Origin of the sequence: Pseudomonas sp. TH31 (assembly GCF_016650815.1) — a bacterium.
GTDB lineage: Bacteria > Pseudomonadota > Gammaproteobacteria > Pseudomonadales > Pseudomonadaceae > Aquipseudomonas.
The window spans coordinates 1-57,285 of sequence record NZ_JAEKEZ010000032.1 but is presented as its reverse complement, the minus strand read 5'-3'; the positions used below and the strand labels follow the sequence as shown (position 1 = coordinate 57,285).

Here is a 57,285-nt window from a genome sequence, read left to right as displayed (position 1 = left end):
CGGTCGGCGATGGCGTCGAGAATCCGGTGGTGCTCGGCAAAAGCCTGGCGTGGGCGATTGGGCGTGGTGGAAAACTGGATGCGGTACATGCGCACCAGCTGATACAGCTCGCCGCAGAGCATCTGGGTCAGCGTGCGGTTGCCGCTGCCTTGAATGATTCGGTAATGAAAGTCGAAATCGCCTTCCTGCTGGTAATAGCCGACACCGGCCTGAAACGCCGCGTCGCGCTCATGGGTCTCGAGCACCCGGCGCAGCTCGTCGATTTCTTCGACGGTCATGCGCTCGGCGGCCAGGCGACAGGCCATGCCTTCCAGGGATTCGCGGATTTCGTAGAGTTCCAGCAGCTCGGCATGACTCAGCGACACCACCCGCGCCCCGACGTGCGGTACGCGAACCAGCAGGCGCTGGCCTTCCAGGCGATGGATCGCTTCGCGTAGCGGCCCGCGGCTGATGCCATAGGTGCGCGCCAGCTCAGGCTCGGAGATTTTGCTGCCCGGGGCGATCTCGCCTTTGACGATGGCCGCCTGGATACGCCGGAAGACGTTCTCGGAGAGTGTCTCCGAATCGTCCTGCACTGCGACGGGGGGATCGAGTTGATCCAGCATATTGTCGACACCTTGAAAGCTAATGCGGCAAAAACTAGCGAATACAGGCCTAACAGTCAAAGGATAAATAGATATTGTCGACAATCGTCTAATAACCGCTTGCACCATAACAACGCAGCACAGCTGTTTATAGCCCCCTGCCAGCGCTGGCGCCATAAAACCACCGTGCTAGAATGCCGCCCGCATTTGCTTGTCATCTGCATCTGCACGGCTTGTCATAAATAGCTGATAGGCATACGAGGGAACTTGCGCAGCGATGCCAGGGCCTTGAATCGAAGTACGGACCGCTGCGCACCAGGATTTATGAGACTCAAGCCCTTCCCCACCTTCCTTTATCTTCTTTGCCTGCCCGGTGTTGCTGCGGCAGGGGAAAAGACTGTGTACGGCCTCAACGAGTACGCCTCGCTGGACGGCATTGACCTGGAAGTCGCGGCCAAACTCGACACCGGGGCGAAAACCGCGTCCTTAAGTGCACGGGACATCAAACGTTTCAAACGCAATGGCGAATCCTGGGTGCGTTTCTACCTGGCCATCGACGCCGCGCATTCGCACCCGATCGAACGACCATTGGCCCGAGTCAGCAAAATCAAGCGCCGCGCCGGCGACTACGACCCGGATGAAGGCAAGAAGTACACGGCCCGCCCGGTGATTGAACTGGATATCTGCATGGGTTCGGCATCGCGCAGCATCGAAGTGAACCTGACCGACCGCAGCGCCTTCCAATACCCGCTCCTGATCGGCTCCGAAGCGCTTAAACGCTTCGATGCGCTGGTCGACCCCAGTCTTAAATACGCTGCTGGCAAACCCGCCTGCGCCATCGACGCTCATACCGCAGAGTAATTCCAATGCGCTCTCTTAACCTCCACCTGAAAATCCTGATCGCCATTCTGGTGGTGCTGGGCATTTCAGTTACGGCCTATCAGATCTTCGTGCTCGGGATTCCCGTGACCGAAGACGCCACTGACGACTTGTGGAACATCGACGCCAAGGTCGAGTTCGTCGCCAGTGCCAAGGACCCGGTCAAGATCCAGATGTTCGTGCCGCCGCTGAGCCGCGACTTTGTGAGCCTGAACGAAAGCTTTATCTCCAATAACTACGGCGTGGCGGTGAACCGGATCGATGGCAACCGCAAGGTCACCTGGTCGGCACGTCGGGCCAAGGGCAACCAGACCCTCTATTACCGCCTGGTACTGACCAAGCGCTACAGTGGCGAAAAATCCAAAATCAAAGGCCCGACCTTCCGCGACAGCATTGCCGTCGAAGGTGCGGAAAAAGTCGCCGCCGAAGCCCTGCTCGCGCCGATCCGCCAACACTCGGCCGACGTCGAAACCTTCATCGGCGAAGCGATCAAACGCGTCAACAACCTCAACGACGACAACGTGAAACTGTTGCTGGGCGGCGATCCGTCCACCGCGCACAAAGCCAAAATCGTCGAACTGCTGCTGTCCATCGCCCACGTACCGGTGGAAAAAGTCCACACCATTCGTTTGGTCGCCGATCAGCCGCAGGTGCCTGAACTCTGGTTGCGCAGCTTCAATGGCACTGACTGGTTGTACTTCAACCCGGAAACCGGCGAACAGGGCCTGCCGACCGACCGCTTGCTGTGGTGGACCGGCGATGAAAACCTGATCACCGTCGATGGCGGCAAGAAAGCCAACGTAACCTTCAGCCTGAACAACAGCGAAATGAACGCCATTCGCCTGGCCAAGCTGACCGACGAAAACACCGACGCCAATTTCCTCGAATACTCGCTGTACGGCCTGCCGCTGCAAACCCAGCAGACGTTCATGATCATGGTGATGATCCCGATTGGCGTGCTGGTGATCCTGATTCTGCGCAACCTGATCGGCCTGCAAACCCTGGGCACCTTTACCCCGGTGCTGATCGCCCTGGCCTTTCGCGAGACACAGCTGGGCTTTGGCATTGTGCTGTTTACCATCATCACGGCGCTGGGGCTGTCGCTGCGTTCCTACCTTGAACACTTGAAGCTGCAAATGCTGCCGAGGCTGTCGGTGGTGCTGACCTTTGTCGTGGTACTGATCGCGGCGATCAGCCTGTTCAGCCATAAACTCGGACTGGAGCGCGGCTTGTCGGTGGCACTGTTCCCGATGGTGATTCTGACCATGACAATCGAACGCCTGTCGATCACCTGGGAAGAGCGCGGTGCCGGGCATGCCCTGAAAGTCGCGATCGGTACGCTGTTCGCCGCGTCCCTGGCGCACCTGATCATGAGCGTGCCGGAACTGGTCTACTTCGTGTTCACCTTCCCGGCGATCCTGTTGATCCTGGTGGGCTTCATGCTGGCCATGGGTCGCTATCGCGGCTACCGCCTGACCGAGCTGGTCCGTTTCAAGGCGTTCCTCAAGGCTGACTCGTAATGTTCGGTTTCTGGAAGACCTGGAAGGCCCTGGAAGCCCGGGGCATCATGGGGATCAATCGGCGTAACGCAGACTACGTGCTCAAGTACAACAAGCGCAGCCTGTACCCGATTGTCGATGACAAGATCATCACCAAGGAACGCGCGATTGCCGCCGGCATTAACGTGCCGGAGTTGTACGGGATCATTTCCACCGAGAAAGAAATCGATAACCTCGGCCAGATCATCGGCGGGCGCAACGACTTCGTGATCAAACCGGCCCAGGGCGCGGGTGGCGACGGCATTATTGTGGTGGCCGACCGTTTCGAGGGTCGTTATCGCACGGTGTCCGGCAAGATCCTCAGCCACGAGGAACTCGAGCACCATATCTCCAGCATCCTCACCGGCCTGTATTCCCTGGGCGGCCACCGTGACCGGGCGCTGATCGAATACCGCGTGACCCCGGACCAGATCTTCAAGAGCATCAGCTACGAAGGTGTGCCGGACATCCGAATCATCGTGCTGATGGGTTACCCGGTGATGGCCATGCTGCGCCTGCCGACTCGCCAGTCTGGCGGCAAGGCCAACCTGCACCAGGGCGCCATCGGCGTCGGTGTCGACCTTGCGACAGGCCTGACCCTGCGCGGCACCTGGCTGAACAACATCATCACCAAACACCCGGACACCACCAACGCAGTGGATGGCGTGCAACTGCCCTACTGGGACGGTTTCATGAAACTCGCTGCCGGCTGCCATGAGCTGTGCGGGCTGGGTTACATCGGCGTGGACATGGTGCTCGACCAGGAGAAAGGCCCGCTGATTCTCGAGCTGAACGCCCGGCCGGGGTTGAACATTCAGATTGCCAACGATTGTGGCCTGACGTTGCGTACCCATGCGGTCGAGGCGCGACTGGAAGAATTGAAGGCACGCGGGATTACCGAGACCGCGCAGGAACGGGTGGCGTTTGTTCAGGAGATGTTTGGGCATATTCCGCCGGTTGAGGGTTGATCCGGGACAGAGTCGCGGCCATCGCGAGCAAGCTTTGCTCCTACAGATTGTCCGCGCGCCCTTGTAGGAGCAAGGCCTGCCCGCGGTGACGGTTTCATGCGCGTGGCACTGCTCAACGCTGCCCCCAATCTGCCAATCCCCGACATCCCCTCTAGGAGCAAATCCTGCAGAGGACTACAATCGCCACCCCGCCTCGATGGCTGATCTGCCCCGCCCATGTTGACCTGTTCCGTTCACTCGCTCCCCTATCGCGCCAACCCCGCCGAGTTCTTCGCGGCGATTCGTCATGCCCCCGGCGCCGTGCTGCTCGACAGTGGCCGGCCAACGGCTGATCGCGGTCGCTTTGACCTGCTCAGCGCCTGGCCGCTGGAGCAGTTGGCGGTATCGCCTGACGAAACCGGTGGCGATTTCCTGCAACGTCTCCGGGACAATCTGACACGGCTGGGTGAAGCGTCAGTCCCGGATGAACTGCCTTTCGCCGGTGGTTTGATCGGCTACCTGAGCTACGATTTCGGCCGTCATCTGGAGAATCTGCCGAGCCAGGCGCAGGACGACCTGCACTTGCCGGATGCGCGTTTCGGCTTGTATGGCTGGGCGCTGATCAGCGATCACCAACTGATTACAAGCCAGTTGGTGTTCCACCCGACGCTGCCAGACGGCGAGCGGCAGCGCTTGATCGCGCTGTTCAGCCAGCCCGCCTCTGAACCGGCCGAACCTTTCAAGCTGAAAGCCCCGATGAGTGCCGACCTCAGCGCCGACCAATATCGCCAGGCTCTTGAGCGAATCCAGCAATACATTCAGGCCGGCGACTGCTATCAGGTCAACTTCGCCCAGCGCTTTCGCGCGCAATGCCAGGGTGACCCATGGACCGCGTATTGCGCGCTGCGGGCGGCCTGCCCGACACCGTTTTCCGGGTTTCAGAGCCTGCCCGACGGTGGCGCCGTACTGAGCCTGTCACCGGAGCGGTTCGTCAAAGTCAGCGAGCGGCAGGTAGAAACCCGCCCGATCAAAGGCACCCGCCCTCGCGGTACAACCCCGGCCGAAGATGCCGCGAATGCCGCCGAGCTGCTGGCCAGCCCCAAGGATCGCGCGGAAAACCTGATGATCGTCGACCTGCTGCGTAACGACCTCGGTCGCACGTGCCGCATCGGCTCGGTGCGGGTGCCGGAATTGTTCAGCCTGGAAAGCTATCCGAATGTGCATCACCTGGTGAGCAGTGTCACCGGCGAACTGGCGGATGACAAGGATGCGCTGGACCTGATCGCCGGCAGTTTCCCTGGCGGCTCGATTACCGGCGCGCCGAAAATCCGCGCGATGCAGATCATTGATGAACTGGAGCCGACCCGGCGTGGGTTGTACTGCGGTTCGTTGCTGTACCTGGACGTGCGCGGCGAGATGGACAGCTCCATCGCCATTCGCAGTTTGCTGGTCAAGGATGGGCAGGTGTGTTGCTGGGGTGGCGGCGGGATTGTCGCGGACTCGCAGTGGCAGGCCGAGTATCAGGAATCGATTACCAAGGTGAAAGTGTTGCTCGATACGCTGCAGAACCTGTAACAACCTCGCCCCTGTAGGAGCTGTCGAGTGAAACGAGGCTGCGATCTTTGATCCTGTTTTTAAATGCAAGATCAAGAGATCGCAGCCTCGTTTCACTCGACAGCTCCTACAAGGATTGGGTTTACAGGCTGAGGGCCCGATTCGAAGCTTTGATGAATTCCTGCTTCAACTGCGCAAAGGTATGCACTGCCGGGAATTGCGGGAACTCGCGAATCACATTGTCCGGCGCATGGAACAAAATCCCGGCATCCGCCTCGCCCAGCATCGTGGTGTCGTTGTAGGAATCACCCGCCGCGATCACCCGGTAGTAGAGGCTCTTGAACGCCAAAACCGACTGGCGCTTGGGATCTTTCTGTCGTAGCTGATAGCTCGTCACCCGTCCGGCATCGTCGGTAATCAGCCGATGGCAAAGCAAGGTCGGGAAGCCCAATTGACGCATCAGCGGCTGGGAAAACTCGTAGAACGTGTCCGACAGAATCACCACCTGGAAGCGCTCGCGCAGCCAGTCGACGAACTCGATGGCACCGTCCAGCGGCTGCAGTGTGGCGATGACCTCCTGGATGTCGGAGAGTTTCAGGCCATGCTCGTCGAGGATCCGCAGGCGCTGCTTCATCAGCACGTCGTAATCGGGAATGTCCCGGGTGGTGGCCCGGAGGGATTCGATCCCGGTTTTTTCGGCGAAGGCGATCCAGATTTCCGGGACCAGCACACCTTCAAGATCCAGACAGGCAATTTCCACAAGGCACTCCCATTTGTATTGATTATTGAGTCGAGCGAGCAAAAAGATTGCCGAACTCTAGCGACTCGGGCCAGCGTGCGCAACGCAGAGGACGCGCCAGCGGCTGTAGGATTTTGGTACCATCTGGTCCATATAGAGCGCCAAGCGCCACTGACCTGTAGGAAGCCGCCCTGATGAGCCCAACGTTCGACGTCGTGGAACTCGCCACGACCTATGCCAACAAATCCGCCCAGGACATCCTGAAGCTCGCGTTCGCCGAGTTTGGCGATGACCTGTGGATATCTTTCAGCGGTGCCGAAGACGTGGTGCTGGTGGACATGGCCTGGAAGCTGAACAAGAACGTCAAGGTCTTCAGCCTCGACACTGGCCGCTTGCATCCCGAGACCTATCGCTTCATCGATCAGGTGCGCGAGCACTACAAGATCGACATCGAACTGGTGTCGCCGGACTACACGAAACTTGAACCGTTCGTGAAGGAAAAGGGCCTGTTCAGCTTCTATAAGGACGGCCATGGCGAATGCTGCGGCATCCGGAAGATCGAGCCGCTGCGGCGCAAATTGTCCGGCGTCACCGCTTGGGCTACCGGCCAGCGCCGGGACCAGAGCCCGGGTACTCGCAGCGCCGTCGCGGTGCTGGAAATCGATACCGCGTTCTCCACGCCCGAGCGCCCGCTGTACAAGTTCAACCCGCTGGCACAAATGACCAGCGAAGAGATTTGGGGTTACATCCGCATGCTGGAGCTGCCGTACAACAGCCTGCATGAGCGCGGGTTCATCAGCATCGGCTGCGAGCCTTGCACGCGCCCGGTGCTGCCGAACCAGCATGAGCGTGAAGGTCGCTGGTGGTGGGAAGAAGCAACGCAGAAAGAATGCGGGTTGCATGCGGGGAATATCATCAGCAAATCGAAAGCTTAAAAGATCGCAGCCTGCGGCAGCTCCTACAGGTGCACATCAAATCCCCGGTAGGAGCTGGCGAAGCCTGCGATCTTTTGATCTTAAAAATGTGTACACACGAATGTCACTATAAGTTCCATTTATGTGTGCACTTTTAGTTTCTTCGCCCCAGAAAGTTACATCCTCCTTTTCTGACTTCCTCAATCGATCTTTCCAACCAATCCCATAAGAAAATAAATAACTGTTCAATCGGTCAATTTATATCGTCTTGTTTTCAGTCACTTATCCTCAATCAATAACAAAACGAAATTATAGAAGAGCTTTATAGATCTTGAGCTGGCATAGATCTGGCTTTAGTGAACTTATGTTTTGTATACAATCACATTCAAAACATACACACACTTTAGATCCGAAAGCCTGAAGCGCCCTATCCCGTACAGGCTGCAGATGCCCCGTAACCAGTGATGCTCGCCACCCGTGACGAAGATTTGTCGAGCCCACGCTCATGCACAGTCATCGCGGCCTTCGAACATCAGGAGCCTGCCGGAATGCGTACTAGCCTGTCCAATAACAACATCGCGCTGGATCTGCCCTCCTCTCAACCTGCCCTCAACCTTCACGATCAGACGCTTGAAACCCCGGTGGTGCTCAGCCCCCGCCTGCACAACAAGGACCTGGCACCGACCAAGGCCGAAGGCCGGCGCTGGGGGCGCTACAGCATCTTTGCCCTGTGGACAAATGACGTTCACAACATTGCCAACTACTCGTTCGCCATCGGTCTTTATGCGCTAGGACTGGGCGGCTGGCAGATCCTGCTGTCACTGGGGATCGGCGCGGCGCTGGTGTATAGCTTCATGAACCTCTCCGGCTACATGGGCCAGAAAACCGGTGTGCCGTTTCCGGTCATCAGCCGGATAAGTTTCGGCATTCACGGGGCGCAAATTCCTGCACTGATTCGCGCCATTATCGCCATCGCCTGGTTCGGGATTCAGACATACCTGGCGTCGGTGGTCTTTCGGGTATTGCTGACGGCGGTGCATCCCGGTTTCGCCGATTACGACCACAACTCGATCCTTGGCCTGTCGAGCCTGGGCTGGGTGTGTTTCGTCGCGATCTGGTTCGTGCAACTGGGGATTCTGGCGTACGGCATGGAGATGGTGCGGCGCTACGAGGCGTTTGCCGGGCCGGTGATTCTGCTGACGGTCGCCTCCCTCGCCGGGTGGATGTACTTCCAGGCCAACGCGACCATCGCCTGGTCGATTCGCGAACCGCTGACCGGTGGCGAGATGTGGCGCAATATCTTTGCCGGCGGTGCGCTGTGGCTGTCGATCTACGGCACGTTGATCCTCAACTTCTGCGACTTCGCCCGTTCTTCGCCATGCCGCAAAACCATCAAGGTCGGAAATTTCTGGGGCCTGCCGGTCAATATTCTGGTGTTCGCCAGCATCACCGTCCTGCTCTGCGGTGCGCAATTTCAGATCAACGGCCGGATCATCGAAAGCCCGACGGAAATCATCGCCTCGATCCCCAACACCTTCTTCCTGGTGCTCGGTTGCCTGGCGTTCCTGATCGTCACCGTCGCGGTGAACATCATGGCCAACTTCGTCGCCCCGGCCTTCGTACTTAGCAACCTGGCGCCGAAATACCTGACTTTCCGCCGCGCCGGGTTGATCAGCGCGACCATCGCCGTGTTGATCCTGCCGTGGAACCTCTACAACAGCCCGTTGGTGATCGTGTATTTCCTGTCCGGCCTCGGCGCCCTGCTCGGCCCGCTGTACGGGGTGATCATGGTCGACTACTGGCTTGTACGCAAAGGTCAGGTCAACGTGCCGCAGTTGTACTGCGAAGACCCCAACGGCGCTTATTACTACAGCCGAGGCGTCAATCTGCGCGCCGTGGCAGCGTTTATCCCAGCAGCGTTGATCGCCATCGTCCTCGCGCTGATGCCGGGCTTCCACTTGGTGTCGCCGTTCTCCTGGCTGATTGGCGCCGCGATTGCCGGGATGCTCTACCTGATCATAGCCAAGCGGCAGCCGTATTACGCCGACGTCAGCGGTGAAGCCATCGCCGTCGATAACGTCAGCCATTAATCCATCGCGGCCCGGCGGTGTCGGGCCGCAGAACCACCCCGCTATAAGGACTTCCCATGCGAATTCTCGTGGTCAACGTCAACACCACCGAGTCCATCACCCGGGCCATCGCCCACCAGGCCCAGTCCGTGGCCGCGCCCGGCACCGAAATCATCGGCCTGACGCCGCATTTCGGTGCCGATTCCATTGAAGGCAATTTCGAAAGCTACCTGGCCGCCATCGCGGTGATGGACCGGGTCATGTCCTACGACCAGCCGTTCGATGCGGTGATCCAGGCGGGCTACGGCGAACACGGTCGCGAAGGCTTGCAGGAATTGCTCAACGTGCCCGTCGTCGACATCACCGATGCGGGCGCCAGCACGGCGATGTTCCTGGGTCATGCCTACTCGGTGGTCACTACGCTGGATCGCACCGTGCCGTTGATCGAAGATCGGCTCAAATTGTCGGGGCTCTGGGACCGTTGCGCGTCGGTGCGGGCCAGTGGGCTGGCGGTACTTGAACTGGAGTCCGATCCGCAGCGCGCCCTGGAGGCAATTGTTCGTCAGGCAGAGCTGGCAGTGCTGGAAGACAAAGCCGAAGTGATTTGCCTGGGCTGTGGCGGAATGGCAGGGCTCGATGAACAGATTCGGCAGCGCACGGGAGTGCCGGTAGTGGATGGCGTGACGGCGGCGGTAACGATTGCCGAGTCACTGGTGCGGTTGGGGTTGTCGACGTCAAAAGTGCGGACGTATGCGACGCCGCGGCCGAAGACGATTATTGGTTGGCCGGGGCGGTTTGGCAGGTAAATCGCGTTATCGTTCATCGCGAGCAGGCTCGCTCCCACAGGTTTTGCGCGAATCTGTAGGAGCGAGGCTTGCCCGCGAAGGCCACAACTCGGTCTTAAGCTTGGCTCAAAGTGCACTGAACCGCTCCCCCAACCCCTGTTGCGCAAACTGCTCGATGATGAAATCCACAAACGCCCGGGTCTTGCCCGGCAGCAGTTTGTGTTCAGCGTAATAGATCGAAATGTTGCCATCATCAACGTACCAATCCGGCAACACCCGCTGCAACGTCCCGGCCTGCAGATAGCCCACGGCAAACGGCATGCTCACCAGCGCGATGCCCAAGCCTTGCGCCGCACTGGCACAGGCCGCCTCCGAATCGCTCATGGTCATCCGCGCCTTGAGCACCAGCGGACTGTGTTGCCGGGTGCGACTGGTCAGTTGCCAGGAGCGCACGCGACCGGTTTGCGGGGAGCGGATAAGAATCCCGTCACACAGCTTGAGATCGTCAGGTTCGACAATCGCCTCTCGCCCGGCCAGATAATCGGCGGACGCCACCAGCACCCTATGGGCCGGGGTCAACTTGCGCGCCACGACGCCCTGTGGCAGCTCGAATCCACCACCTATCGCCGCATCAAAACCCTGAGCAATCAGGTCAACCTGGCGATTATCGAAGTGCCAGTCCGGGTTGATCGCCGGAAAACGTCGCAGGAATTCCCCCAGCAACGGCACGACATACAAACGCCCGAACACCGTGCCCATGCTGACCTTCAGCGTACCGGCCGGGCGCCCTTCGGCGCTGGCGAGGTTGGCCACGGCATTTTGAATGGTGTACAGGCTGGCGCTGACTTCACTCAAAAACAACTGGCCGGCCTCGGTCAACGTCAGGCTCCGGGTACTGCGCTGAAACAGCCGCACGCCCAGCCGCGCTTCAAGTTTGGCGACGCTCTTGCCCACCGCCGCCGGGGTCAGGCTCAGGCGTCGTGCGGCTTCGGCGAAGCTGCCAACCTCGGCGCTGCGCACGAAGCATTCGATACTGCTGAAAGTTTCCATGGTCGCCACTATAAACTTTTGGTTTACACAGACTATCGTAATTGAGGTCTACCCAGAGGGTAATGCGAGGCCGATACTCGACGCCAACAACAAGGCAGCCCGCCTTGAATTTTCTGGAGATGGACATGACCACTCAAAACCTCAGCGGTAAAGTAGCGCTCATTCAAGGCGGATCCCGCGGTATCGGCGCCGCCATCGTTAAACGCCTGGCCGCTGAAGGCGCGACCGTCGCCTTCACCTACGTCAGCTCCACCGCCAAGGCTGAAGAATTGCAAAACAGCATCACTGGCAACGGCGGCAAAGCCCTCGCAATCAAGGCCGACAGCGCCGATGCCGACGCCATTCGCGGCGCCGTGACCACCACCGTCGAAGCCTTTGGCCGCCTGGACATCCTGGTCAACAACGCCGGCGTGCTGGCTGTCGGACCGCTGGAGGATTTCAAACTCGAAGACTTCGATAAAACCCTGGCTATCAACGTGCGCAGCGTGTTCATCGCGACCCAGGCCGCGGCCAGACACATGACCGAAGGCGGCCGCATCATCAACATCGGCAGCACCAACGCCGACCGCATGCCCTTCGCCGGTGGCGGCCCGTACGCCATGAGCAAATCGGCACTGGTTGGCCTGACCAAAGGCCTGTCCCGCGACCTCGGCCCACGGGGCATCACCATCAACAACGTGCAACCGGGCCCGGTCGATACCGATATGAACCCGGCTGACGGTGACTTTGCCGACAGCCTGATCCCGTTGATGGCCGTGGGTCGTTACGGTAAAGCCGAAGAAATCGCCAGCTTCGTCGCTTACCTGGTCGGCCCGGAAGCCGGTTACATAACCGGTGCCAGCCTGACGATCGACGGTGGCTTTGGCGCTTGATGAGTTAAGCGCAAATCCAAATGTGGGAGCGAGCCTGCTCGCGAAGAGGGTGTATCAGACGACATTAATGTCACCTGACACTCCGCCTTCGCGAGCAGGCTCGCTCCCACATTTTGCATCACGCCCACTCAAGCGCTGGCAAGCCACACTCGCTCGGTTTGAAGGCCTTCAACGTACGAAGGATGCCATCGGCGTGTGCGTACTTATCATCGGCCATGGCTGCATCCGGGATCGCAATCGCGGTCATCCCCGCCGCTTTCGCCGCCGTGACACCAAATGGTGAATCTTCGAACACCAGGCAGTCCTCGGGCGCGACACCCAGGCGCCGCGCTGCCGTCAGGAAGATATCCGGCGCCGGTTTGGCCGCTCCGACTTCCGGGTCATCGGCAGTAACAATGAAGTCGAACAGCGCAAACCAGTCGCGATGCAGCGTGGTTTTCTGGCCAAACGACTGGCGAGAAGAGCTGGTGCCCACCGCAATCGGAATGTTGTTGGCCTTCAGGTGCCGAACCAGTTCCTCGGCGCCCGGCATCGCCAGCGCCTTGGGGAAACGCTCGCGCATCAGCGGCTCACGGATCACCAGAAACTCTTCGGCAGTGATCGGCAGGTCCAGCGCCTCGACCACATAACACGCCAGATCACCCGCGCCACGGCCGATGATGTTCTGTTTGACGCTCCAGTCGAAGGTCCGGCCATAACGCTCGGCGATCATGGAGGTGACCTCGGTGTAGATGCCCTCGGTATCCAGCAGCAAGCCATCCATGTCGAAAATCACGGCCTTGATCGGGCCGAACGCTTTCAGTGGTGCATTCATCGCATCTGATCCGTTTTTAATGACATCCCAGGCGGCTCAGCTACGGCCAGTGCCCGGATCGATTAAAGGGTTCAGCAGCATAACGAGCGCGGCAGGCATAGGGCAACGGGCAATGCCCCGGGATAAAAAAACCTGCCCCCATGATTTAGCGATTATCCCTACAGCAAACACCTACTTTCCTGACTTCTTTCCGGATTGATACACCGCAAAGTCTCGCGTTCCTAATTGATGCGCGCGAGTGACTGCGAATGTTCGACCCTAAAGGACTGCTGGCCCTGACCGATGGAGCCCTCGACGGTTTGCTGACGTTTGAGTTCACCCGGCTGTATCGCACCAGTGCGGTGGAACTCGACTGTGGGCTGGGCTGGGGCTGGAGCCATTCTCTTGCCCATCGCCTGGAAATCGATGGCGACAGCGTCATCTGGATCGACCATGAAAACCGTCGTACGAAGTTTCCGCTGCCGAGTATCGAGCGCCCGGCGATCCACAACCGCCTGTTGCGGGCGGCGATTTATCTGGGGGATACGCCGCAAGAACTGATCGTCGCATTGGCCGGCGAAACGTCCAGGTTCTACCACTTTCATAACGGGCGCCTGACGGCGATCAGCGACGCATACGCAAACCGGCTACGCATCACCCGCGATCATCAGGAGCGAATTCAACGCCTCGACAACGGTGCCGGGCGCTCGCTGCGGTTGCGTTACGAGTGGCGACACCTCGTCGCCATCGAGTATCAGACGTTTCATCCAACTGGCGCGCGGGGTAACGTCTGGCGTACAGAGCAGACGCTGGTTTCCTACCACTATGACGCCCGTCATCGCCTGATCGAGGCGACCAATGCCGCTGGCGAAAGCGAACGGTATGACTACGACGATCAGCACGTGATCCTGCAACGGCAATTGGCCGGTGGGGCGAGTTTCTTCTGGGCGTGGGAAAAGTCAGGCAAGGCTGCGCGTTGTGTCCAATATTGGGCATCGTTTTCGCAGATGAACACGGCTTACACCTGGGATGACCAGGGCGGCGTCGTGGTGAAAAACGCCGACGGCAGCGAAGAAGCCTACGTCCATGACGATCAGGCGCGGCTGGTGCGCAGGGTGGAACATCTCAAGGCCTATGACGACCAGGGCCGGCTGGTCACCGAGCAAAGTCCGCTCGGGGCGATAACCCGCTATCGCTACGACGAGGTCGGGCGGCTGATTGCGCTCATTCCCCCGAAGGTGAGCCGACGTCCTACGAATACCACAACGGTTTCCTCTATGCCCGATTCCGCGGTACCAGGGCCTGCAAGTATCTGCGCAATGCCCAGGGTGACGTGACCGAAGCGATCGATCCTGACGGGCATGCCACCCACTATGCCTACGATACTCAGGGTCGATTGCTGTCGATCCGTTATCCAGACGTCTGTCGGCACTTGTTCGTCTGGAATGACTTGGGGCAATTGATCGAAGAGACGTTGCCGAACGGTGGTCGACGACTGTTTTCCTACGATGTACTGGGGCGGCAGACGACGCGGCAGGACGAACACGGCGCCCTGGCTCACTACCAATGGGACGCCGTCGGACGCCTGATTCAGAGCACCCGGGCTTGCGGTGCTAGGCGAACGTTCAGCTACAACGCCTACGGCAGGATCAGCGCCGAACGTGACGAACTCGGACGCATCACCCGCTACGAGTATGCCGACGACTTGCACCTGGTCAGGCGCCGGATAAACCCTGACGGCACGCAGTTGAAGTATCGCTACGACAACGCGCAGCTTCTTCTGACCGAGATCGAGAACGAATCCGGCGAACACTATCGGCTGGACTACACGCCCAACGGTCTGATCCGGCAAGAAACCGGTTTCGATGGCCGTCGCACGGCGTATGCCTACGACCTTAACGGGCACCTGCTGGAAAAAGCCGAGTTCGGCGATGACGGCTCGCAACTCATCACCGGTTACAAGCGTGATTCGGCGGGGCGGTTGCTGATCAAGACCCTGCCCGATGGTCGTAAGGTCGAGTATCGCTACAACAGCCTCGGTCGCCTGGTCAGCGTTGATGACAGTCATGAACATCCGCTGGAGTTTGCCTACGACCAGCAGGACCGCCTCATCACCGAACACCAGGGCTGGGGCATTCTGCGCTATGGCTACGACGCCTGCGGCCAGCTCAACCATATTCGTCTGCCGGACAACAGCAAACTCGATTACCACCACGCCAAGGGCGGGGCGCTCACGGCCATCGACCTCAATGGCACCAGGCTGACGTCGCACACATTTTCCGCCGGCCGCGAGCAACAACGCCAACAGGGCCTGTTGCTCAGCGACTACCAATACGACGATCAGGGTCGCCTCAAAGCCCATTCCGTCAGCCAACAGCGAAAACCGCGTTACCGTCGCGATTATGCCTACAGCGCCAACGGCAATCTTGACCACATCGCCGACACCCGCCATGGCCAGCGCAGCTACCAGTACGACACGCTCGACCGGCTGATCCGCGTCCGCCACTCCCGCGATCACCTGCCGGAAGGCTTCGCCCACGACCCGGCAGGCAATCTGCTGATGGAGGATCGCCCCGGTACGGCGCAGGTTTTGGGCAATCGACTGCTCATGCAGGGTGATCGGTATTACGACTATGACCCGTTCGGCAACCTGATTCGTGAACGCCGCGGCTCCGGGCAGAAGTTGGTTACGGAGTATCGATATGACTGTCAGCACCGGCTGATCGGTGTCACACCACCGGATGGTCGTTGCGTGAGTTATCGCTACGACGCCTTTGGCCGCCGCATCAGCAAAACCGTCGACGGCAAAACCACCGAGTTCTTCTGGCAAGGCGATCACCTCGTCGCAGAAAGCAGTCGTGAACACTACCGCAGCTACCTCTACGAACCCGGCACCTTGCGCCCAGTGGCCATGCTCAATGGCAAAGGCCTACGCCAGGCCTGCCCCTTCTATTACCAACTTGACCACCTCGGAACGCCGCAGGAACTGACCGACTGCAGCGGCGAAATAATCTGGGCGGCGCAATACACCGCCCATGGCCGTCTGACCCGCCTCAACCGCGACACCGATCAGGTGCTTGATCAGCCGCTGCGGTTCCAGGGGCAATACTTCGACGCGGAGACAGGGCTGCATTACAACCGGCATCGGTACTACAACCCGGATGTCGGACGGTATCTGACGCAGGATCCGGTGAAGTTGGCGGGTGGGCTGAACGGGTATCGATATGGGCTGAATCCGACGACGTGGGTTGATCCGTTGGGGTTGAATTCCAGCTGTCCTCCACCGAACAAGAAAGCACGCGGTGTAGCGCCGGAGGGTGTTGAAGGCGCCTGGATTGATCAAGGTGAACCCAAGCCCCCAAAGCCGTAATCGCGCGCTCACGATTTTGGTAGTGAAAAAAGCTCATTGGGCATTATGAAATAACAGGGTGCAGAGTTCGGGCCTATGAACAAAGAGGCGTATTTGCTTATAGCTCGTGACGTCGTGAATCAAGGCTACCGTGTGGAATATGAATACAAGGGTGCCATTCGAACAGGATATTTGAAGCGGATGGGAAATAATCGAAAGGGTGAAACGACGTTTGAAAATCGAAAAGCCCAACAGACTGCCGGGCTTTAAAATTGTACAAGTCTGCAGCTAATCAGCTCGGCTCCCCGGCAATATCCGGATCATCAGGGCTCGCCTCAACATCACCCCGCTTCACCTCACCCTCCGCAACCTGCTCCACCCCCGCGTCTTCCTCATCGTCAGGCGGGCGCTGGTCACGACGCAGCGAGTCAGTAGGTGAAGGCAGCGGATATTCAGGCGTTTCGTCGACGTCGGCGACTTTCGGGTCTGCGTTCATAAAGCACCTCTCGAAGGACCTGAAAAGCAGGCCCTGCAATTTCGAGGATCAGGTTAAGCGAGCGTTCGACCGGAGAGACGATCGGTCGGCACGTGATCAATCTTCGTCTTCCTCCTCATTCTCGGTATTACCCACGTCTGCGGCATCATCGGCATCGTTAAGCGGTACCGTCGCGTCGTCCATCAACGAACCTGGGTCTTCATTACCCGGATCGTTGAGTTCGTCTGAGTCGTCTTCGGTTTCAAGCGTCATGGCACGCCTCACATATTTCAGGGAGTGTATGAAGTTCGAGGCGTCCTGCACCCAAACGTTCCAGAGCCCTATCAGGAAAAACCCGGCGCCGGCCGGGTTTCTGTTGTCGAGGTATAGAATCAGTGGCCTTTATGGTGCTTGTATTTGTTGTTGTGTTTATGGCGGCCGCCGGAATGAGAACTGCCGCCGTCGCTACCCAAATTGTTACCGACCGCGCCGCCCGCCGCCCCCCAGGCCTGCACCAATGGTCGAACCGGTGGAACCGCCCAGGCTATGGCCGACCACCGAACCGCCCGCAGCCCCGACACCACCGCCCACTGCCGCTTCTGTGCGGCTGCCCTTGCGTGCGCCGACCGCACCGCCTGCCGCGCCGCCCACTCCTGCGCCAATGGCAGCGCCGGTGCTGCCGCCCATTTGCTGGCCGACCACATTACCCAGTGCGCCACCCAGACCGCCACCTACCGCCGCAGTGCCATCGCCGGCAGCCATTGCACTCTGAGCGACCAGAAGTCCCAAAACCAACGTAGACAATGTCAAACGCATGATATGAACCTCAAAATTTCAGGATTCGGAAACAGAGCGCCCTGCAAATGGAATGCGCGCCTGCGTTATATGACGTTGGAGGTTCACGCGGTGATATTCGTTCCGAAACGAAAAAGCCCGGCATCACGCCTAATGCCTATCAGTTAAGAATATCCCGGGCGAATGCGCTCTTTTGTAGCAACTGGCGAAGCCTGCGTTCGACTGCGTAGCAGTCGTAAGATCAGCCCCTCGGTTCTTTCAGGAAAACCGCGCGTGCAGGATTTACGACTGCTACGCAGTCGAACGCAGGCTTCGCCAGCTGCTACAACGAGCGTGTGTCACCTTGAGATATTCTTAACTGATCGGCATTGGGCATCACGCCGGGCTTTTTGCGCTGACCGATCAGGATCAGTGACGCTTGTGGCCTTTCGACAGGTTGGTACCGACCGCGCCGCCCGCGGCGCCGCCCAGGCCGGCGCCGATGGTTGCACCGGTCTTGCCACCCAGGCTGTTGCCGATGACCGAACCGCCGGCCGCGCCGACGCCACCGCCAATGGCTGCTTTGGTACGGCTGCCTTTTGGTGCCGCGATGGCACTGCCTGCTGCGCCCGCTACGCCAGCACCAATCGCTGCACCGGTGCTGCCGCCCATTTTCTGACCGACCACATTACCGAGTGCGCCACCCAGACCACCACCGAGCGCGGCTGTGCCTTGACCGGCAGCCATCGCACCTTGAGTAACCAGAAGCCCCAGAACCAGGGCGGGCAGTGTTAAACGCATGACGAAAACCTCAAAAAAGGGGGAGAACGAAAAGGCGGAGATTGAATGCTTTGGAGACGGCAAAGTCCAGACACAAATGGGCTCAACGTCACTCTCGGCGTCGGTTGGACCACGGTTATGGAAAAGGTTTTATCGCAGGCAAAAAAAAGCCCGCTGGGGAGACGGGCTGGAGTATTGCTTTCTAACGGATGAGCTGAGACTACGTAGGCTGCTGTGAAAAGTTCGTGAAAGAAAAAACGCAAAAAAACCGTACGTCTGTAGGGCATTTCCCAGCGGTGGGCCCTCCAGAAATAAAAAACCCCGCTCAATGGCAGGGTCTGTTTTATCAGCGGTTACTTCCTGGATGGCGCTGCTACCTTGGGCAGAAATTTTGACTTCGACGCTCTTCGCGCCGTCGATTTGATCTTGCCCGTCTTGACCTGATCCTCACCAAAGCCAGCCACGTACTCAGTCTGGCCACACTGCACACAGTTGTTGATTGGAAACTCAGCCCCGTCATCTTCGATATACGGATCAGCCATCTCTTAGCCCCTTTTCAAAACAGGGTCGATACCGGCTAGCCCTTTTTGCCTGAAAAATATCGACCACCAAGGATTTTGAGACTAGCCGGTCATTACTGGACTTGTAGTTCACACCACACGGGGGCCGACGAATGGTTTGTATCCGCACCGAAACACTTTCTTACGCAATAACGGAAACCCATCCCTCAATCCATCTCAAGAATTGAAATTCAGAGCCGTTGCCCTGTAGTCATTCGAAAAATCTCAAGGAAAGAGCCGTGAATATCAGTTCAACGACCTCCAGCGTCGCCCCTTCATTTAAAGACCTGCCAAAATCCGACAAGGTCCTGACGACAACCCCGCCTACTCCGACAACGGAGGCAATGAAGGAGGCAGCCAAAAAATGGCTTGAAACCCACCCGAACCAGGGTGGCGTCATTTCTCCCCGTCGCCGTCCCAGCCAACTGATCCAACCGGCCCCGGACAGGTCATAGATGCCGTAATCACTTGGGTCGGTAGCACCTCGCCGAGCGCAAACTTTCCAGCCGCCCAAGATCGATTGATCGCAGCCAATGACAACCTTAAGACTACCTACGTACAGTTTCTGGACGACCTGAAAAATATCGCCCCTAACCTTGAGGAGCAGGACTTCGGCTTCACCGTCGACCCGCAAGGCAACCTGAAAGCCACTTCCCTCTCTGGCTCGATCAGCGACGAAAATCTGGCACGTCTTACCGACTACATGAACCGCTCCGACGCCTTGAAAGGCGCCGCCAACGAATTTGCAAAAAGTTCGTTCGACTATGTGAAGGAAGACAAGGAATACCAAGGCACGGGCGGCTTCGTGTTGAACATGAACAACTTCGCGAAAACCGTCGACCTCGGCCAGATGTATACGTATCAAAAGTCAGGCAAGAGCAACATGGGCAACTTCTTCGCCCAACAGGTGATGAGCAAGGGCGAACGCGCTCCGCATCCCGTCTGATCAGACCGGCAAGGCCCGTGCGCCAAGCGTCACGGGCCGCGTTCGTTATCTCAACTTCACCGCCGTTCCGGTCACAAACACCACCACCATCCCGCCCTTGCCCCCCGGCATGCTGATCTCGAAATCGAGCCCAACCACCGCATCTGCCTGCAACGCCCGGGCGCGCTCCTTGATCTCGTCGGTCGCCTGAATACGCGCCTCTTTCAGCGCTCGCTCCAGCGTCTGAGAACGCCCGCCGAAAAAATCCCGCATCCCGGCGAACATATCGCGGATCACGTTGACGCCCTGCACCGACTCGGCACTGACGATGTCCAGGTAGGCCGTGATTTGACGGCCTTCGATGGTGTGGGTGGTGGTGGTGATCATTGGGTTTCCTTCTGCATAAATGTACTCAAGGCAACGTCGACAAATGCTCAGCCAACGCCTCAAACGCCGGTAACGTAACCGGATCGTTGGCCGAATTGCTCGCCACCGGATGCGATGCATACCGCACTATCACCATCTCGGCCTTCGGGTCGACATAGATCCGTTGCCCATGCACCCCGCGCGCCATGAACGCCCCGTCCTCCTTGTTTGTCACCCACCACATCGACCGGTAGCTCCAGCCCTTCAACAACTCATACCCGGCTTTGGCGAAGGCCTGCTTATCGCCACCGCCACGTATGTCGTCCACCACCGCTTTGGGCACGATCTGCTGGCCGTTGAACTGGCCGTCATTGCGCAACATCTCGCCAAACCGCGCCAGGTCCCGCAGGCCAGTGTTCAAACCGCCTCCGGCAAACGGCGTACCGATGGAGTCCACGGTGAAGCAGGCATCCTGCTCGGCGCCCAAACGACTCCAGATCCGCTCCGATAACAACTGCGCGACGTTGCGACCGCTGGCCCGAGCGATAATCCAGCCCAGCTTGTCGGGGTCGCTGGCAGCAGCGTCGGGAAAGGTTGTGGTGCTGGCGGCAGCGTTAGCGAGTGAAGACATGCAGCACATCAACAGCCCGATGCGGTGGATAGCCATGGTGTCGATTCCGTTCGAAGGGGTTGGCAGTCTATAACAGGCGAGGCGGGACTCGCTTAAACGTGAGCCTGACTGGAATGCCTCCCAGAAAGAGCGCCCTGATCAAACTCAATGGTCAGGCTTAGGCCGCACGCAAGCCAAATACGCAATTGACGGTAATGAGCAAGCACTGGCTGGCTCAGCCTGCACGTTACAACTTCCCGCTCTCCAACGGCCCGCCTGTTGCAAAAGCTTGCTGAAATTTTGGCCAAAACGCAGCGCCCCAGTTTTTCAACTTGCCTGCATAGGCCAGCTTTTCGGGAAAGCGGGAAATGTTCCTCGCCTGCCAGTCAGACTCGCGAAAAGACAGCACACTGTTGGAAGTAATCCCCTCCAGCTCCGGACTGAACCAATAGCTGGCCTCAAGCACCCCCATTTTTCCGCACGGAAGAACCTCAGCACCATAAAGTCCTGCGGATAGGTCACGCCCTTCGCAGCCATGTCCCCTGCTGCTGCGCGATCCAGGCTGGAAATTTTGACTGTCTGGTCAGCCCATTGCAGAAAGGGCGGTGTGTAAATGTTCGTCATGCTCCAGCACCCTTGATGGGCAAAAGGCTTTACCGATTCGATGAACACATAGTTCAGATCCGGATTGCCAGTCACGCATCCATTGGCTTGCTCGAACCCATCACCGGGACTCTCATTGCTTTTCAGCCCGATGATCCGAACAGCACCGATCAGGCGTTTTTTCTCAATGCGTCCAAAAAAGTAAATCATGCCTGATGCCTTGGGCAGACGGATGGAGCTATTGGCAAGCATGGCCCACTGCCCGGTCGGAAGAGGCACTTCATATCCATCCACCCTGACCGTCCCGCTATAGGTGCGGCCAATCATGGCCCTGTCCAGGCCCGATGGATCCTGGGAGGACGCGGCACCGGAAGTCGCGAGAGAGATATTGGCGGTTGATGGCGTAGCCCTGCCTTGCTGAGAAGGCAGGGTTGGCGGACTGCGCTGCGGTTGATAAGCCACTTGTTCTGGTAGCGCGGGTGAAGCATTTCGATTCGTCGTGCCCATGGACGGAGGAAAAAACACCACCGCCACCGAGAGTAACGTCGCTGCTATCAGGCAAGTACGCCACCAGGGCGCACGAGCCCACAACGCCTTGAACACCGCTTTGCCATCGCTCAAAACCGGATTCATAGTTCAGGTTTGGCGATAACGTGACCATCAACCAAGTGCAACGCCACTTTCGTGTGGCCCTGTTCTCGGGCGTCGATCAGCGTGTCGGCGATCGACTCTTCAACCGCACGCAGCAGATCGCGTGACGATGCACCGCTCCCCAGCCGTTGCTGGCGACGCATCATGTCGACAAGGATATCCGAGTCGATACCACCCACCGCGACCTCCAGCCCATAGCTCTGGATCATGGCTTCGATTTCAAGCGCCGTGACACGAGCGACATCCAGACCGGAAAGCGACCTGAACACAAAGATCCGGTCGATGCGGTTCAACACTTCCGGCGCAAAACCCACTTCGCGCAGCGCATTGGTCGAGGCACGACGCAACTCATCGGCATCGTTGGCGAAAGTGACACCCAACGACTGCAGGGCATCGGTAGCGGCATTCGTGGTCATGATGAAAATGGCGTTGGCCGTCGAAATCTGTCGACCGTCGGAGGCCTCGGTCACGAACCCATCGTTCCAGGCCGTCAGGAAATTCTTGTGAATATCCGGGTGCGCCTTCTCTATTTCATCCAGCAGCACCACGGCATCCGGCGTATCGCGCAACGCGGCAGTCAATTTGCCGTAGGTATTGGAGCCGACATAGCCTTTGGATGCACCAAACAGTTGCGTGGCGGCATGCGCACCACTGGAAAACTGGGTCATGTCGAAATGCAACAGATTGCGTTGCAACTCAATTGCCAGGCATTTGGCGAGGTAGGTTTTCCCGGTCCCGGGTGGGCCGGCCAGGATAAAAACGCCGACAGGCTTGTTGCGCTGTTTGAGCGCGAGGCGCCGCCTGATCTGAGCGGCCATGTCGTCACAGACCGCGTCCTGGCCGATGACCTTGCTCTTAAGCGCTGCGGCCAGTTTTTCCGAGTCGATGACAACGGACTCGGGTTCCCGAGCCAGCTTCTGCTCCAGCGACTGGCGGTTTGTGAGCCTGTCTAGTGCATCCATGATCCGATTTCCTTTGCTGACATTTGGGCTTTTACGGCGTTCTTGCTCATGGAATAGCCCTGCAAACGTGACCAGCCAGAAAGCACCCGCAAACGCGAGCAGGGTCCAGGCATGCGCATGCAGAAAATCAGCGACATCCTGCCCGTAGTGACCGACATCGGTACTGTTGGGCTGATGTTGCATCCAGAATTGCGCGACAACCACGAGTGTCATCACGACAAATGCGATCGGCCCCAGCCGTATCGCCAGCGAACTCAGCCAACGCATCAATTGGCCTTGACGTTCAAGGTGAGTATCTGGCCGACGCTCATGATCGGCAGGACGGCCTTGACGCCGCCGGACCCCAAGCCGACGGTGATGCCACCACCCTCGCCATCCTGGACACCTGTCAGGGCTATTTTTCCATCGGCAGGAACGGGTATGGCAAAGGTGATGCCCTGTTTGGTCAGCATGACAGTCCTCACATAACCACCGCTCTGGATACGTACCGCATCGCCGTCCTCCACATCGGAGTCCCATAACGTGACCCAGGCAAAACGGATGGGTGGCTGGGTGGCGGGAGACGGCGGTGCACTGCTGTCGGCTACTGCGCCGCCAGGTACCTGCCGGGCATCGGCTGAGGGAGTATTCCCAGGAGCCACTGGCAAATGTGGGGCAAGTTCCGTAACCAGTGCCGCAGTTGCCGCCTGGTCGAGATGCATGCTCTGCAGTGCAGCGGGGACATCAGTGGTGGGAACGATAGCCAGCGACAATGCGCCCAACGAGTTGAGGGTGGCGATGCGCGCCTGTTGCTCGGCACCGCTGACTGAGTCGCGTTGAGGCGTGGCAAAGAAACCTGAGCCGGACATGAAAAGAGCAGCCGCCGAAATGGCTGCAACTAACAAGGTAGTAGCGATAACCGTTTTGGCAAATGTCCGAAGGCTTTTGTATTTACTTTCTGGATTGAGGGCTTGCAGGGTTTTGGATTCAGGAGAAGTCATTAAGGACGTTTCCTGATGCAGGGCTTTCGAAAGCTATCCATGGTTTTCCCATTCAGCCGTGCGTATCACGAGCAGCGAGATTACATCAGGGATATTGAAAGACGGAATGAAAGATGCGTAACAGAAACCATACAATTTGCTGGTCAGAGCATCGTTTCACCTCTCGGCAATGATCCACTGCACCCCAAGCTTTTGCCAAACAGCCTGGTTGATGTGATTCGAACAACTGAATACGACATGGATTTTCTTATACAGGTACGGTCAGTTTGCCAGCGCCGATAGTCGCATCGTGCAAGATCTACCCGATTGCGCTGCACTTGAGCATCACACTGCGTCAATTCCTGTTGCAACCGCCAAGCCACCGCTACACCAGGACAATACGTTTCAGCTTGGCGTTCAGTGCGGCGAACGCCGCTTCGGTACTGGCCTTGTGGTTGGTGATGAGCACGTCGATGCGTTCCGGTGGGCAGAAGGCGACGCGGCTCTCCATGCCAATCTTGCTGTAATCGGTGAGGATGACCACGCGCTCGGCATTGTCGGCCATGGCGCGCGCCACTTCGGCTTCGCGGTGGTCGTAGTTGCTGGCTCCGCGCTGGGCGTCGATGCCGACCGGCGACAACAGCGCGAGGTCGGCCCGATAGCGGCCAATTTCCGCCACTACCCGGTGGAGATCGGCTACAAGTGGATTCTGTACTTCTACAAGAACATGACCACGGCTGAATTGCAGGTGATGGCGCAGGCCTCCAACAACTACGCCATCGGCGACGCGCTGCACAAGGTCAAGTACGAGAGTTCACGCACCTTGCCGGGTAAGGCCGGGGTGGTGGCGGATACGCACTTTCATGGCATCCGCATCCATGAGGAAATCCGTGGCCTGATGCACACGTTGCGCGCCAACGGCATCGACGTCTATGTCAGCACCGCCTCGATCGACGGTGTGGTACGCGTGTTCGCGGGCAATCCCCATTACGGATACGGCGTGCCGCCTGAGAACGTGATCGGCCTGCGCCTGGCGATGGAAGAAGGCAAGTACACCAGTCGCTATCAGCCAGACTCGCACTTCAATTACGGGCCGGGCAAGACCGTCGGCATCAAGAACGTGCTGGTTAAACAGAAGGGCTATGGCCCGGTGTTGGTGGCTGGCGATGGCGATGGCGATGGCGATGGCGATGCCTGGATGCTGCGCGACTTCAACGATACGGCGGTGGGGCTGATCGTCAATCGCATGAAGAAAGGCGAGATCGGCGCCGACAGCCAGCAGGCCGCTACCCAACTGGGCAACCCGAACGCCCGCTTCGTCCTGCAGGGGCGCGACGAGCACACTGGCCTGATGATTCCAGACGAGAAGTCGCTCAAGTACGGTAAAGACGAGCTTAAACTGCTGGCTTGATGGCACTGGCTCGCGGGTGGCCGGCGGCCATCCGCGAGCCGCAGTGTAATCGCCCTGTATCTTCGGGAATGATGATTCTGCACCGGAAAATTGGTACCGCTACCCGCCGGAGTGATTCAGTAAGTAGCATCGCCTAAAAATTGTGAGTTGCCCCGGATTTCCGAGGCGCACCCCACAGGCCGCTTTTGGCTGAGGCTTTGTAAAAACGTTTTAGCGTAGATTTGATGGTTTGAATCGGAACAAAAGTCGCGTTCCTAAGCAAACTCCAGGTCCATTGTAGTTACCAATTACTGGCAGATTTTACGTAGCGACGCAGATTTCAAGACAAGACCTGCGTTTTTACACCGCCTGGGCCGATTGCACTCAGTCCGGCGCCATCATCACCGCCAGTGTCATTTTGATGAACGTCGGCCGCCTGAATACGCGCCTCTTTCAGCGCTCGCTCCAGCGTCTGAAAACGCCCGCCGAAAAAATCCCGCATCCCGGCGAACATGTCGCGGATCACGTTGACGCCCTGCACCGACTCAGCGCTGACGATGTCCAGGTAAGCAGTGATTTGCCGGCTTTCGATGGAGTGGGTTGTGGTGGTAATCATGGGGTTTCCTTCTTCATGGATTCGACTCAAAGCTGCGTGGATAAACGCCCCGCCCTCCTTGTCCCTCACACGCCACATCGAACGGTAGTTCCAGCTGAACCGTCTGCAAAAACCCGTAGCAAGTTCGCGGCCCTTTGTAGTTCCGGGTTATTTACCTCAAAGCGTGGTGTTTCGAAAAGATGAGGCCACAGGTTAGAGGACGAGGGTGAATCTCTGCATAAACGGGCGTATGTATTCTCGTTGATCGGACTGCTTTCACCGCCCCTGCTACAGTCACAGGCACGACTTCAAACAGATAGAAATACGGCCGCACAGGGAAGGCCGACTATGCCATGGAACCTCGTACAGCCGTTGAGGCCCAGTACACAGTCATGGGGCACAACTACCGCAGAGCGGCCATGGACGCACGCATTACTGGCAATCCGAACATTGGCCGCAAAAATCAAGGCGCCATCGACCGCTTCCCTGACAGCTCGCACTTGATAGCCTGTGGCGACGCACACATTCTGCATAATCCGTTGCAGAACTTTGTGCACCTACCAGAGAACGTGGCTGGGATCGTGGACGCCTGCTGAATACCGGCAGTATTCGCGGTGGGTGCTCCGACCATAGATCCATCCGGTTTTTAAGGAACGTTGAAGTCTTGCGGAGCTTTTATACACATCAGTCAAGTATCCCGATTATTGATACACGAAGAGATCCTCGGCGGAGTCCACCTCTCCCCACTCTCCCGTGTACGCAACGGCTTGTATCGCAACCTGTCCCGCCTCAATGACTTGCTGCAAAGTGTTGGTCATGTGCACTTTGTCACACTGCTCCGGAGTCAACGCCGAGCGAAGCCGGACGACTTCTGCCCACCCTTCTGGCGTGAAGCGCAAAAGCCCCATGTACTGGCCCTGGATATCGTCGACTGATGTCGGTTTATTGCCGATTTCCGCGAGGTTGCCTGCGCCAGTCATGCGCAATGTTTCAGCATCCAATAAAGGATCGCCAAAACGCTCAGTCCACAGCTCAAGCCAGTTCGGGTCGTAGGTGACAGCGAGGGAAGCGTTAGAGTTCATCAGCGACTGGACCGCGACGGGGCTATAGAAGATGTCGGAATAGCTGACAATGCACGGTTCCTGCTGCAACCACGCCTCAGCGCAGGCCAACGACGACACCATGTTGGTCTGCGCCCAGCGTGGGTTATGGAACTCGACCAATCCTTGGCTGGCCAACAACTCGCGTTTGTAACCGGTGACGACAGCGATCTCGCTGATGCCGGCACCGCGCAGTGCCTCAAGCTGCCACTCAAGTAGCGTCTTGCCCCGCAACTCGACCATGCATTTCGGACGTTCATTCGTGAGGCTTTTCATGCGGCTGCCACGTCCGGCAGCCAGGATAATGGCTTTCACAACCGTTCTACCTCAGATAAAGACGCTTTACTCACCGAACAACTGCTTCAACCGATCAACATCGTGCGCCGCAAAAACGTCCTCTCGCTCCGGGTGCCACATCCAGCCTTCCCAAGGCAGATTGAGGTGCCCGATGGCTTCGATTTCCCCGTCCTCACTGCGCGCCTGAACCTCAAACCCTGGCGGACAACCGTCCAGCGCCAGACCGTGATAGCTGTTCACCTCGGCAACAATCCGTCCCGACAATTGATGCCGGGTTCGCACATGACCTTTCACCGGTTTCAGCTCACCGCCAGACCAGTGCGCGATCATCTGCATGCCTCGGCAAATGCCGAGTACCGGCAGGCCTTGGGCGCGTGCATGGTCAAGCAATCGGCTTTCGGTCACATCCCGCGCCGAACACTGGCCGATGTCATTGCCCCCCGAAAGCACGATGGCCTGTGGCGATACGGCGTTTAGCCAGTCATGCAGATCATCCTGCAACCCGTTTGGCACCGGCACCGGCAAATAACCGCCGGCCAGCAGAAAATCAATCAGACGCTGGTCCAGCGCATCACGGCTTTCGCCGCGCTCAGGCAACACGTCCACACGCTGACTCACGGCGACGACCTTCATGCCAACACCTCCACCCAACGGCCGGGGCAGTCCAGGTGCAAGCGCTGCGCCGTGGACCAGCGACGATAGAGCACTTCACCGGCACCAATGACCGCTGGCAGGCCAAGTTCGCCGGCGCGAATCGCCATATGCGAGTTGGCACCGCCCCAAGCCGTAATCAACCCGGCGATCGGGTAGGCAAACAACCAGTCAAAACCTGGGTCCGCGTTGGGAATGCAGACAATCGCCCCGACGAGCTTGTCTCGATCCTCACTGCCCACCACGGGCGCTGTCACCTGTTTCTGAGTGATGAAGTTCGGGGCCGTTTCCGGCCATTCGAAGGACCAGACATCTTCCGGGCAGGTGATCACCGGCGGCAGCGAGACCTTGAGCGTTTCTGCGTAGCGCGCCTTACCCTGTTCGATGCTATGCAACAGCACGTCCTTCGGATCGACCGCCGCAATGTGCAGCTCCTTGAAGGCGCTGATGTCGCAATAGGCGATATCTTCGCGGCTGATGCCATGCTGAGCGCCCACCTCGGCAATTAATGCCAAGGCATCCGATAGATTGCGGGTGAAGTGGAACTTGGCCAGTTCGCGCAGTTCAATCCCCGCTTGCATGAAGTCCAGCAAGCCGACCGGATCAGGCTGCAAGCCATGCTCTTCCAATTGCTGCACGATTGCACGCATCTGCGGCAGGGTCAGCGAAAAGGGTTTTAGCGGTTCCGGAGCGGCGGGACGTTGAGTCCAGTCGAAATAGAGCTCCGGCGCCTCATCGTAACGAGGCGAAAGGATGTCGTAGGTGCCCGGACGCAAATGACCGTAGCGCGCCAGGAATGTCGACTTGTCCAATATGGCCCGGTCACGTGCCAACTGGCCGCTGACGGTCGAGACGCCTGCCATGAAGCTATCGTAGTCAGCCTGGGAGAACACGCCCACGGTCACCAGGGATTTGAGCATCTGCACCGCGACAAAACCGGCGCGCGCCAGGCCAGCAAACGGCAAGGTGCCATAGCGCTTGGCATCCTCCAGCAACCAGTAAATCCGTTCCAGAGGATCGGCGTTGGAGGCCAGCAACGCTTCGCGTCGCTCGTTGAGGATGTCGAGTTTGTTCGCATCGGCGCGCCACAAGCCGTCCTTGGGATGGACGATGCGGTTGGTCAGTTTGCGCAAACTGGTGCTGATGGCTTCCAGTTCGTGCTGCTGAAAACCGGCACTGGCCAAGCGCTCCAGCCGTGTCGAGAGGTCCAGGGTGTAACACGAGAAGACGATCTCGAATTCCACCTTATCGTGCAGCGTCGGTTCGGCCAGCAGGCGATCGATGTAGTGATCAACCAGCCGCCCGGCCAGCCCCTCATCCAGGTCTGCCGGAATAAACGAGTTAAACGACAAGCGCACATCGATGTACGGCAACCCGAAAAAATGCGGCATCAGCGGGAAGCTGCGTAAGTTGCGGTAACCATAGTTATGGCGCTGGTAAGCCCAGATCGAGTCAGTCACCAGGTCCCGGTACAGCGAGAGCGCGAGCGGTTTAGGCCGGATGCCGATAATCTCGGCCGGGTTCCAGTCTGGCATCACGCCATAGACCGTGCGTTGCCCCATCAGGAATGGGTGCGATTGCATGCCCCGCGCCACCTTGCGCTGAATACTGTCCAGACGAGCCGCCTGATCAGCCTCGGATTCGGCAGCTGTCGGCAAAATCAATGGCCGCGCTTGTAACAGCCACAGGACCTCGCCCTCGGCTTCGCGTGTGACGGCGAACTCGCAATCGATGGGTGCGTCATCGAACAACGCCAACAATTCCGCAAGCAAGGCGATGATCGGGGCCAGGCTCGGCGGTGGCGGCACTTCGCTGCGCGCCGCCTGCTGCCACAACCGACCGCCCATGCCGCTGGTCACCGACGCGGTGTCATTGCCTTCAGACCAGTTCACCACCCGATACGGCGCACAGGTATTCGGGTCGTGGGAAAAGGCGACACCGGATCGAAGTACATTTCCCAGCATCGGCTGAATCAGCACCTCGTCGGCCGGGTGTGCATCGCCATAGCTGGCGATCACTCTCTCAATCGCCGACTCCAGGTCCGCTTCAATGACATCGGGGATCGAAAGAAAAGCCCCGGCGCATGAGGTTTGCGTGCCATCTTCGCGCAGACAGCTGGAACGCACGATCCACGGTCCGTCCCCCAATCCTCCCCGGATGTCGCGAAAACAGGCGTGCCGCCCCATTTGCCATTCCTTTACGGTGAATGACAACAAGGGCGCGATGCGAGCCGACGTGAGTCGCTCCTGAAGAGCAATCAAGGTGCCGGCCTTGGTCGAGAAATGCAGCGACATCGGCTTATCTCAACTGAGCAACCCAGATATTGGTCGAGTACGGAATCTGGATCGAGGCCGTATCAAGGCTTCTCAGATAGTCCTCGATGGCGCTGATCACTTCGTGGAATTTCGCGCCAGCCTGACGCTCAAGCGTCGCGTGGGAGCGCCAGGCTTCCAGGCACTCTTCGATGGTTTGTTCGTGAATGACCCGCGCATCCAGGTGAACAACCGGGCCGAACAGCGCACTGGCGTCGATGACTGCGGTTTGATCTTCACGACGAGTACCGTAGCCGTAACCCTGGACCCGATCCTTGATGATGGCTTCGATCCGGGCCTGGATAGGATCCTCAAGATAACGATGGTTCCACATGCAGGCGAACCAGCCCCCAGGGTTGAGGATGCGCGCGGTTTCCTTGAGCGCCTGCTGACGGTCGCAGACATTGAAGGAACTGCCGAATGTGACCATGTCGAACGCTTCGCTGGTCTGCCCGGTTGCTTCGCCGGTGCCTTCATGCCAACGCACGTTGGTCAGGTCGACAGTGCGCTTGATGCCATTGGCACGCATCGCATCGTTAGGCTCCACCGCCACAACATCCAGATCACGAGCCGCGAGCATCAAGGTCAGGTGCGCAACGCCGGCACCGACATCGCAAAACTTGTCGCCGCGCTCGGCGCCTGCAATCGACAACATCGCGTCAATGGCAGCATCGGCATAGTCAGGACGCTTCAGATACGCGTCGGCCAGGGTGGAGTAATCCCATTCGGTTTTCATATCAACTTCCTTTTCAAAAAATGGTGAAGCAAGTTATCGGTCGATGTTTGCAGGGAGCGCTCAGGATCAAACTCCACCACCCAATCTGCGGCGTCCGGCTCATCAATTGATAAATCCAGACCCGCGACATTGTTCAACTCGCCGGCATCGAACCGGCGATAGATTCCCTTGGGGTCCCGACGACGCAGTTCCGCCACCGGCACCTTCAAATACACTTCGAAATAACCCGGTAGATGAATGCGGTTCCAGGCATGAACCTCACCAAACAGCGAAATCGTGGCAATGACGACGGTGTGCCCTTGCGCCGCGATGACCCGGCACAGATGGGCGTACTGCAGGGCCAGTACCAATCGCCCCTCACGCCCGTGGTTTTGCGTGTTGGCGGAGGTGGCACCGAAAACGTCGCGCAGCTCATCCCCGTCCAGCAGGACAACCGAGTGGCCAAGACTTCGAAGTCCGGCTACAAATGCCCCGGCCAACGTCGATTTACCCGCGCCCGACAGACCGGTAATCCAAACCACTTGCCCGGCAACGTCATCTTTCATATCCACCTGACTCATTGGCAATTTAGAAGCGTTAGTTGCTTGGGATTCATGACAGTTGCAGCGAGCTCTTCTGATCTTCGAACTCGTTGGCTTTTCCCAAAGCGTCGATCACAAAGCAGCGAAAATCAGATTCATGTTGTTGCTGAACCAAATCCAGGAAGACCTCATCCGGATGATGGCGCTCACCGTACTCTGATTCATAAAATGTCTTATAAATAGCGTAACTTTGCTCAGGCGTAATGAGCTCAAAGCCCAGTATCAGATCTTTAAGATCGTTACCCTTTCTGGCGATGGGCAGCAGGTTCTGCATTTGTTCCAGCCAAGCCGTAACTACGGGGTGGCTCTCATTGGTTTCCGGTACATAATAAATAGGCAACTTGCACGTATTCAGCATAAAGGAAACTCCACCACTTGAGGCGTCAGTGATGAGTTTGTCACATTGCTGATAGAAATCCTGACTGCTTCCTTTCGTCGTATCTATTTTGATCCATGGATACTGAGAAAGCTGTTCGCACACTTCGCTGACATACGGACGTGTAAAGTCAGTCATATAAGGGCGCAAGATAAATTGCGCATGGGGGATCTGGGACTTGATGCTGTTAATCACTACGCCCATATTTTCATACAGGGAAGCGCCGCTCGGGCATATACCGACCTGGGTTGGTAGAAGGCCCACGACACATTTCTCGGGTACCCGCTGGATGTCAGGGGCAGCCTTGAAAGGCTCGGGGATCTTGACCGGCAGTACCGAGATGATATTGGTTTTGCGAAATTCCGAACGCAATGTTTTCGTTGCATTGCCCACGCGCCCCGCGTGCCTGTCAGGTCGGTAAAGTTGCAGACCCATTTTGATCAGGTCAGAAAGCGATCGGGATGACGAAACAATCGCATCCCAATAACTCAGCAACTCAGAAAAATAATATTGATCCTTGACCGGCATACCGACACTGCCATGGGCAATGAAAATAGCGAAGTTTGAATCATCCAGAATTCGCGCGACCCAGCCATCATTTGAAATAACGACGTGGGACTTTATCGTCTCGATAAAATCCAGCCCGACTTCTTCAACAGGATGATTCAGAAGCTGTTCCGCTTCGACTCTGCTGATACCCACATTCGTAGTTTGAAGAATCACACAGTCGTAATGACTACGAAGAGCATTCAGCGCTGGCCGCAAGTATTCAAGATAGGTTTTTCCGCCTTGCTTGACATTACTGATCAAATAAATTTTATTCATTGTAAAGCGTGCACCTTCAAAGCTATCCCAGGCAAGCCAGGTTCAGGCCAAGTAAACGCACAGAAAAAAGAGAAACAGTTGATCAAGCCCAAGTGCATCTCCCTTTAGCACGTGTACATCCTTGTTGTGAGGCAAAATCGGAACAGTTGCAAAATCAATAACAGGCCCTGGGCACTGCTTGGAAAAAGCGCGCCAATATAGCATGCGCTGGCAAATTGACACCTTGGCGGGTGGTAAATATTTCCACCCGCTACGGACCCAGAGATACCGTCTCCAGGGCTGCCAGGTCATTTCCCGCAAGCACGCAGGCGACCTCACGGGTTTGGCGATTTTCTCCTCTAGAGGGCGGCTCGTTTTCATGAGTCGCCGCGCAAAAACCGGGTACATGGCCGGGTTCTTGTTACTCGTCACCCAGGAGGACACCCAAGCTATCAACTATCCGAGACCTCTCCTGTCTCAAACACCGCCAACAACAGGGTCTCCGTCAGAATAAACGCACCTTTCTCTGAAGCGGCTCGTACTTTCGTCCCGCCGGCATTCTGCTTCCGCGTCGGTTGGGCCAAAAGGCAGCCGTACCCAGACATTGAAGTACCCCCGGAGGATAAGAATTTGCCGCGAGAACATGGCTACATACAGACGGCAAATACATCCCCCAGTCCGACGCTGGTCCCATATCGCCCTTTTTCAGACGCCAAAAACCACAAACCCCCGACTTTCTCTAGGAAAATCAGGGGTTTGTATTTGCATAATGTGGCGGTGAAGGAGAGATTCGAACTCTCGATACAATTTCTTGTATACACACTTTCCAGGCGTGCTCCTTAAGCCACTCGGACACTTCACCGTATCTCTTCAAACAAGTTCTGTCTGTCGAGGCGCGCTAATGTAGTCGAAAGCTTTTCCGATGGCAAATATTTTTTTCAGAATTTTCATGCGCTTAGCGATTTAGTCGTTCCGGCGAGTTCCGGGCCATGGCAAACCCGCCAATCTCCGGCGTCGCGCCCTCTTCCATATAGAGGGGAATGCACGGCCAGCGCGGCCGGCTACGCTTGCCGGGCGGGGAAAGGGTGACTGGCGGGTCAGTCACGGCGCTTTACCTGGCCTGCGGCGGTGGGTAACGTCTGCCTCAACTTTCATACAAGGAATAGCGTCATGAGTGAGTTGATTTCCTACCACCTCGAAGACGGTATCGCGACCCTGACGTTGAGCAATGGCAAGGTCAACGCCATTTCCCCGGACGTGATTGCGGCGTTTAATGCTGCGCTGGATCAGGCGGTGACTGATCGTGCAGTGGTGATCATTACCGGTACGCCCGGGATCCTGTCGGGCGGTTATGACTTGAAGGTGATGACGGCCGGGCCTAAAGAAGCCGTGGCGCTGGTGACGGCCGGTTCGACACTGGCCCGCCGTCTGTTGTCGCACCCGTTTCCGGTGATCGTGGCGTGCCCCGGGCATGCGGTGGCCAAGGGCGCGTTTCTGCTGTTGTCGGCGGATTACCGCATTGGTGTCGACGGGCCGTTCAGCATTGGCCTGAATGAAGTGCAGATCGGCATGACCATGCACCACGCCGGGATCGAGTTGGCCCGTGATCGCCTGAGCAACGCGGCACTGCATCGTTCGGTGATCAATGGCGAGATGTTCAATCCGCAGAGCGCAATTGCCGCCGGTTTCCTCGATGTGGTGGTCTCGGCCGAGGAGTTGCAAGGCGCAGCACTGGCCGCGGCGCGTCAGTTGAAGAAGATCAACATGACCGCACACAAGAACACCAAGCTGAAAGTGCGCAAAGCGCTGCTGGAGACGCTGGACAACGCGATCATCCAGGATCAGGAACATTTGGGCTAAGCTCCAGCCCGCTACAACGAAAAGCCCGACCCTCTTGTCGGGCTTTTTCGTACGTGCCTTGTTGAATAGCGTGCAACCGCTCTAGGCCGTGTCTGACACTCAAGTCTGAAACATGCGCTTAAACATCGCCTATCTCCTACCTCTATAGCGGCAATTGCCGAAAACAGTGCACATCCGTACACTGCGCCACCTTTTGTCCCGGTGGGGCCTGTAAATGCTGTTTGTGTTTCGTATGTTATTGATGAGCCTGCACTTTATTCTGGCCGGTATGGCAGGAGTGATTCTCGGCCTGTGCCGGCCGTTCAACCCGGACAACAGCCGTTTATGTGCGCGCCTGTATGCGTGGCCGGCGATGTGCATTTTGCGCCTGCGGGTCAAGACCGATGTCGGGCGGTTGATGGACAAACCCGAGAGCTGCGTGATCATCGCCAATCACCAGTCCAACTACGATCTGTTTGTGTTCGGCAACGTCGTACCCCGCCGCACCGTGTGCATCGGCAAGAAGAGCCTGAAGTGGGTGCCGCTGTTCGGCCAGTTGTTCTGGCTGGCGGGCAATGTGTTGATTGACCGCGGCAATGCGCACAAGGCGCGTCAGTCAATGCTGACCACCACCCATACCTTGCAGCATGAAGACACCTCGATCTGGGTGTTCCCGGAAGGTACGCGCAACCTCGGCGAAGACTTGCTGCCGTTCAAGAAAGGTGCGTTCCAGATGGCGATTGCCGCCGGGGTGCCGATCGTACCGGTGTGTGTCAGCAGTTACGTTAAACACATGCGATTGAACCGCTGGCGCAGTGGGAAAATTCTGATCCGTTCGCTGCCGGCGATTCCGACGGCCGGGTTGAGCATGGACGACATGCCCCTGCTGATCGCCCAATGCCGAGAGCAGATGCGCGAATGCATTGCCTCGATGGATCGGCAACTGCAAGCCGCCTGAAAAGAAACCCGCCCTGAGCGGGTTTTCTTTTACCAGCGTACTTTTACCGGCGAACTCTAAAGATTTCACTGACTCTCAAGCAGCAGACAAGGCTAAGCTGAAACCTGCCTGCCACTGCCATCTGCTAATAAGAAGTGAACCACCATCATGGGTCGAGTTGTTGCTGCTGCGGTTTACAGCGCCGGTAAAAAAATCACCAATATCACCCTCGACGAAGGGGCCGCCTGGGCCGCCAAGACCGGCCACTTTGTCTGGATCGGCCTCGAAGAGCCCAACGCCCAGGAACTGAGCAATCTGCAACGCCAGTTCAACCTGCACGAACTGGCCATCGAAGATGCCCTGGAAAAACACAGCCGCCCGAAGCTGGAAACCTTCGGCGACGCGCTGTTTATCGTCACGTACTCGCCGATCCGCCATGAAGGCAAACTGGAGTTCATCGAGACTCATATCTTTGCCGGCAAGGGTTACATCATCACCGCCCGCAACGGTCACTCGGCGTCCTACGCCCATGTCCGACAACGCTGTGAGGCGCGTCCGATTTTGTTGGAGCACGGGGAAGATTTCGTACTCTACGCCATCCTCGATTTTGTCATCGAAAACTACCAGCCGGTGGGCGAAGCGATTCACGCCGAGATCGATGAACTGGAGCGCAACGTGCTGTGCAGCGCGCTGAATGAGCGTGACATCCAGAAACTCCACAGCCTGCGTCGCGACGTGCTGCGCTTGCGCCGGTATGCGGCGCCGATGGTGGAAATCGGTGAGGAGCTGCAGAAGCTGAGTTTCCCGTTCATCGACAAGAACATGCGGCCGTACTTCCGTGATGTGCAGATCCATGTGACGCGGCAGATGGAAGACCTGACGACCCTGGCGGATATCGCCAGCCAGACCATCGAGGTCGGGGTGTTGCTGGAGGCTTCACGCCAGAGCGTGGTGCAGCGCAAGTTTGCAGCGTGGGCGGCGATCCTGGCGTTCCCGACGGCGGTGGCCGGGATTTACGGGATGAACTTCCAGAACATGCCGGAGTTGAGTTGGCACTACGGGTATTTCGCGGTGTTGGGGTTCATTGCCGTGGGGTGTGTGAGTTTGTGGGCGAGTTTCAAGAAGTCCGGGTGGTTGTAGCCACTACCGAGTTGTCTGTGAAATTCGCGAGCAAGCCCGTTCCCACATTCGATCGCATTTCTTCTGAAGAAACTCGGTCAACCGTGGGAGCGGGCTTGCTCGCGAAGCTTTTAGCTTCAAACAGTTTCTGGCTTATGCGCCACAAACCGCATCATCCACTCCGCCACCGTAGCGCCATGATGCGCATGTTCAAGGCTTGCCACACCTTTGGAATAAACCTGCTCACCCAGATGCTGCTGACGAATCTCCAGCAACGCCCGTGAGTAGTCGTGAATGAATTCCGGATGCCCCTGGAAGCACAGCACCTGATCGTTGATGTGATACGCGGCAAACGGGCAGAAATCGCTCGAGGCAATCACCGTGGCGTTTTGCGGCAGCACCGTGACTTGATCCTGGTGACTGATCAGCAACGTCAGCTCTTCCATCACCGGGCTCATCCACGGCGCTTTCGCGGCGAGTTTGTAGTTGTGGGTGCCAACACCCCAACCCTGGGTCGCCCGCTCGCTCTTGCCGCCGAGCAACAGCGCCAGCAGTTGATGGCCGAAGCACACGCCCAGTAACTTGTCGCCGCGCTCATAGCGAGTCAGCAAGTAAGTCTTGAGGGTTTCAATCCACGGGTCGGTGCCGAAGGAGTCAGCCTTGCTGCCGGTGACCAGGTAAGCGTCGAAGGTCAGCTCATCGCTGGGGTAGTTGCCCTGCATCACGTTGTAGACGGTGAACTCGGCAGCGATGGGTTGCTGCGAAAACAGACGCTGGAACATCTGCCCGTAACCCTGATATTGATCGACCAGTTCTGGACGCAGGATGTCGGTTTCCAGAATGCAGATGCGTAACGACATAAAAAATACCTGACACGTGATGGGAATAATGCACACCCCAGAGCCTGCCTTGAAACACGGTGACAAGGCAAGCCCCGGAATGCGTCAGCGGTCCCTTAGAACGCCTCCCCTTTGGCCGCTTTGTCCAGCAGCAGCGCCGGTGGAGCGAAGCGCTCGCCATACTGTTCGGCCAAATACTGGGCGCGGGCAACAAAGTCTTTCACGCCATATTGGTTGATGAATTGCAACGCGCCGCCGGTCCAGGCTGCAAAGCCGATACCGAAGGTCGAGCCGACGTTGGCGTCCGCCGTCGAGGTCAGGACGCCCTCTTCCACGCAGCGCACGGTTTCGATGGCTTGCACGAACAGCAGGCGATCACGCACGTCCTTCGGCGAAATCTGCCCGTCAGCCCTCTCGAAACGGCTTTTCAGCTCCGGCCACAGCTGTTTCTGGCCACCGGCCGGGTAATCGTAGAAACCGCCTCCAGCGGCCTTGCCCGGACGCTTGTATTCGTTGAGCAGCAAGTCAATCACGACGAACGCCGGGTGCTTGATCAGCGGTTTCCCTTCTGCTTGCAGGTCTTTGACCGTCTGCTGACGGATATGGCTCATGAGGCTGAGTGAAACTTCGTCGGAGATCGCCAGAGGCCCGATCGGCATCCCGGCCTTGCGCGCTTCGGTCTCGATCATCGGCGCGCTCACGCCTTCGCCGAGCATGGCGATGCCTTCATTGGTGAAGGTGCCGAACACTCGCGAGGTGAAGAAGCCGCGACTGTCGTTGACCACAATCGGGGTTTTCTTGATTTGCAGGACGAAATCGAAACCGCGCGCCAGGGTTTCGTCGCTGGTGTTCACGCCTTTGATGATTTCCACCAAGGGCATTTTCTCCACAGGGCTGAAGAAATGCAGACCGATGAACTTCCTCTGGTCCGGCACGGCAGTGGCCAGGCCGCTGATCGGCAGGGTCGAAGTGTTGGAGGCGATTACCGCGTCCGGGCCAACGACTTTTTGTGCTGCTGAAGAGACCTTGGCCTTCAGTTCGCGGTCTTCGAACACGGCCTCGATGATCAGGTCGCAACCGGCCAGATCGGCATCGCTTTGCGTGGTGTGAATCCGCGCCAGTACGGCGTCCCGCTGCTCAGCGCTCAACTGGCCACGGGAAACTTTCTTGTCCAGCAGCGCCGCCGAGTGCGCCTTGCCCTTCTCTGCTGCCGCAAGGTTGACGTCCTTTAGCACCACGTCGATACCGGCCGAGGCGCTGACAAAGGCAATTCCTGCCCCCATCATCCCCGCGCCGAGGACACCCACGCGATGAGTCACGCAAGGCGCAAAACCCTGCGGCCGCGAGCCGCCAGCATTGATTTCATTAAGCTGAAACCAGAACGTACCGATCAGGTTCTTCGACACCTGGCCGGTGGCCAACTCCGTGAAGTAACGGGTTTCAATAAGGTGCGCCGTGTCGAAATCCACCTGGGCCCCCTCCACCGCCGCGCAAAGGATTTTCTCTGGCGCAGGCATCGTGCCCTGGGTTTTAGTGCGCAGGATCGACGGCGCGATGGCCAGCATCTGCGCGACTTTCGGGTTCGACGGCGTGCCACCGGGGATCTGATAACCCTTCACATCCCAACGCTGCACAACGCTCGGGTTGGCCAGAATCCACGCCCGCGCCTTGGCCAGCAGTTCATCGCGATCCGCCGCCAGCTCATCGATCAAACCCGCCTGCAACGCTTGTTGTGGCCGGACCTTCTTGCCTTCGAGCAAGTATGGCAAGGCTTTTTCCAGGCCCAGCATCCGCACCATGCGCACCACCCCGCCACCGCCCGGCAACAAACCGAGGGTCACTTCCGGCAGGCCGAGTTGCACCGACGGGTTGTCCAGCGCCACGCGGTGATGGCACGCCAGACAGATTTCCCAACCGCCGCCCAGCGCTGCGCCGTTGATCGCGGCGACCACCGGTTTGCCGAGGGTTTCCAGGGTTCGCAGTTGCCCTTTGAGGGTGAGCACCATGTCGTAGAAGGCTTTGGCTTCGGGCTTGCCGACCTTGATCAATTCATTGAGGTCGCCGCCCGCAAAGAACGTCTTCTTGGCCGAGGTGATGATGACGCCAGCGATGCTGTCCTTTTCCGCGACCAGTTGAGCGACGCGGGCGGCCATGGCTTCGCGGTACACCGCGTTCATGGTGTTGGCGCTCTGGCCCGGCAGGTCGATGGTCAGGACGACGATCTGGTCCTGATTTTTTTCGTAACGAATGGCTTCGGTCATGGCACTTTTCCCTTGAAATCTGGGCTCAGAGGCGTTCGATGATGGTGGCAATGCCCATGCCGCCGCCGACACACAGCGTCGCGAGGCCATAGCGCAGGCGCCGGGTTTCCAGTTCATCGAGCAAGGTGCCGAGGATCGCGCACCCGGTGGCACCCAACGGGTGCCCCATGGCGATCGAGCCGCCGTTGACGTTGACCTTGTCCGGGTCGATGGCCATGTCCTTGATGAATTTCAGCACCACCGACGCGAAGGCTTCGTTGACCTCGAACAAATCGATGTCCTCGACCCGCAACCCGGCCTTGGCCAAAGCTTTGCGAGTGGCCGGCGCCGGGCCGGTGAGCATGATGGTCGGGTCGGTACTGGTAACCGCGGTGGCGACGATCCGCGCCCGTGGCTGCAGGCCCAATGCCCGCCCCTTGGCTTCGGAGCCGATCAGCATCAGCGCCGCGCCGTCGACGATCCCGGAGCTGTTGCCCGGTGTGTGAACGTGGTTGATTCGCTCCACGTAGCTGTAGACCCGTAGCGCAGTGGCGTCGAAACCCATTTGCCCGATCATCTCGAAGCTCGGTTTGAGCTTGCCTAAACCTTCCATTGTCGATTCGGCGCGGATGAACTCATCGTGATCAAGCAAGATGATGCCGTTCTGGTCCTGCACCGGCACCAGCGACTTGTTGAACGAACCGTCCGCCCGGCCCGCGCGGCTTTTTGCTGGGAATACAGCGCGTAGGCATCGACGTCCTGACGGCTGAAGCCTTCAATCGTGGCGATCAGGTCGGCGCCCACGCCTTGAGGTGTGAAGTGGCTGTGCAGGTTGGTTTCCGGGTCCAGCGCCCAGGCGCCGCCGTCGCTGCCCATCGGTACCCGTGACATCGACTCGACACCGCCGACCACCACCAGGTCTTCGAAGCCGGAACGGACTTTCATCGCGCCAAGGTTCACCGCCTCCAATCCCGAAGCGCAGAAGCGGTTGATTTGCACACCGGCCACGCTGACGTCCCAATCGGCAACCTGGGTCGCCGTTTTGGCGATGTCGGAACCTTGATCGCCGATGGGCGTGACACAACCGAGCACCACGTCATCGACCTGGCTGGTGTCGAGCGAGGTGCGTTGCTGCAACGCTGTCAGCAACCCGGCCACCAGGTTCACCGGTTTGACGCTGTGCAACGCGCCATCGGCCTTGCCTTTGCCACGGGGCGTGCGTAACGCATCGAAAATCAAAGCTTGGGTCATGACGTCCTCGAACCTGATGGTGTGAGTAACATCAAAAGATCGCAGCCTTCGGCAGCTCCTACAGGGGATTGCGGCATTTTTGTAGGAGCTGCCGAAGGCTGCGATCTCTTGATCTTGAATGAACTATCACCTTAAGCCGAGCAGCCATGGATTCAATGACCGCAGTGCTCACGGACGTTGACGGTCACGCTCAGACGGACGGTAGTCAGCTATCGGATTAACCGATTCAGGTGACGAAGCTGTCTAGCAAACGGGCGCCCAAGAAGCTGGCAATAAGCCTCATGCCTTTTTAAGCGTTTTTTACGCTTACACCATACGAAATGGATCTAAACCAAGCGTGACGCGGGCTCTAAGGTGAAGATGTACGAAGTTGTCGTCGGGTTTTGCCGAGGCGCTCGTTCAACAGGAAGTGCATCGCTTTGCCGTCATGGAGATATGCAGGCAGGCATCAGGAAATAACAAAAAAGGCGGTCAGCCATGTTTAAACATTCGAAAGTACGTCAAGCCGGACTCATCCTATTCGCCACTACGCTGTTGTTGATTTTGCCGAACCTGACCAAGGTGATCGGCTGATCGGTTGGTAAAAAAACGGCGCCAAGGTTTGCTATCGCCTCATTAAAAATGTGACTGGCTCGCTACCCGGCCAGCGTGGGTGTGCCAACCTTTATGGCACTTTCCACGACAGGGATGGCGATCACTTGAAAGCACTTGTTTTGTTCGGGGCCTTGCTGTTCGGCACACCCCTCTACGCCGCACAGCTGAACCTTGAGCTGGGCGCGAGCAGTCGCATCTGGCAGACCGAGGAATTGCTCAAGCATCCTCAGGTTCAGACCATCACCATCAGCAATGACGTCTCCTATAAACGGGACATGAGCTATCGCGCGGTGCCGTTGGCAGCGTTGTTGACGGGCATCAAGCCTGACGACCATCTGCAAGCGGTGGCGCTGGACGGTTTTGCGGCCGAACTGTCGGCGGCGCCGTTGCTCAACAAGGAAGGGGCGCAGGCCTGGCTGGCGATTGAAGACCCGGCCAAGCCGTGGCCGCCGCTGTCCGAGGGCAAGCACAGTGCCGGACCGTTTTATCTGGTGTGGACTCATCCGCAGGCGGGCAACATCAGCCCCGAGCAATGGCCGTTCGAAGTCGCCAGCATCAAGCGCATGGCGCCGGTGGCCGAGCGCTTCCCTGCCCTGCTGCCGGATCCGGCGTTGACAGCGAACGATCCGGTGAACCAGGGGTTTGCGTTGTTTCAGAAGAATTGCCTGGCCTGCCATCGGCTCAATGGCGCGGGGGATGCGCAGTTCGGGCCGGACCTGAATATCCCGTACAACCCGACCGAGTACTTCGGCGCGGACTTCCTCAAGCGCTACATTCGTGACCCGCAGAGTTTGCGTCAGTGGCCGCAGGCGAAGATGCCGGCGTTTTCAGAGCAGGTATTGCCGGCGGGGGATCTGGATTTGCTGGTGGGGTATTTGAGGCATATGGCGGGGCGTAAGGTTAAGCCCTGACAGCATCCCTTGTAGGAGCAAAGCTTGCTCGCGATGGCGGTGGGTCAGTCACAGGAGTATTGACAGACAAACCGCCATCGCGAGCAAGCTTTGCTCCTACAGGGTTGAGTTGTTCCTTCCTGAAAACTACTGCTGTTGGACTGAGATGATCGGAGCCAGCGCAGGGGTCGGCGAGACAAACACCTTGGCATGCATCTGCTCACAACCACCGCCGCGGCGCATCCCACGCACCGGGCAGGCGTCCAGGTAATCCAGGCCCACCGCCAGTTTCAAATGGCGCTCCGGCCGGGCCAGTTGATTGGTCACGTCAAAGCTATACCAGGCGTCATCAAGCCAGGCTTCAGCCCAGGCGTGACTGGCCAGGTGCTCACTGTCCTCGCTGTACAAATACCCCGACACATAACGCGCCGCAATGCCCAGGCTGCGAGCACAGGCGAGAAACGCATGGGTATGGTCCTGGCAGACACCGGAACGCCCGGCGAAGGCCTGAGCGGCGCTGGTGTCGACTTCGGTGGAACCCGGCGTGTAGGTCATGTGCTGGTTCAGGCCATGCATCAAGTCGATCAGCGCCGTGCGATCCCGGCGCTTTTTGCATTCCTTTTCAGCAAACGCACGCAGGGCCTGGTCGGCTTCGGTCAGCCGGGTGAAACGCAGGAACGGCAGCGCCGACTGGCTCTCATGCTCGGCTTCACGCAGTTCGTCGATATCGACCTGGCCACGGGCACCGATGATGATCGCTTCGTGGGGCTCGTCCATGGTCAGCACATGCAGGATGTTGCCAAACGGATCGAGTTGCGCGCGCACCGGGCGCGGCAGGTCGAGCTGCCAACTGAGCACGTGCTGGCGCTCGCTGTCGTGGGGTGTCAGTCGCAGGTACTGGATGCTCGCCCGCACCTGATCTTCGTAGTGATAGGTGGTCTCATGGCTAATGGAAAGTCTCATGCAGCCTCCAGGTAAGAACTGTGAATGGCGTTGCCCAACTGGCGCACCAGCGGGATGAACTCGGTCAGCCAGGCATGCAGGCCTTCGTCGAGAATTTCGGTGATGCCGGTGTAGCGCAGGCGCGCGTCCATTTCCGCCGCCAGGCGTTGCGCAGGACGGCCGTTGGCCCCCGGCAACTGGGCGAGGATCTGGTCGATTTCTTCGGTGCAGGCGCGCAAGGAACGTGGAACGTCGGCGCGCAGCAGCAGCAATTCAGCGACATGCCGGGCGCCGGGTGCATCGCGGTAAATCTCGGTGTAAGCCTCGAACGACGACAACGCTCGCAGCAACGCACTCCATTGGTAATACGCGTGAGCCGTGCCATCGCTGACCGCTTCAGCCTGATCACCGGCCATTTCGTAACGGGCGTCGAGCAGGCGCAACGTGTTGTCGGCCCTTTCGATAAACGTGCCCAGACGAATGAAGCGAAACGCATCGTTACGCATGATCGTGCCGTAGGACGCGCCCCGGAACAGATGGGAACGTTCCTTGATCCACTCGCAGAAACGGCTCATGCCGTAGCGACTCAAGCCCTGCTCGGCGATCCCGCGAATTTCCAACCAGGTAGCGTTGATGTTTTCCCACATGTCGGCGGTAATTCGCCCACGCACCGCATGAGCACTGGCCCGCGCCGAACCAAGGCAGCTGTAGATGCTCGCCGGGTTGGCCGCGTCCAGGGCGAAAAATGCAGCAGGCGTTCGGCATGCAGCTCGCCGTGGCGCTCCAGGTAATCGTCCAGGGTGCCGGTAATCAGCAGCGGCATGGCGAGTTCATGCAGACCATCACCACGGCCGTCCTGCGGCATCAGCGACAGCGAATAACTGATATCGAGCATCCGTGCGAGGTTTTCCGCCCGCTCCAGGTAACGCGACATCCAATACAAATCCGAGGCAGTTCTACTTAACATGGCAGGCTTCCTTCAATCCTCGACCACCCAGGTGTCCTTGGTTCCGCCACCCTGGGAGGAATTCACCACCAGAGAGCCTTCACGCAGGGCAACACGGGTCAAACCGCCGGGCACAACCCGGGTTTCGCGGCCAGACAATACAAACGGACGCAGGTCGATGTGGCGTGGAGCAATGCCGTTTTCGACAAAGGTCGGACAGGTCGACAGCGACAACGTCGGCTGAGCGATATACGCGTGGGGCTTGGCTTTGATCCGCTCGCGGAACGATTCGATTTCCGCCGCCGTCGCCGCCGGCCCTACCAGCATTCCGTAACCGCCGGAGCCCTGGGTTTCCTTGACCACCAGATCTGGAAGATTGGCCAGTACATGGGAAAGTTCTGAAGGGTTGCGACACTGGAACGTCGGAACGTTCTTCAGGATCGGCTCTTCATCCAGGTAGAAACGGATCATCTCCGTGACAAATGGATACACCGACTTGTCATCCGCCACCCCGGTGCCGATGGCATTCGCCAGCACCACGTTGCCGGAGCGATAGGACGACAGCAGCCCTGGTACGCCAAGCATCGAGTCCGGGTTGAACGCCAGCGGATCGAGGAACGCATCGTCGAGGCGCCGGTAGATCACGTCGACGGCTTTCGGCCCGTCAGTGGTGCGCATGAAGACTTTGTCGTCGCGCACGAACAGGTCCGCGCCTTCCACCAGTTCAACGCCCATTTCCCGAGCGAGAAACGCATGCTCGAAAAACGCGCTGTTGAACCGACCCGGCGTCAGCACCACCACGCTCGGGTTATCGATCGGGCTGGAGCTTTTCAGCGTGTCGAGCAACAGGTTCGGATAGTGGTCGATGGGGGCAATGCGTTGCGCCGCGAACAACTCGGGGAACAGTCGCATCATCATCTTGCGGTCTTCGAGCATGTAGCTCACGCCGCTCGGCGTACGAAGGTTGTCTTCGAGCACGTAGTACGTGCCGTCGCCATCGCGCACCAGATCAACGCCGGAGATGTGGGAATAGATATCCCGGTGCAGATCCAGCCCTTGCATCGCCAGCTGGTATTGCTCGTTGGCCAGCACCTGCTCGGCCGGAATGATGCCGGCCTTGATGATGCGCTGCTCGTGATAGAGGTCGGCGAGGAACATGTTCAACGCCTTGACCCGCTGGATGCAGCCACGTTCGACGATCCGCCATTCACTGGCGGGGATACTGCGGGGAATGGTGTCGAAGGGAATCAGGCGCTCTGTCCCCTGCTCATCACCGTAGAGCGTGAAAGTAATCCCGGCACGATGAAACAACAGATCGGCCTCGCGTCGCCGTTGTGCCAAAAGCTCGTCAGGCGTTTCGGCCAGCCAACGGGCAAACTCCCGGTAATGCGGGCGGACCAGGCCGCCGGCATCGTACATCTCATCAAAATAGGTGCGGATCATGCCGTACTCCTTGTCACCCGGACATCTAGGCTTCGCAAGGCCCGTGCCATCGGCATAAACGCTTTGATATCAATCAGTTGGATAATCGCCCCAATCCCGCCGCACCAATCCTGTGCGGCAAACGCCCCAACCTGATCGCCCCCGCTTCATTGCGAAGCAATGTTGTCGCCTATCAACAGCATAGTCAGAGTTGATTTCACTGCTCGGGCGTCGATGCGGATAATCGGCGTATTCGTTGAAAAACCTCTCGAACTTCCCTTTAGCCGCCTGTTCAGGCGGCTTTTTTTGTCTGCCAGAAATGTCGTGAAATAAAGCAACGTCAAAAGATCGCAGCCTTCGGCAGCTCCTACATCGGATTGTATTCCCCCTGTAGGAGCTGCCGAAGGCTGCGATCTTTTGATCTTGTTTTTGATGTTCAAAACCCACAAACGAAAACGGCCAACCCAAAGGTCAGCCGTTGCTGTGTGTTGTCGCTGTTCATAGTGTTATGCGAGTAGCCCTCGTACCTCCTGTTTGACGCCCCATCCTTCGATGATCCCGCCCAAAGGCTCGACCACCGCCTCGAAGTCCTGCTCAAAGTCGCCAATGCCGTCGTAGGTGGCGTACATCACTTTGCTCAGTTCCAGATGCCACGCGCCGTCGTCGCGCACGCTGATCTGGGCATTCAATGATTCACCACAGAAATGACCTGCCGCCCTGCGCGCCCGCTCCTCGTCCGGGAAAATGGCGTAGAACTCGATGGGATGGAATCGTGAAAAGTCGAAACCACCTTCTTTCATGCGGCGCAGCACGCTGCTGCTGATGTCTTCTTGATAGGCTGTGCTCATGAAACGTCCTCCTGAACTGATGGATAGACTTTCCGTACTCCCGGCGCCCGCAACCGAATGATGAAGGCGATACGACAAGCAAGTTGCCGCTGGGATACAAGCATGTAGCTGACAAGACCAGACCTTAGCGATCCATTCGCTGATCTCGCTTGCAGAGTAGCCCCAAGTCAGAGCCGCTGCCAAGGTCTGGTTGTGAATGTGACAGGAGAGGGATCAAACGGGAGTAATGCCGAGGATTTGAATGCTGTTCTGATACTTGAGCTCTTTGACGCTCGCATCAGCGGTACGCCCCTCCAGATCATTCAGATCCAGTTCGGCAGCGACAGGCAGGAGCCGGGCCTTGATAAGTCTGGCGGCGTGCTCGTTATCCGGGCACTCGTCGCACTCAAAGACCTCATCGACAGTTACACCGTGATCATCCACGAAAGTGATTTTCCACTTTTGCATCAGTGCCTCCTCGATCAAACCCGCAAATGGGCTTACATCTATCTGGACGTTTGCACTGACTGATCGTTCAAACGGATTACACAGCTTAGGCCGACGCAACCCCCTGTGAGCTGCCGCAGGCTGCGATCTTTTGATCTTGAACATCCAGATCAAAAGATCGCAGCCTGCGGCAGCTCCTACAGGGTATGTGTACGACGCTTTAGTCGTTGCTTGGCTTATTGATCGCTTGCAGCACGTATTGCGGCATGGCGAACGCGCCGATGTGGATTTCCGGATTGTAGTAGCGGGTGATGATGCCGCTGCCGGCGAAGCGCTGTTGCAGGATTTCGCGGGACAACTTGCGATAGGCGGTATTGGTCGCGCCCCAGGCAAAAGTCATCGCGCCGCCGATGTAGGTCGGGATGGCCGCTTGGTAGAAGTGCCAGTCCGGGAACAGGCTGCGCAGGCGCCCGGCGGTGGTCTGTACTTCGCCGAGTTGCATGAACGGCGTGCCATTCTGGGTAACCAGGATGCCGCCGTCGTTCAGGCAACGGTGGCAGGCCTGGTAGAAGTTTTCCGAGAACAGCACTTCGCCCGGACCGATCGGGTCGGTGGAGTCGGAAATGATCACGTCGAACTTTTCAGTGGTGGTGGCGACGAAACGCATGCCGTCGTCGATGACCAGGTTCAGGCGTGGATCGTCGTACGCACCTTTGGAGTGGTTCGGCAGGAACTCTTTGCACATGTCGACCACGGTGCCGTCGATCTCGACCATGGTGATGTGCTCGACGCTGCGGTGTTTGGACACTTCACGCAGCATGCCGCCATCGCCACCGCCGATGATCAACACGCGCTTGGCACTGCCATGGGCGAGGATCGGCACGTGGGTGAGCATTTCGTGATAGATGAATTCGTCGGCTTCGGTGGTCTGGATCACACCGTCCAGCGCCATCACCCGGCCCATGCGCGGGTTTTCGAAGATCACCAGGTGCTGGTGTTCGGTGCGCACTTCGTGCAGCAGTTTTTCCATGCGAAAACGCTGGCCGTAGCCTTCGTAGAGGGTTTCCAGGTATTCGCTGGTTTTGGTGGTGGTCATGGGAAGTGCTCCGATGAATGCGGTGGCAACGGACGGTTACCCGCCCATGATGGCCAATCGAAAGGCTCGATTGCCCGGGAAAGGCGCGCATTCTACGTTGCGGAACATGACAGGTCGAACGTCACTTGATGACTTGCCGCAATCCCATGTGGGAGCGGGCTTGCTCGCGAAGGCGGAGTGTCAGTCAACATTGATGTTGGATGATAAGCCGCTTTCGCGAGCAAGCCCGCTCCCACAGGTTCGGTGTTCCTACAGGTAAATAGGATTCACCTGTCAGATCCGTACGTTGCCCCGTGGCCCGGCGATGGCCCAGATGATCAGGCCCAGCACCGGCAGCAGCAGGATCAGCAGCACCCAGATGATTTTCATCCCTGTTTCGGCGCCACTTTTCAGCACGTTGATGATCGCCCAGATGTCCAGGGCGAAAATAATCAGAGCTACCAAACTATTAAACGTGGAACCCATGGTGTCGCTCCCAAGATAGTGGCATGCAGACTTAGGATAGCCGGCCCTTGCGAGGGTTCCGTTTTATTGCATCAAACGTGGATCGCCACTTTCAGGGCTTCCAGGGAGGGCGTGGCGGTAATTCCAACCTGGGCGCACAGGTCGAGTACGCGCGGTACGTCGTTGCCGTAGACCAGTACCACTTGCAGTTCATCGTCGAGCAATTGGCTGAAGTTCAACAACGTGTAGCCGCCGTTTTCCTTGTTCATGCTGCTCATCTGCACCTGAATGCGGTTGAGCGCAGTCAGGGCTTCGGTCTTGGCCAGTTGCTTGGGCTTGATGTTGAAGTCAACGCCGGGGCCGAACGAGGCGACGATCTGGGCGAACAGGTCCATGTAGGTGTCGGCCTGGAACAGCACGGTTTCCGGCAGGCTGCCGACCACTACCCACTCGCCCAGCGGCATCGGGAAGGTGTCGTCGAAGTTGATGTCCGGATTGGCTGTCAGAAAAGCCTCAGGATCGGCGTACGCCTGGGCCGCTTCGTCAGCGATCTTCAGGATTTCGTCATCGCCCATGCACCCGGAGCTGATTTTGCTGATGAGTTCGACGAGTGCGGTTTTCATGGGGTAAATCCTGTAGCGAGAGAAATTTTAGGGCGCAAAGGATAGCGCAGGTTAAAGCTAAAAACGAAAAGATCGCAGCCTTTGGCAGCTCCTACAGGGTGTATGCCATCCCAATGCAGGAGCTGCCGAAGGCTGCGATCTTTCATGTCATTCAGCCGAGCAATTTCTCAAGCTGCGCCAGGGTATCCGCCGCGCCCATGGTCTTGGCCGCATCCAGCGCAGACACGCCGTTGGCGTCCCTGGCTTTCGGGTCCGCGCCTTTGCTGATCAGGTAGTCGACGATTTCAACGCGGTTGAACATCGCCGCCATCATCAGCGCCGTGCGGCCGTCGAACGACGAACCTTCCACTTGCGCCCCGCCTTCGACCAACGCCGTGACCACTGCCAGGTCGCCCTTGAAGGCGGCGCCGGCAATCGGGCTCTGGCCGTTGTCGTTGCGAATTTCCGGGTCGGCCTTGTGTTCCAGCAGCACTTTCACCGTTTCCACGTGACCGTGGTAAGCGGCGAGCATCAGCAAGGTGTCACCCTTGTGGTTACGCAGGTTCGGCGGCAGGCCTTTGGTCAGCAGCGCCGCCATCATGGCCGCATCGCCCTCGCGCGCTTTGTTGAACACCTGTTCGGCAAATTCAGCAGCTTCTTCGGGTGTCATCTGGCGGCTTTGGTCAGACATTGGGGACTCCATCATCGGTTAATCGCAAAGCCGACAGTTTCCCGAGCGCTCCCGCGCCTGTCACTCCTTTTTTCTCATGAACGGCCATAGCCAGATTCAATAGCGGTACTTGCCCGCGTGAATATCCGCCAGCACCCGCTCGGTGACTTGCACGTACGTCTGGGTGCCCGGCAGCCAGGCGTAGATCGGGTCATCGCCGGTTTTGCCGGGGTCGAAGGCTTCGTCCTTGAGTCGGGTCTTCTGGTACTTGAAGGTCCCGGTGGTCTCCATCTTCACCTTCACCCGCAGGAACAAGGGCACCGCATACGCGGGCATCTGCTGACGCGCGAAGGCCAGCAACTCGGCGAAGTCCAGGGTAGCCAGGGACTCGGCCGGGGTAATTGCCGCCATCCCGGCCCGGCCGTTGGTGTTGCGGACTTCCACGCCATAGGCCACCGCCTCGGCGATGTTCGGGTGTTGCAGCAGCATGTTCTCCACTTCCGTGGTCGAGACGTTCTCGCCCTTCCAGCGGTAGGTGTCACCCAAACGATCGACAAACTGGGCGTGACCGAAACCGATGTTGCGCAGCAGGTCACCGGTATTGAAGTAGCGATCGCCCTTTTCGAACACGTCGTGCAGCACCACCTTCGCGGTTTTCTGCGGATCGGTGTAACCATCCAGTGGCGCCTTGTCGTCGATTTTCGCCAGCAACAAGCCCTGCCCGCCCTTGGCAACTTTGCTCATCAAACCCTTGGCATTGCGAATCGGCGCGCCGCTGTCGTGGTCATACGCCACCAGCTCCCAGGACATCAGGGAAAAACCGATGGTGTTGTCGAAGTTGAGGATGTTGGTGAAGCCGATGTTGCCGTCACTGGCGGCGTACAGCTCGCAGATATGCTGCACCGCGAATCGCGTCTTGAACTCGCGCCATGCGCCGGGACGCAGGCCGTTGCCGATCATCTTGGTCACGCCGTGCTGGCTGTCGTCGGCGCACTGCGGTTGATCCACCAGGTAGCGGCACAACTCGCCAACGTAACCGAGGGTGGTCGCCCGGTACTTACGCACATCGCCCCAGAACTGGCTGGCGCTGAACTTGCGGCGGATGGCGAACCCCGAGGCGCCGCTGATGGCCGAGCCCCAGCACACGCAAAGCCCGGTGGCGTGGTAAAGCGGCAAGGTGCAATACACGACGTCTTCGGGGCGCATGTTCAGGGCGATCAGCCCAAAACTGGCGGAACTGCGCATCCAGCGACCATGTTTGAAGACTCCCGCCTTGGGCAGCCCGGTGGTGCCAGAGGTGTAGATATAGAAGCAGGCATCGTCGAAAAACACCTGCTGGCTGCTGGCAGGGTTACCGTCCGGGGCGTCGACGCTGGCCGTCATCAGATTGATGAAGCCATCGGGCGAAATGCCCGGTTGGCAGCAGGTATCGCGGTCGGCCACAAACCAGCTGCGTGTTTGCGCGATGGAAACCCGCTCGCGAACCGCTGAAAACGCCGGCACCAGTTCCTCGCCGACAATAATCGCCACCGGTGTCACCAGGTTCAGGCTATGGACCAGGGTATCGCGGGTTTGCGAGGTGTTGAGCAACGCGCTGATCGCCCCGGCCTTGGCCACGGCCAGGATCGTGACCAGCAACTCCGGGCGGTTCTCGATAAAGATCGCCACCACATCGCCTTTGCCAATCCCTTGAGCGATCAGGTGATGGGCAATCCGATTGGCCCACTGATTGACCTGCGTATAGGTCAGCGCCACTTCGTCTTGCAGCAACGCGAGGCCGTCGGGATTGCGCAACGTCGCTTGCTCGAAGCTCCAGCCGAGGCCACACGGTTGGGTCGGGTCCTTGACGTTGGCGACCTTCATGCCCTTCACCACGCGGGGAATGGCTTTGGCGATGGTCGGCAATTTGCGGAGCATCATGCCCCAGGTAATCGTGTCGCTCATGGTAGCTCCCGTTCGATCTTCTTATTGTCGGGCGGCGTTGATTGAGCCCGAAAATACGTCAGCGGTTCTGGAGCTGTACACGCGGTTTTTGCAATGTTTTGTATCCGCAGTCGATACCTGCGAAAACACGATCCCTGGCCGTGCCATTCGTTCCATTCAATCCCGTGCGACCACGCAAAATGCAGGATGCACGATAGCCATTCATGCAGATTGCACGAAACCAAAAAACCACGATAATTTTAACTAATTGATTTATAACAATTATTTAAAAAATAGATACTGGCACAATCACTGCAACTACCTCTCCATGCTTACCAATCAAGCGCTAACGGAGCCGATAGACATGAGCCTGATCCAAGAAAAATTTACCTCGCTATTCTCCAACTTCGACGTGACCATCCAGGCACGACCTGACGGCGGCATCCTGCTGACACTGTGCAGCACCGAAGGCAAAGTCTTTAAACGTTCGATTTCTTACCAGCAATTGCATGCTGGCGATCAACTGTCGTGGGTGATCAGCGCCATTCGCCGTGACCTCGCCGAACAGGCCAGCGAACTGCCACAGATCTCCATGCTGCAGAGCCAGCAACGGTTTGCGCTGCCGACCTATCACTCGGCGTAAATAGCGCGCTGTAAACAAACAGGCCGTGAGCGCTTTCGCTTCACGGCCTGAGTTGTTTCTGGAATCGCGTAATGTTCCGGAATCTCGCAATACTCTGGAATCACGCAATCCCTGTAGGAGCGAAGCTTGCTCGCGAAGGCGGGGTGTCAGGCGACATTGATGTTGGCTGATCCGACGCCTTCGCTAGCAAGCTTCGCTCCTACAGGTTTTGTGGGTTACATGAGGGCAGGATCAATCCGCGCAAAGCTGTCGACCGTCACATGCCCCGCCAACTCGCCGCCCTCTCGGGCCAGCCCGCAGGTGGCCATGCCCGCCGAGCGTGCTGCGTCCAGTTCCTCGACGATGTCGGACAGGAACAGAATCTGCGAAGCCTCCAGCCCAATCGCCTGGGTAATACGCTCGTAGGACTGCGCTTCGCGCTTGGGGCCCGAGGTCGTGTCGAAATAGCCACTGAACAACGGCGACAAATCCCCCGCCTCCGAACAACCGAAGATCAGCTTCTGGGCCTGGATCGAGCCTGAGGAATAAACAAACAGTTGATAACTGTCCTGATGCCAGCGCTTGAGCGCTTCAACGGCGTCCGGGTAAACATGGCCCTTCAACTGCCCGGCCTGATAACCCTGCGCCCAGACCATCCCCTGCAGTGCCTTGAGCGGCGTGGCTTTGCGGTCTTCGGCAATCCAGCCCAGCAGGATTTCGATGACGCGTTCAACATCCGCCTCAGGTTCGTTGCTGTCCCGACGCACGGCGTTCAGTTGCTCAGCGACATCCGCCCGGGCGGCGTACTGGCGAACAAAGTCCGGCAGGTGCCTGGCGGCGTAAGGAAACAACACGTCGAATACGAAACTCACCGCGCTGGTGGTGCCTTCGATGTCGGTGAGAATCGCTTTGATCGGCATCGACTCAGTCCTCAAGACGCGGGAAGCGGTTGGCGATGTCTTCGCCGGTGAAATTGGCGACCCAGCCTTCCGGGTTGTTGAACAGGCGGATCGCGACGAAATGCGGATGCTCACCCATGTCGAACCAGTGCGGCGTACCCGCCGGCACCGAGATCAGGTCGTTCTTTTCGCAGAGCACGGCGTAGACGTAATCGTCGATGTGCAAGGTAAACAGCCCACGACCGGCGACGAAAAATCGTACTTCGTCTTCGCCATGGCGGTGTTCATCGAGGAATTTGGCCCGCAGTTCGGCTTTTTGCGGGTGATCGCTGTTCAGGCTGATCACGTCGACGGTGATGTAACCGCGCTCGGTCATCAGCTTGTCGATTTGCGCCTGGTAAGCAGCGATCACTTCTTCCTGGCTGGCACCGGGCTGGATTTTCGCCGTGGCTTGCCAACGGTCGAAACGCACGTCCTGTTCAGCGAGGGTCGAGGCGATGTCTTCGAAGTGGGTCAGGACCTTGTTCGGTATTTCCGGGCTTGAAACGTGATAAACGGACAGGCTGCTCATGGGGCTATTCCTCGGTATCGGCCTCACCGTCCGGTTCTTTCAGACCGGTCGGGCCAGGCGTTTCATCAGGCAATGGGCTACTTCTGGTGAAGTCAGCCTTGGCGGTTCATGACGCTGCGGGTCTTCAACTCGCACTCGAACAAAAATTCAAAAGCCTCGATCTGCCGCAGCGCGTCGCTCATGCGCGCGCCCCAGGTGTAGAGGCCGTGCCCGCGAATCAGGTAGCCGACGCAATCGCGATGGGTGTCCAGCCAAGGCTGCACCTTGGCGGCCAGGCGCGCAATGTCTTGGTCATTGTCGAAAATTGGCACCCGCACCGGGATTCGTGGGTCGACACGCCGCTGAAGGCTTTTTGCAGTTCGTAGTCTTCGAACTCGATGAAATCTTGCGGCGTCAGGCGCGACAGCACCGTGGCGTTCACCGAATGGGTGTGCAACACCGCGCCGATTTCCGGGCGCCAGCTGTAGAGTTGAGTGTGCAGCAGGGTTTCAGCGGACGGCTTCTTGCCTGGCTCCAGGCTGTTGCCGGACAGGTCGGTGGCCAGCACATCATCGAGACCCAACTGGCCTTTGTGCTTGCCGGAGACCGTCAGCAGCGCTTCGGTCGGCGACAGGCGCGTCGAATAATTGCTGCTGGTGGCCGGCGACCAGCCGCGACCATACAGAAAACGCCCGGCGTCGATGATTTCCTGGGCGAGGTGTTCACGGGTAAGGCTCATGGCCGGTCCTCTTGCATACGTGTGGCAATGATAACGGCAGCCGCGAAGGCTGCGAGGCTGGCGATACTAAAGGTCAATGTGGGGCCCAGAGCATTCCAGCTGTAGCCGGAATACAACGCACCGAGTGCGCCGCCGCTGCCGGCCAGTGCGGCGTACAGCGCCTGGCCCTGGCCTTGCTGACGCGCGCCGAAGCTACGTTGCACGAACTGGATGGCAGACGCGTGAAAGCTGCCGAAGGTGGCCGCGTGCAGTACTTGCGCGAACAGCAGCACCCACAGCAACTCGGCAAACGAACCTAGCAGCAACCAACGCAGGGCCGCCAGCAGAAAACTCGCCATCAATACCCGCCGCACCGAGAAGCGCGCGAGGATTTTGCTCATGACCAGGAACATCAAGACTTCGGCAACCACGCCCACCGCCCAGAGCATGCCGATCACCCCCCGGCTGTAACCGAGGCGTTCGAGGTGCAGGGTCAAAAAGGTGTAATACGGGCCATGACTCATCTGCATCAGCGCCACGCAACCGTAAAACGCCAACACCCCGGGCTACGCAATTGCTTGAGGAAGCCCTCGCCCGACGCCCGTTCACTCTGGACCGGTTGCGCATTCGGCACCCACAAGCTGCTGAGGATGATCCCGGCCATGATCAGCACCAGCGCCACCGGATAGACGTCCAGGCTCAGCCATTCAAACACCCGGCCGAGCCCGACCACGGTGATGATGAAACCGATGGAGCCCCACAAGCGGATTTGACTGTAGCGCGACGTCTGGCCCTTCAAGTGCGCCAGGGTAATGACTTCAAACTGCGGCAGCACCGCGTGCCAGAAGAACGCATGCAACGCCATGACCATCGCCAACCAGGCGTAGGTTTTGCTGACGAAGATCAGCGAGAACGACAGTAATGTGCAGACCGCACCGAAGCGCACGATGGCCAGGCGTCGGCCGGTGTAGTCACCGAGCCAACCCCAGATGTTCGGCGCCACGCAGCGCATCAGCATCGGGATCGCCACCAGCTCGCCGATGCGCGCGCTGGAAAAGCCTAGGTGATCGAAGTACAGCGCCAGAAACGGCGCTGTCGATCCGAGCAAGGCGAAATAGAACAGATAGAAACTGGAAAGCCGCCAGTACGGGAGCGCCGCCAACCTCGTCAGAACCCGGCAGTTGTAAGGTCAGCCATTAAAGCTGACCCAACACCGGAGTGCTCACGCGTACGTCGGCGTTCTGCCCACGGTGACGCAGCAGGTGATCCATCAGTACGATGGCCATCATCGCTTCGGCAATCGGCGTGGCACGGATGCCAACGCATGGGTCGTGGCGGCCCTTGGTGATAACGTCCACCGGGTTGCCATGGATGTCGATGGAACGGCCCGGCGTGGTGATGCTCGACGTTGGCTTCAGCGCCAGGTGCGCAACGATTGGCTGACCCGACGAGATCCCGCCAAGAATGCCGCCGGCATTGTTGCTGAGGAAACCTTGCGGGGTCATTTCATCGCGGTGTTCGGTGCCACGCTGGGCGACGCTGGCGAAACCGGCACCGATTTCCACGCCTTTGACCGCGTTGATACTCATCAGCGCGTGGGCCAGTTCGGCGTCGAGGCGATCGAAGATCGGCTCGCCGAGGCCAGGCATCACGCCTTCGGCCACGACAGTGATCTTCGCGCCGACCGAATCCTGGTCGCGGCGCAACTGGTCCATATAGGCTTCCAGCTCCGGGACTTTGTCCGGGTCAGGGCTGAAGAAAGCGTTTTCTTCCACCGACTCCCAGGTCTTGAACGGGATTTCAATCGGCCCGAGCTGGCTCATGTAGCCACGAATGACAATGCCCTGGCTGGCCAGGTACTTCTTCGCAATCGCCCCGGCCGCCACGCGCATGGCGGTTTCCCGCGCCGAACTGCGACCGCCGCCGCGGTAATCGCGTTCGCCGTATTTGTGGTGATAGGTGTAGTCGGCGTGGGCCGGGCGGAACAGATCCTTGATCGCCGAGTAGTCCTTGGACTTCTGGTCGGTGTTGCGGATCAACAGGCCAATGGCGCAACCGGTGGTGCGGCCTTCGAACACGCCGCTGAGGATTTCGACTTCGTCGGCTTCCTGGCGCTGGGTGGTGTGGCGGCTGGTGCCGGGTTTGCGGCGGTCAAGGTCACGCTGCAGATCCTCCTGGGAAATCTCCAGACCCGGCGGGCAGCCGTCGACAATGGCGACCAACGCCGGACCATGGCTTTCGCCAGCGGTGGTGACAGTGAACAGCTTGCCGTAGGTATTGCCGGACATGCGGGACGCTCCGTGAAATCGAACCTGAATACGTAATGCGCGCCAGTATACGCAGGCTACCCAAGTAGTTCATCCTCGAACCTTATGGGTGCCTGCGAGTCCAACCGGCATCTTGTTCATGATGGCGTGATGATGCTGCGAGTTCTAGCCTTGAGCCTTACCCTGTTTACCGGCTTTGCCCAGGCCACTGTCCTGCAACGCCCAATCACTTTGAATACCGGTACCGGGGAGCTTTTCGGCTCGCTGTTGCTGCCAAAATCCGACACGCCGGTACCGGTTGTCCTGATCATTTCCGGTTCCGGCCCGACGGATCGTGACGGAAATAACCCCGACGGCGGGCGCAACGACAGCCTCAAGCGGCTGGCCTGGGTGCTGGCCAAACACAACATCGCCAGCGTGCGCTACGACAAGCGCGGCGTGGCGGCGAGCCTGGCCGCGACGCCGGACGAGCGCAATTTGTCGGTGGAAGCCTATGTGGCCGACGCCGAAGCCTGGAGCCAGAAGCTCAAGACCGACCCACGCTTTGGCCAGTTGATTTTGCTCGGCCACAGCGAAGGTGCGTTGATTGCCACGCTGGCGGCGCCGAGTGCTGATGCGGCG

The 57,285-nt window shown here is 58.5% G+C and carries 51 protein-coding genes, 1 tRNA gene and 8 pseudogenes (1 of these 60 only partly in view); 18 read left to right on the top strand and 42 right to left on the bottom strand.

Annotated elements, in window-relative coordinates; genetic code table 11:
* Window positions 1-605, bottom strand: partial view of a GntR family transcriptional regulator gene (locus tag JFV26_RS25440; protein WP_446739947.1) — the 5' portion only. Its footprint begins 118 nt before the window's first position; 605 of the gene's 723 nt are visible here — the first part of the coding sequence; it begins with the start codon at window positions 603-605; its stop codon lies beyond the left edge, outside the window.
* A gap of 303 nt (window positions 606-908) precedes the next feature.
* Between JFV26_RS25440 and rloA the strand changes: the two genes are divergently transcribed.
* The 4 genes from rloA (at window position 909) to pabB (ending at window position 5,523) form a co-directional block, all read left to right on the top strand.
* Window positions 909-1,445: a retropepsin-like aspartic peptidase RloA gene (rloA, locus tag JFV26_RS25435; protein WP_201196261.1), complete on the top strand. Its 537-nt coding sequence runs from the start codon at window positions 909-911 to the stop codon at window positions 1,443-1,445.
* 5 nt (window positions 1,446-1,450) lie between these two features.
* On the top strand, window positions 1,451-2,983 hold the full coding sequence (gene rloB, locus JFV26_RS25430; protein ID WP_201196259.1) for an osmotic stress tolerance membrane protein RloB: 1,533 nt from the start codon (window positions 1,451-1,453) through the stop codon (window positions 2,981-2,983).
* On the top strand, window positions 2,983-3,969 hold the full coding sequence (locus JFV26_RS25425) for an alpha-L-glutamate ligase-like protein (protein ID WP_201196257.1): 987 nt from the start codon (window positions 2,983-2,985) through the stop codon (window positions 3,967-3,969). Before rloB ends, JFV26_RS25425 begins: the two co-directional genes overlap by 1 nt.
* A gap of 216 nt (window positions 3,970-4,185) precedes the next feature.
* Window positions 4,186-5,523: an aminodeoxychorismate synthase component I gene (pabB, locus tag JFV26_RS25420; RefSeq protein WP_201196255.1), complete on the top strand. Its 1,338-nt coding sequence runs from the start codon at window positions 4,186-4,188 to the stop codon at window positions 5,521-5,523.
* A 121-nt stretch (window positions 5,524-5,644) separates the two neighbouring features.
* On the opposite strand, the gene thrH is transcribed toward pabB, so the two are convergent.
* On the bottom strand, window positions 5,645-6,262 hold the full coding sequence (gene thrH / locus JFV26_RS25415) for a bifunctional phosphoserine phosphatase/homoserine phosphotransferase ThrH (protein WP_201196253.1): 618 nt from the start codon (window positions 6,260-6,262) through the stop codon (window positions 5,645-5,647).
* Between the two features lie 173 nt (window positions 6,263-6,435).
* On the opposite strand from thrH, the gene JFV26_RS25410 reads away from it, so the two are divergent.
* The 3 genes from JFV26_RS25410 (at window position 6,436) to JFV26_RS25400 (ending at window position 10,030) form a co-directional block, all read left to right on the top strand.
* The gene (locus JFV26_RS25410) at window positions 6,436-7,176 is read left to right on the top strand and encodes a phosphoadenylyl-sulfate reductase (protein WP_201196251.1); all 741 of its coding nucleotides are present in this window, start codon (window positions 6,436-6,438) and stop codon (window positions 7,174-7,176) included.
* Between the two features lie 527 nt (window positions 7,177-7,703).
* On the top strand, window positions 7,704-9,245 hold the full coding sequence (locus JFV26_RS25405) for an NCS1 family nucleobase:cation symporter-1 (RefSeq protein ID WP_201196249.1): 1,542 nt from the start codon (window positions 7,704-7,706) through the stop codon (window positions 9,243-9,245).
* Window positions 9,246-9,301: 56 nt separating this feature from the next.
* Window positions 9,302-10,030: an aspartate/glutamate racemase family protein gene (locus JFV26_RS25400; RefSeq protein WP_201196247.1), complete on the top strand. Its 729-nt coding sequence runs from the start codon at window positions 9,302-9,304 to the stop codon at window positions 10,028-10,030.
* Between the two features lie 105 nt (window positions 10,031-10,135).
* Here the strand turns inward: JFV26_RS25400 and JFV26_RS25395 are convergent, their stop codons facing one another.
* On the bottom strand, window positions 10,136-11,059 hold the full coding sequence (locus JFV26_RS25395; protein WP_201196245.1) for a LysR family transcriptional regulator: 924 nt from the start codon (window positions 11,057-11,059) through the stop codon (window positions 10,136-10,138).
* A 125-nt stretch (window positions 11,060-11,184) separates the two neighbouring features.
* Between JFV26_RS25395 and JFV26_RS25390 the strand changes: the two genes are divergently transcribed.
* Entirely contained in the window at window positions 11,185-11,931 is a 747-nt protein-coding gene (locus tag JFV26_RS25390; RefSeq protein WP_201196244.1) for a 3-oxoacyl-ACP reductase family protein, read from the top strand.
* Window positions 11,932-12,049: 118 nt separating this feature from the next.
* Here JFV26_RS25390 and JFV26_RS25385 read toward each other — a convergent pair whose 3' ends face one another.
* Window positions 12,050-12,745, bottom strand: a complete 696-nt coding sequence (locus JFV26_RS25385) for an HAD-IA family hydrolase (protein ID WP_201196242.1) — start codon at window positions 12,743-12,745, stop codon at window positions 12,050-12,052.
* A gap of 299 nt (window positions 12,746-13,044) precedes the next feature.
* Between JFV26_RS25385 and JFV26_RS25380 the strand changes: the two are divergent.
* Window positions 13,045-16,088 (top strand): annotated as a pseudogene (locus JFV26_RS25380) (RHS repeat-associated core domain-containing protein); the annotation flags it as partial.
* 277 nt (window positions 16,089-16,365) lie between these two features.
* Here JFV26_RS25380 and JFV26_RS25375 read toward each other — a convergent pair.
* The 5 genes and pseudogenes from JFV26_RS25375 to JFV26_RS33765 all read right to left on the bottom strand — a co-directional run bounded on the left by JFV26_RS25375 (window position 16,366) and on the right by JFV26_RS33765 (window position 18,644).
* Entirely contained in the window at window positions 16,366-16,569 is a 204-nt protein-coding gene (locus JFV26_RS25375) for a hypothetical protein (RefSeq protein ID WP_201196241.1), read from the bottom strand.
* A 96-nt stretch (window positions 16,570-16,665) separates the two neighbouring features.
* Complete coding sequence (locus JFV26_RS25370) at window positions 16,666-16,821, bottom strand: hypothetical protein (protein ID WP_201196240.1); 156 nt, start codon at window positions 16,819-16,821, stop codon at window positions 16,666-16,668.
* Window positions 16,822-16,940: 119 nt separating this feature from the next.
* A pseudogene (locus JFV26_RS25365) lies at window positions 16,941-17,364 on the bottom strand (hypothetical protein).
* Between the two features lie 387 nt (window positions 17,365-17,751).
* A complete protein-coding gene (locus JFV26_RS25360) occupies window positions 17,752-18,123 on the bottom strand; it encodes a bacteriocin (protein ID WP_201196239.1) in 372 nt (123 codons plus the stop codon).
* A 332-nt stretch (window positions 18,124-18,455) separates the two neighbouring features.
* Window positions 18,456-18,644, bottom strand: coding sequence for a hypothetical protein (locus tag JFV26_RS33765; protein WP_242487897.1), 189 nt, complete (start codon window positions 18,642-18,644; stop codon window positions 18,456-18,458).
* Window positions 18,645-19,182: 538 nt separating this feature from the next.
* Here JFV26_RS33765 and JFV26_RS25355 point away from each other — a divergent pair.
* A complete protein-coding gene (locus JFV26_RS25355) occupies window positions 19,183-19,608 on the top strand; it encodes a hypothetical protein (RefSeq protein WP_201196238.1) in 426 nt (141 codons plus the stop codon).
* Between the two features lie 45 nt (window positions 19,609-19,653).
* On the opposite strand, the gene JFV26_RS25350 is transcribed toward JFV26_RS25355, so the two are convergent.
* The 6 genes and pseudogenes from JFV26_RS25350 to JFV26_RS25325 form a co-directional block, all read right to left on the bottom strand.
* Window positions 19,654-19,974, bottom strand: a complete 321-nt coding sequence (locus tag JFV26_RS25350) for a YbjQ family protein (RefSeq protein ID WP_201196237.1) — start codon at window positions 19,972-19,974, stop codon at window positions 19,654-19,656.
* Window positions 19,975-19,999: 25 nt separating this feature from the next.
* Window positions 20,000-20,518 (bottom strand): annotated as a pseudogene (locus JFV26_RS25345) (serine hydrolase); the annotation flags it as partial.
* A 372-nt stretch (window positions 20,519-20,890) separates the two neighbouring features.
* Window positions 20,891-21,787 carry a hypothetical protein gene (locus JFV26_RS25340; protein WP_201196236.1) on the bottom strand — a complete coding sequence of 299 codons (897 nt, stop codon included), beginning with the start codon at window positions 21,785-21,787 and terminating at the stop codon, window positions 20,891-20,893.
* Window positions 21,788-21,795: 8 nt separating this feature from the next.
* Complete coding sequence (locus tag JFV26_RS25335) at window positions 21,796-23,046, bottom strand: AAA family ATPase (RefSeq protein WP_201196235.1); 1,251 nt, start codon at window positions 23,044-23,046, stop codon at window positions 21,796-21,798.
* Window positions 23,046-23,759: a hypothetical protein gene (locus JFV26_RS25330; protein WP_201196233.1), complete on the bottom strand. Its 714-nt coding sequence runs from the start codon at window positions 23,757-23,759 to the stop codon at window positions 23,046-23,048. Before JFV26_RS25330 ends, JFV26_RS25335 begins: the two co-directional genes overlap by 1 nt.
* A gap of 364 nt (window positions 23,760-24,123) precedes the next feature.
* Window positions 24,124-24,417: a hypothetical protein gene (locus tag JFV26_RS25325; protein WP_342215480.1), complete on the bottom strand. Its 294-nt coding sequence runs from the start codon at window positions 24,415-24,417 to the stop codon at window positions 24,124-24,126.
* Between JFV26_RS25325 and JFV26_RS25320 the strand changes: the two genes are divergently transcribed.
* Window positions 24,328-25,149, top strand: a complete 822-nt coding sequence (locus JFV26_RS25320) for an HAD family hydrolase (RefSeq protein WP_242487902.1) — start codon at window positions 24,328-24,330, stop codon at window positions 25,147-25,149. The two genes, JFV26_RS25325 and JFV26_RS25320, sit on opposite strands and share 90 nt — an antisense overlap.
* A 406-nt stretch (window positions 25,150-25,555) precedes the next feature.
* Here JFV26_RS25320 and JFV26_RS25315 read toward each other — a convergent pair.
* Window positions 25,556-25,744 (bottom strand): annotated as a pseudogene (locus JFV26_RS25315) (heavy metal-binding domain-containing protein); the annotation flags it as partial.
* Window positions 25,745-26,076: 332 nt separating this feature from the next.
* On the opposite strand from JFV26_RS25315, the gene JFV26_RS25310 reads away from it, so the two are divergent.
* The gene (locus JFV26_RS25310; protein ID WP_201196231.1) at window positions 26,077-26,319 is read left to right on the top strand and encodes a hypothetical protein; all 243 of its coding nucleotides are present in this window, start codon (window positions 26,077-26,079) and stop codon (window positions 26,317-26,319) included.
* A 105-nt stretch (window positions 26,320-26,424) separates the two neighbouring features.
* Here JFV26_RS25310 and JFV26_RS25305 read toward each other — a convergent pair whose 3' ends face one another.
* The 8 genes from JFV26_RS25305 to JFV26_RS25270 all read right to left on the bottom strand — a co-directional run bounded on the left by JFV26_RS25305 (window position 26,425) and on the right by JFV26_RS25270 (window position 33,685).
* Entirely contained in the window at window positions 26,425-27,138 is a 714-nt protein-coding gene (locus JFV26_RS25305) for an NTP transferase domain-containing protein (RefSeq protein ID WP_201196230.1), read from the bottom strand.
* A 27-nt stretch (window positions 27,139-27,165) separates the two neighbouring features.
* Entirely contained in the window at window positions 27,166-27,753 is a 588-nt protein-coding gene (locus tag JFV26_RS25300; protein ID WP_201196228.1) for a gamma-glutamyl-gamma-aminobutyrate hydrolase family protein, read from the bottom strand.
* Entirely contained in the window at window positions 27,750-30,065 is a 2,316-nt protein-coding gene (locus JFV26_RS25295) for a PEP-utilizing enzyme (protein ID WP_201196226.1), read from the bottom strand. The genes JFV26_RS25300 and JFV26_RS25295 overlap by 4 nt, the downstream gene beginning before the upstream one ends.
* A 4-nt stretch (window positions 30,066-30,069) precedes the next feature.
* Complete coding sequence (locus JFV26_RS25290) at window positions 30,070-30,819, bottom strand: class I SAM-dependent methyltransferase (protein ID WP_201196225.1); 750 nt, start codon at window positions 30,817-30,819, stop codon at window positions 30,070-30,072.
* Window positions 30,816-31,364 carry an adenylyl-sulfate kinase gene (locus JFV26_RS25285; RefSeq protein ID WP_201196224.1) on the bottom strand — a complete coding sequence of 183 codons (549 nt, stop codon included), beginning with the start codon at window positions 31,362-31,364 and terminating at the stop codon, window positions 30,816-30,818. Before JFV26_RS25285 ends, JFV26_RS25290 begins: the two co-directional genes overlap by 4 nt.
* A gap of 46 nt (window positions 31,365-31,410) precedes the next feature.
* Window positions 31,411-32,601, bottom strand: coding sequence for a hypothetical protein (locus JFV26_RS25280; RefSeq protein ID WP_201196223.1), 1,191 nt, complete (start codon window positions 32,599-32,601; stop codon window positions 31,411-31,413).
* A gap of 751 nt (window positions 32,602-33,352) precedes the next feature.
* A tRNA-Ser gene (locus JFV26_RS25275) sits at window positions 33,353-33,442 on the bottom strand.
* A gap of 93 nt (window positions 33,443-33,535) precedes the next feature.
* A complete protein-coding gene (locus JFV26_RS25270) occupies window positions 33,536-33,685 on the bottom strand; it encodes a hypothetical protein (protein WP_201196222.1) in 150 nt (49 codons plus the stop codon).
* 65 nt (window positions 33,686-33,750) lie between these two features.
* Here JFV26_RS25270 and JFV26_RS25265 point away from each other — a divergent pair, with 65 nt between their 5' ends.
* From JFV26_RS25265 to JFV26_RS25255, 3 genes are all read left to right on the top strand, one after another.
* Window positions 33,751-34,440, top strand: a complete 690-nt coding sequence (locus JFV26_RS25265; protein WP_201196221.1) for a crotonase/enoyl-CoA hydratase family protein — start codon at window positions 33,751-33,753, stop codon at window positions 34,438-34,440.
* 214 nt (window positions 34,441-34,654) lie between these two features.
* Complete coding sequence (locus JFV26_RS25260; RefSeq protein WP_201196220.1) at window positions 34,655-35,377, top strand: 1-acylglycerol-3-phosphate O-acyltransferase; 723 nt, start codon at window positions 34,655-34,657, stop codon at window positions 35,375-35,377.
* A 147-nt stretch (window positions 35,378-35,524) separates the two neighbouring features.
* Window positions 35,525-36,496 (top strand): magnesium and cobalt transport protein CorA, encoded by a 972-nt coding sequence (locus JFV26_RS25255; RefSeq protein ID WP_201196219.1) that lies wholly within the window; start codon window positions 35,525-35,527, stop codon window positions 36,494-36,496.
* A gap of 116 nt (window positions 36,497-36,612) precedes the next feature.
* Here JFV26_RS25255 and JFV26_RS25250 read toward each other — a convergent pair whose 3' ends face one another.
* From JFV26_RS25250 to JFV26_RS25240, 3 genes and pseudogenes are all read right to left on the bottom strand, one after another.
* A complete protein-coding gene (locus tag JFV26_RS25250) occupies window positions 36,613-37,335 on the bottom strand; it encodes an amidotransferase (protein WP_201196216.1) in 723 nt (240 codons plus the stop codon).
* A 95-nt stretch (window positions 37,336-37,430) separates the two neighbouring features.
* Window positions 37,431-39,575 carry a 3-hydroxyacyl-CoA dehydrogenase NAD-binding domain-containing protein gene (locus JFV26_RS25245; protein WP_201196213.1) on the bottom strand — a complete coding sequence of 715 codons (2,145 nt, stop codon included), beginning with the start codon at window positions 39,573-39,575 and terminating at the stop codon, window positions 37,431-37,433.
* Between the two features lie 25 nt (window positions 39,576-39,600).
* Window positions 39,601-40,805, bottom strand: a pseudogene (locus tag JFV26_RS25240) (acetyl-CoA C-acetyltransferase).
* 698 nt (window positions 40,806-41,503) lie between these two features.
* Between JFV26_RS25240 and JFV26_RS25235 the strand changes: the two are divergent.
* Window positions 41,504-42,310, top strand: coding sequence for a c-type cytochrome (locus JFV26_RS25235; RefSeq protein WP_201196211.1), 807 nt, complete (start codon window positions 41,504-41,506; stop codon window positions 42,308-42,310).
* A gap of 126 nt (window positions 42,311-42,436) precedes the next feature.
* On the opposite strand, the gene JFV26_RS25230 is transcribed toward JFV26_RS25235, so the two are convergent.
* From JFV26_RS25230 to JFV26_RS25185, 10 genes and pseudogenes are all read right to left on the bottom strand, one after another.
* Window positions 42,437-43,252 carry a transglutaminase family protein gene (locus JFV26_RS25230; RefSeq protein WP_201196209.1) on the bottom strand — a complete coding sequence of 272 codons (816 nt, stop codon included), beginning with the start codon at window positions 43,250-43,252 and terminating at the stop codon, window positions 42,437-42,439.
* Window positions 43,249-44,198 (bottom strand): annotated as a pseudogene (locus tag JFV26_RS25225) (alpha-E domain-containing protein). Before JFV26_RS25225 ends, JFV26_RS25230 begins: the two are co-directional and overlap by 4 nt.
* Window positions 44,199-44,210: 12 nt before the next feature.
* A complete protein-coding gene (locus JFV26_RS25220; RefSeq protein WP_201196208.1) occupies window positions 44,211-45,620 on the bottom strand; it encodes a circularly permuted type 2 ATP-grasp protein in 1,410 nt (469 codons plus the stop codon).
* A gap of 485 nt (window positions 45,621-46,105) precedes the next feature.
* Complete coding sequence (locus JFV26_RS25215) at window positions 46,106-46,447, bottom strand: ribonuclease E inhibitor RraB (protein ID WP_007902188.1); 342 nt, start codon at window positions 46,445-46,447, stop codon at window positions 46,106-46,108.
* A gap of 213 nt (window positions 46,448-46,660) precedes the next feature.
* Window positions 46,661-46,894 (bottom strand): hypothetical protein, encoded by a 234-nt coding sequence (locus tag JFV26_RS25210; protein WP_201196206.1) that lies wholly within the window; start codon window positions 46,892-46,894, stop codon window positions 46,661-46,663.
* A gap of 199 nt (window positions 46,895-47,093) precedes the next feature.
* The gene (speE, locus tag JFV26_RS25205; RefSeq protein WP_201196204.1) at window positions 47,094-47,969 is read right to left on the bottom strand and encodes a polyamine aminopropyltransferase; all 876 of its coding nucleotides are present in this window, start codon (window positions 47,967-47,969) and stop codon (window positions 47,094-47,096) included.
* A 273-nt stretch (window positions 47,970-48,242) separates the two neighbouring features.
* On the bottom strand, window positions 48,243-48,434 hold the full coding sequence (locus JFV26_RS25200) for a PLDc N-terminal domain-containing protein (RefSeq protein WP_201196203.1): 192 nt from the start codon (window positions 48,432-48,434) through the stop codon (window positions 48,243-48,245).
* 71 nt (window positions 48,435-48,505) lie between these two features.
* A complete protein-coding gene (locus tag JFV26_RS25195) occupies window positions 48,506-49,036 on the bottom strand; it encodes a hypothetical protein (RefSeq protein WP_201196202.1) in 531 nt (176 codons plus the stop codon).
* Window positions 49,037-49,187: 151 nt separating this feature from the next.
* Entirely contained in the window at window positions 49,188-49,706 is a 519-nt protein-coding gene (locus JFV26_RS25190; protein WP_201196201.1) for an ankyrin repeat domain-containing protein, read from the bottom strand.
* A 96-nt stretch (window positions 49,707-49,802) separates the two neighbouring features.
* Window positions 49,803-51,629, bottom strand: coding sequence for a long-chain-acyl-CoA synthetase (locus JFV26_RS25185; protein WP_201196200.1), 1,827 nt, complete (start codon window positions 51,627-51,629; stop codon window positions 49,803-49,805).
* A 343-nt stretch (window positions 51,630-51,972) separates the two neighbouring features.
* Here JFV26_RS25185 and JFV26_RS25180 point away from each other — a divergent pair, with 343 nt between their 5' ends.
* Window positions 51,973-52,251 carry a DUF3509 domain-containing protein gene (locus JFV26_RS25180; protein ID WP_201196199.1) on the top strand — a complete coding sequence of 93 codons (279 nt, stop codon included), beginning with the start codon at window positions 51,973-51,975 and terminating at the stop codon, window positions 52,249-52,251.
* 215 nt (window positions 52,252-52,466) lie between these two features.
* Here the strand turns inward: JFV26_RS25180 and mtnC are convergent, their stop codons facing one another.
* The 5 genes and pseudogenes from mtnC to aroC all read right to left on the bottom strand — a co-directional run bounded on the left by mtnC (window position 52,467) and on the right by aroC (window position 56,685).
* The gene (gene mtnC, locus JFV26_RS25175; RefSeq protein WP_201196198.1) at window positions 52,467-53,150 is read right to left on the bottom strand and encodes an acireductone synthase; all 684 of its coding nucleotides are present in this window, start codon (window positions 53,148-53,150) and stop codon (window positions 52,467-52,469) included.
* 4 nt (window positions 53,151-53,154) lie between these two features.
* Window positions 53,155-53,700 carry a 1,2-dihydroxy-3-keto-5-methylthiopentene dioxygenase gene (locus JFV26_RS25170; RefSeq protein WP_201196196.1) on the bottom strand — a complete coding sequence of 182 codons (546 nt, stop codon included), beginning with the start codon at window positions 53,698-53,700 and terminating at the stop codon, window positions 53,155-53,157.
* A gap of 92 nt (window positions 53,701-53,792) precedes the next feature.
* Window positions 53,793-54,418, bottom strand: a pseudogene (locus tag JFV26_RS25165) (methylthioribulose 1-phosphate dehydratase).
* Window positions 54,415-55,559: pseudogene (locus JFV26_RS25160) on the bottom strand (MFS transporter). The pseudogenes JFV26_RS25165 and JFV26_RS25160 overlap by 4 nt, the downstream one beginning before the upstream one ends.
* A 34-nt stretch (window positions 55,560-55,593) precedes the next feature.
* Window positions 55,594-56,685 (bottom strand): chorismate synthase, encoded by a 1,092-nt coding sequence (gene aroC / locus JFV26_RS25155; RefSeq protein ID WP_201196194.1) that lies wholly within the window; start codon window positions 56,683-56,685, stop codon window positions 55,594-55,596.
* A gap of 84 nt (window positions 56,686-56,769) precedes the next feature.
* On the opposite strand from aroC, the gene JFV26_RS25150 reads away from it, so the two are divergent.
* On the top strand, window positions 56,770-57,285 hold a 516-nt coding region (locus JFV26_RS25150), incomplete at its 3' end, for an alpha/beta hydrolase (protein ID WP_201196192.1).

Bases quoted from the DNA above. Each gene is read 5' to 3' on its own strand.
- rloA (WP_201196261.1), top strand. From the start codon at position 909: ATGAGACTCAAGCCCTTCCCCACCTTCCTTTATCTTCTTTGCCTGCCC.
- rloB (WP_201196259.1), top strand. From the start codon at position 1,451: ATGCGCTCTCTTAACCTCCACCTGAAAATCCTGATCGCCATTCTGGTG.
- JFV26_RS25425 (WP_201196257.1), top strand. From the start codon at position 2,983: ATGTTCGGTTTCTGGAAGACCTGGAAGGCCCTGGAAGCCCGGGGCATC.
- pabB (WP_201196255.1), top strand. From the start codon at position 4,186: ATGTTGACCTGTTCCGTTCACTCGCTCCCCTATCGCGCCAACCCCGCC.
- JFV26_RS25410 (WP_201196251.1), top strand. From the start codon at position 6,436: ATGAGCCCAACGTTCGACGTCGTGGAACTCGCCACGACCTATGCCAAC.
- JFV26_RS25405 (WP_201196249.1), top strand. From the start codon at position 7,704: ATGCGTACTAGCCTGTCCAATAACAACATCGCGCTGGATCTGCCCTCC.
- JFV26_RS25400 (WP_201196247.1), top strand. From the start codon at position 9,302: ATGCGAATTCTCGTGGTCAACGTCAACACCACCGAGTCCATCACCCGG.
- JFV26_RS25395 (WP_201196245.1), bottom strand. From the start codon at position 11,059: ATGGAAACTTTCAGCAGTATCGAATGCTTCGTGCGCAGCGCCGAGGTT.
- JFV26_RS25390 (WP_201196244.1), top strand. From the start codon at position 11,185: ATGACCACTCAAAACCTCAGCGGTAAAGTAGCGCTCATTCAAGGCGGA.
- JFV26_RS25385 (WP_201196242.1), bottom strand. From the start codon at position 12,745: ATGAATGCACCACTGAAAGCGTTCGGCCCGATCAAGGCCGTGATTTTC.
- JFV26_RS25375 (WP_201196241.1), bottom strand. From the start codon at position 16,569: ATGAACGCAGACCCGAAAGTCGCCGACGTCGACGAAACGCCTGAATAT.
- JFV26_RS25370 (WP_201196240.1), bottom strand. From the start codon at position 16,821: ATGACGCTTGAAACCGAAGACGACTCAGACGAACTCAACGATCCGGGT.
- JFV26_RS25360 (WP_201196239.1), bottom strand. From the start codon at position 18,123: ATGCGTTTAACACTGCCCGCCCTGGTTCTGGGGCTTCTGGTTACTCAA.
- JFV26_RS33765 (WP_242487897.1), bottom strand. From the start codon at position 18,644: ATGGCTGATCCGTATATCGAAGATGACGGGGCTGAGTTTCCAATCAAC.
- JFV26_RS25350 (WP_201196237.1), bottom strand. From the start codon at position 19,974: ATGATCACCACCACCACCCACACCATCGAAGGCCGTCAAATCACGGCC.
- JFV26_RS25335 (WP_201196235.1), bottom strand. From the start codon at position 23,046: ATGCGTTGGCTGAGTTCGCTGGCGATACGGCTGGGGCCGATCGCATTT.
- JFV26_RS25330 (WP_201196233.1), bottom strand. From the start codon at position 23,759: ATGACTTCTCCTGAATCCAAAACCCTGCAAGCCCTCAATCCAGAAAGT.
- JFV26_RS25310 (WP_201196231.1), top strand. From the start codon at position 26,077: ATGGAACCTCGTACAGCCGTTGAGGCCCAGTACACAGTCATGGGGCAC.
- JFV26_RS25300 (WP_201196228.1), bottom strand. From the start codon at position 27,753: ATGAAGGTCGTCGCCGTGAGTCAGCGTGTGGACGTGTTGCCTGAGCGC.
- JFV26_RS25295 (WP_201196226.1), bottom strand. From the start codon at position 30,065: ATGTCGCTGCATTTCTCGACCAAGGCCGGCACCTTGATTGCTCTTCAG.
- JFV26_RS25290 (WP_201196225.1), bottom strand. From the start codon at position 30,819: ATGAAAACCGAATGGGATTACTCCACCCTGGCCGACGCGTATCTGAAG.
- JFV26_RS25285 (WP_201196224.1), bottom strand. From the start codon at position 31,364: ATGAAAGATGACGTTGCCGGGCAAGTGGTTTGGATTACCGGTCTGTCG.
- JFV26_RS25280 (WP_201196223.1), bottom strand. From the start codon at position 32,601: ATGAATAAAATTTATTTGATCAGTAATGTCAAGCAAGGCGGAAAAACC.
- JFV26_RS25265 (WP_201196221.1), top strand. From the start codon at position 33,751: ATGAGTGAGTTGATTTCCTACCACCTCGAAGACGGTATCGCGACCCTG.
- JFV26_RS25260 (WP_201196220.1), top strand. From the start codon at position 34,655: ATGCTGTTTGTGTTTCGTATGTTATTGATGAGCCTGCACTTTATTCTG.
- JFV26_RS25255 (WP_201196219.1), top strand. From the start codon at position 35,525: ATGGGTCGAGTTGTTGCTGCTGCGGTTTACAGCGCCGGTAAAAAAATC.
- JFV26_RS25250 (WP_201196216.1), bottom strand. From the start codon at position 37,335: ATGTCGTTACGCATCTGCATTCTGGAAACCGACATCCTGCGTCCAGAA.
- JFV26_RS25245 (WP_201196213.1), bottom strand. From the start codon at position 39,575: ATGACCGAAGCCATTCGTTACGAAAAAAATCAGGACCAGATCGTCGTC.
- JFV26_RS25230 (WP_201196209.1), bottom strand. From the start codon at position 43,252: ATGAGACTTTCCATTAGCCATGAGACCACCTATCACTACGAAGATCAG.
- JFV26_RS25220 (WP_201196208.1), bottom strand. From the start codon at position 45,620: ATGATCCGCACCTATTTTGATGAGATGTACGATGCCGGCGGCCTGGTC.
- JFV26_RS25215 (WP_007902188.1), bottom strand. From the start codon at position 46,447: ATGAGCACAGCCTATCAAGAAGACATCAGCAGCAGCGTGCTGCGCCGC.
- JFV26_RS25210 (WP_201196206.1), bottom strand. From the start codon at position 46,894: ATGCAAAAGTGGAAAATCACTTTCGTGGATGATCACGGTGTAACTGTC.
- speE (WP_201196204.1), bottom strand. From the start codon at position 47,969: ATGACCACCACCAAAACCAGCGAATACCTGGAAACCCTCTACGAAGGC.
- JFV26_RS25200 (WP_201196203.1), bottom strand. From the start codon at position 48,434: ATGGGTTCCACGTTTAATAGTTTGGTAGCTCTGATTATTTTCGCCCTG.
- JFV26_RS25195 (WP_201196202.1), bottom strand. From the start codon at position 49,036: ATGAAAACCGCACTCGTCGAACTCATCAGCAAAATCAGCTCCGGGTGC.
- JFV26_RS25190 (WP_201196201.1), bottom strand. From the start codon at position 49,706: ATGTCTGACCAAAGCCGCCAGATGACACCCGAAGAAGCTGCTGAATTT.
- JFV26_RS25185 (WP_201196200.1), bottom strand. From the start codon at position 51,629: ATGAGCGACACGATTACCTGGGGCATGATGCTCCGCAAATTGCCGACC.
- JFV26_RS25180 (WP_201196199.1), top strand. From the start codon at position 51,973: ATGAGCCTGATCCAAGAAAAATTTACCTCGCTATTCTCCAACTTCGAC.
- mtnC (WP_201196198.1), bottom strand. From the start codon at position 53,150: ATGCCGATCAAAGCGATTCTCACCGACATCGAAGGCACCACCAGCGCG.
- JFV26_RS25170 (WP_201196196.1), bottom strand. From the start codon at position 53,700: ATGAGCAGCCTGTCCGTTTATCACGTTTCAAGCCCGGAAATACCGAAC.
- aroC (WP_201196194.1), bottom strand. From the start codon at position 56,685: ATGTCCGGCAATACCTACGGCAAGCTGTTCACTGTCACCACCGCTGGC.